The 57,208-nt window shown below is 70.7% G+C and carries 49 protein-coding genes; 17 read left to right on the top strand and 32 right to left on the bottom strand.

Going from position 1 to position 57,208, the window contains the following annotated elements:
* The first annotated feature begins 259 nt into the window (after positions 1 to 259).
* A complete protein-coding gene (locus ACFU53_RS06645; RefSeq protein WP_383986691.1) occupies positions 260 to 784 on the top strand; it encodes a hypothetical protein in 525 nt (174 codons plus the stop codon).
* A gap of 53 nt (positions 785 to 837) precedes the next feature.
* Here the strand turns inward: ACFU53_RS06645 and ACFU53_RS06640 are convergent, their stop codons facing one another.
* From ACFU53_RS06640 to ACFU53_RS06630, 3 genes are read right to left on the bottom strand one after another with little or no spacing between them, the layout of a single operon-like run.
* Positions 838 to 2,346, bottom strand: coding sequence for a tripartite tricarboxylate transporter permease (locus tag ACFU53_RS06640; RefSeq protein WP_383986688.1), 1,509 nt, complete (start codon positions 2,344 to 2,346; stop codon positions 838 to 840).
* 1 nt (position 2,347) lies between these two features.
* Positions 2,348 to 2,893, bottom strand: a complete 546-nt coding sequence (locus ACFU53_RS06635) for a tripartite tricarboxylate transporter TctB family protein (RefSeq protein ID WP_383986684.1) — start codon at positions 2,891 to 2,893, stop codon at positions 2,348 to 2,350.
* The gene (locus ACFU53_RS06630) at positions 2,890 to 3,873 is read right to left on the bottom strand and encodes a Bug family tripartite tricarboxylate transporter substrate binding protein (protein ID WP_383986762.1); all 984 of its coding nucleotides are present in this window, start codon (positions 3,871 to 3,873) and stop codon (positions 2,890 to 2,892) included. Before ACFU53_RS06630 ends, ACFU53_RS06635 begins: the two co-directional genes overlap by 4 nt.
* 433 nt (positions 3,874 to 4,306) lie before the next feature.
* Here ACFU53_RS06630 and ACFU53_RS06625 point away from each other — a divergent pair, with 433 nt between their 5' ends.
* Both ACFU53_RS06625 and ACFU53_RS06620 read left to right on the top strand, forming a co-directional pair.
* A complete protein-coding gene (locus tag ACFU53_RS06625) occupies positions 4,307 to 6,052 on the top strand; it encodes an ATP-binding protein (RefSeq protein WP_383986682.1) in 1,746 nt (581 codons plus the stop codon).
* Positions 6,049 to 6,762, top strand: coding sequence for a response regulator (locus ACFU53_RS06620; RefSeq protein WP_383986679.1), 714 nt, complete (start codon positions 6,049 to 6,051; stop codon positions 6,760 to 6,762). Before ACFU53_RS06625 ends, ACFU53_RS06620 begins: the two co-directional genes overlap by 4 nt.
* A 14-nt stretch (positions 6,763 to 6,776) precedes the next feature.
* Here the strand turns inward: ACFU53_RS06620 and ACFU53_RS06615 are convergent, their stop codons facing one another.
* The 6 genes from ACFU53_RS06615 to ACFU53_RS06590 form a co-directional block, all read right to left on the bottom strand.
* Positions 6,777 to 7,526, bottom strand: a complete 750-nt coding sequence (locus ACFU53_RS06615; RefSeq protein ID WP_383986676.1) for a thioesterase II family protein — start codon at positions 7,524 to 7,526, stop codon at positions 6,777 to 6,779.
* Positions 7,527 to 7,576: 50 nt separating this feature from the next.
* On the bottom strand, positions 7,577 to 8,470 hold the full coding sequence (locus tag ACFU53_RS06610; protein ID WP_383986673.1) for an STM4011 family radical SAM protein: 894 nt from the start codon (positions 8,468 to 8,470) through the stop codon (positions 7,577 to 7,579).
* A gap of 8 nt (positions 8,471 to 8,478) precedes the next feature.
* Complete coding sequence (locus ACFU53_RS06605) at positions 8,479 to 9,825, bottom strand: STM4012 family radical SAM protein (RefSeq protein ID WP_383986671.1); 1,347 nt, start codon at positions 9,823 to 9,825, stop codon at positions 8,479 to 8,481.
* Entirely contained in the window at positions 9,822 to 10,628 is an 807-nt protein-coding gene (locus ACFU53_RS06600) for an STM4013/SEN3800 family hydrolase (RefSeq protein ID WP_383986759.1), read from the bottom strand. The genes ACFU53_RS06605 and ACFU53_RS06600 overlap by 4 nt, the downstream gene beginning before the upstream one ends.
* Before the next feature lie 166 nt (positions 10,629 to 10,794).
* Positions 10,795 to 11,970 (bottom strand): STM4014 family protein, encoded by a 1,176-nt coding sequence (locus tag ACFU53_RS06595; protein WP_383986668.1) that lies wholly within the window; start codon positions 11,968 to 11,970, stop codon positions 10,795 to 10,797.
* A gap of 107 nt (positions 11,971 to 12,077) precedes the next feature.
* Positions 12,078 to 13,046 (bottom strand): STM4015 family protein, encoded by a 969-nt coding sequence (locus tag ACFU53_RS06590; protein ID WP_383986665.1) that lies wholly within the window; start codon positions 13,044 to 13,046, stop codon positions 12,078 to 12,080.
* A gap of 259 nt (positions 13,047 to 13,305) precedes the next feature.
* On the opposite strand from ACFU53_RS06590, the gene ACFU53_RS06585 reads away from it, so the two are divergent.
* On the top strand, positions 13,306 to 13,632 hold the full coding sequence (locus tag ACFU53_RS06585; protein WP_383986662.1) for a hypothetical protein: 327 nt from the start codon (positions 13,306 to 13,308) through the stop codon (positions 13,630 to 13,632).
* 72 nt (positions 13,633 to 13,704) lie between these two features.
* Positions 13,705 to 14,733 (top strand): DUF6745 domain-containing protein, encoded by a 1,029-nt coding sequence (locus tag ACFU53_RS06580; protein WP_383986659.1) that lies wholly within the window; start codon positions 13,705 to 13,707, stop codon positions 14,731 to 14,733.
* Between the two features lie 31 nt (positions 14,734 to 14,764).
* Here the strand turns inward: ACFU53_RS06580 and ACFU53_RS06575 are convergent, their stop codons facing one another.
* Positions 14,765 to 15,385 (bottom strand): L-threonylcarbamoyladenylate synthase, encoded by a 621-nt coding sequence (locus ACFU53_RS06575; RefSeq protein WP_033528678.1) that lies wholly within the window; start codon positions 15,383 to 15,385, stop codon positions 14,765 to 14,767.
* Between the two features lie 117 nt (positions 15,386 to 15,502).
* Positions 15,503 to 16,879, bottom strand: a complete 1,377-nt coding sequence (locus ACFU53_RS06570) for an FAD-dependent oxidoreductase (protein ID WP_383986656.1) — start codon at positions 16,877 to 16,879, stop codon at positions 15,503 to 15,505.
* Between the two features lie 178 nt (positions 16,880 to 17,057).
* Between ACFU53_RS06570 and ACFU53_RS06565 the strand changes: the two genes are divergently transcribed.
* A complete protein-coding gene (locus ACFU53_RS06565) occupies positions 17,058 to 17,543 on the top strand; it encodes a hypothetical protein (protein WP_383986653.1) in 486 nt (161 codons plus the stop codon).
* A 78-nt stretch (positions 17,544 to 17,621) separates the two neighbouring features.
* On the opposite strand, the gene ACFU53_RS06560 is transcribed toward ACFU53_RS06565, so the two are convergent.
* Together ACFU53_RS06560 and ACFU53_RS06555 are read right to left on the bottom strand one after the other, a co-directional pair.
* Positions 17,622 to 18,605, bottom strand: a complete 984-nt coding sequence (locus ACFU53_RS06560) for an aldo/keto reductase (protein ID WP_383986650.1) — start codon at positions 18,603 to 18,605, stop codon at positions 17,622 to 17,624.
* 41 nt (positions 18,606 to 18,646) lie between these two features.
* On the bottom strand, positions 18,647 to 19,612 hold the full coding sequence (locus ACFU53_RS06555) for a DUF1152 domain-containing protein (protein WP_383986647.1): 966 nt from the start codon (positions 19,610 to 19,612) through the stop codon (positions 18,647 to 18,649).
* 196 nt (positions 19,613 to 19,808) lie between these two features.
* Here ACFU53_RS06555 and ACFU53_RS06550 point away from each other — a divergent pair, with 196 nt between their 5' ends.
* Positions 19,809 to 20,591: an alpha/beta fold hydrolase gene (locus tag ACFU53_RS06550; RefSeq protein ID WP_383986644.1), complete on the top strand. Its 783-nt coding sequence runs from the start codon at positions 19,809 to 19,811 to the stop codon at positions 20,589 to 20,591.
* Positions 20,592 to 20,625: 34 nt separating this feature from the next.
* Here the strand turns inward: ACFU53_RS06550 and ACFU53_RS06545 are convergent, their stop codons facing one another.
* The 3 genes from ACFU53_RS06545 to ACFU53_RS06535 all read right to left on the bottom strand — a co-directional run bounded on the left by ACFU53_RS06545 (position 20,626) and on the right by ACFU53_RS06535 (position 25,249).
* Positions 20,626 to 21,414 carry a hypothetical protein gene (locus ACFU53_RS06545; protein ID WP_383986641.1) on the bottom strand — a complete coding sequence of 263 codons (789 nt, stop codon included), beginning with the start codon at positions 21,412 to 21,414 and terminating at the stop codon, positions 20,626 to 20,628.
* Between the two features lie 107 nt (positions 21,415 to 21,521).
* Positions 21,522 to 22,409: a Gfo/Idh/MocA family protein gene (locus tag ACFU53_RS06540; protein WP_383986638.1), complete on the bottom strand. Its 888-nt coding sequence runs from the start codon at positions 22,407 to 22,409 to the stop codon at positions 21,522 to 21,524.
* A 62-nt stretch (positions 22,410 to 22,471) separates the two neighbouring features.
* Positions 22,472 to 25,249, bottom strand: a complete 2,778-nt coding sequence (locus ACFU53_RS06535; protein WP_383986635.1) for a SpoIIE family protein phosphatase — start codon at positions 25,247 to 25,249, stop codon at positions 22,472 to 22,474.
* A gap of 329 nt (positions 25,250 to 25,578) precedes the next feature.
* On the opposite strand from ACFU53_RS06535, the gene ACFU53_RS06530 reads away from it, so the two are divergent.
* The 5 genes from ACFU53_RS06530 (at position 25,579) to ACFU53_RS06510 (ending at position 32,531) form a co-directional block, all read left to right on the top strand.
* Complete coding sequence (locus ACFU53_RS06530; protein WP_383986632.1) at positions 25,579 to 27,687, top strand: DUF1996 domain-containing protein; 2,109 nt, start codon at positions 25,579 to 25,581, stop codon at positions 27,685 to 27,687.
* A 94-nt stretch (positions 27,688 to 27,781) separates the two neighbouring features.
* Positions 27,782 to 28,936: a sensor histidine kinase gene (locus ACFU53_RS06525; protein WP_383986629.1), complete on the top strand. Its 1,155-nt coding sequence runs from the start codon at positions 27,782 to 27,784 to the stop codon at positions 28,934 to 28,936.
* Positions 28,933 to 29,655 (top strand): response regulator, encoded by a 723-nt coding sequence (locus tag ACFU53_RS06520; RefSeq protein ID WP_383986626.1) that lies wholly within the window; start codon positions 28,933 to 28,935, stop codon positions 29,653 to 29,655. The genes ACFU53_RS06525 and ACFU53_RS06520 overlap by 4 nt, the downstream gene beginning before the upstream one ends.
* A 116-nt stretch (positions 29,656 to 29,771) precedes the next feature.
* On the top strand, positions 29,772 to 30,734 hold the full coding sequence (locus ACFU53_RS06515; protein ID WP_383986623.1) for a hypothetical protein: 963 nt from the start codon (positions 29,772 to 29,774) through the stop codon (positions 30,732 to 30,734).
* Positions 30,735 to 30,941: 207 nt separating this feature from the next.
* Positions 30,942 to 32,531, top strand: a complete 1,590-nt coding sequence (locus tag ACFU53_RS06510) for a hypothetical protein (protein WP_383986620.1) — start codon at positions 30,942 to 30,944, stop codon at positions 32,529 to 32,531.
* A gap of 46 nt (positions 32,532 to 32,577) precedes the next feature.
* Here the strand turns inward: ACFU53_RS06510 and ACFU53_RS06505 are convergent, their stop codons facing one another.
* Positions 32,578 to 33,042: an SRPBCC family protein gene (locus ACFU53_RS06505; protein ID WP_383986617.1), complete on the bottom strand. Its 465-nt coding sequence runs from the start codon at positions 33,040 to 33,042 to the stop codon at positions 32,578 to 32,580.
* A 299-nt stretch (positions 33,043 to 33,341) separates the two neighbouring features.
* On the opposite strand from ACFU53_RS06505, the gene ACFU53_RS06500 reads away from it, so the two are divergent.
* Entirely contained in the window at positions 33,342 to 34,397 is a 1,056-nt protein-coding gene (locus ACFU53_RS06500; RefSeq protein WP_383986614.1) for a hypothetical protein, read from the top strand.
* Between the two features lie 145 nt (positions 34,398 to 34,542).
* Here ACFU53_RS06500 and ACFU53_RS06495 read toward each other — a convergent pair whose 3' ends face one another.
* Positions 34,543 to 34,908, bottom strand: a complete 366-nt coding sequence (locus ACFU53_RS06495) for a cupin domain-containing protein (RefSeq protein ID WP_383986611.1) — start codon at positions 34,906 to 34,908, stop codon at positions 34,543 to 34,545.
* Between the two features lie 147 nt (positions 34,909 to 35,055).
* Between ACFU53_RS06495 and ACFU53_RS06490 the strand changes: the two genes are divergently transcribed.
* Complete coding sequence (locus ACFU53_RS06490; protein WP_383986608.1) at positions 35,056 to 37,341, top strand: MMPL family transporter; 2,286 nt, start codon at positions 35,056 to 35,058, stop codon at positions 37,339 to 37,341.
* 60 nt (positions 37,342 to 37,401) lie between these two features.
* Here the strand turns inward: ACFU53_RS06490 and ACFU53_RS06485 are convergent, their stop codons facing one another.
* From ACFU53_RS06485 to ACFU53_RS06465, 5 genes are all read right to left on the bottom strand, one after another.
* The gene (locus tag ACFU53_RS06485) at positions 37,402 to 39,681 is read right to left on the bottom strand and encodes a M4 family metallopeptidase (RefSeq protein ID WP_383986606.1); all 2,280 of its coding nucleotides are present in this window, start codon (positions 39,679 to 39,681) and stop codon (positions 37,402 to 37,404) included.
* A 198-nt stretch (positions 39,682 to 39,879) separates the two neighbouring features.
* Positions 39,880 to 40,440: a hypothetical protein gene (locus ACFU53_RS06480; protein ID WP_383986603.1), complete on the bottom strand. Its 561-nt coding sequence runs from the start codon at positions 40,438 to 40,440 to the stop codon at positions 39,880 to 39,882.
* Positions 40,441 to 41,156: 716 nt separating this feature from the next.
* On the bottom strand, positions 41,157 to 41,612 hold the full coding sequence (locus ACFU53_RS06475) for a GNAT family N-acetyltransferase (protein ID WP_383986600.1): 456 nt from the start codon (positions 41,610 to 41,612) through the stop codon (positions 41,157 to 41,159).
* 175 nt (positions 41,613 to 41,787) lie between these two features.
* Positions 41,788 to 42,603, bottom strand: coding sequence for an SAM-dependent methyltransferase (locus ACFU53_RS06470; RefSeq protein WP_383986598.1), 816 nt, complete (start codon positions 42,601 to 42,603; stop codon positions 41,788 to 41,790).
* A gap of 278 nt (positions 42,604 to 42,881) precedes the next feature.
* On the bottom strand, positions 42,882 to 43,268 hold the full coding sequence (locus ACFU53_RS06465) for a hypothetical protein (protein ID WP_383986596.1): 387 nt from the start codon (positions 43,266 to 43,268) through the stop codon (positions 42,882 to 42,884).
* A gap of 186 nt (positions 43,269 to 43,454) precedes the next feature.
* On the opposite strand from ACFU53_RS06465, the gene ACFU53_RS06460 reads away from it, so the two are divergent.
* Positions 43,455 to 43,673, top strand: coding sequence for a hypothetical protein (locus ACFU53_RS06460; protein ID WP_383986594.1), 219 nt, complete (start codon positions 43,455 to 43,457; stop codon positions 43,671 to 43,673).
* Between the two features lie 144 nt (positions 43,674 to 43,817).
* Here ACFU53_RS06460 and ACFU53_RS06455 read toward each other — a convergent pair whose 3' ends face one another.
* Positions 43,818 to 44,444: a TetR/AcrR family transcriptional regulator gene (locus ACFU53_RS06455; RefSeq protein ID WP_383986592.1), complete on the bottom strand. Its 627-nt coding sequence runs from the start codon at positions 44,442 to 44,444 to the stop codon at positions 43,818 to 43,820.
* 81 nt (positions 44,445 to 44,525) lie between these two features.
* Between ACFU53_RS06455 and ACFU53_RS06450 the strand changes: the two genes are divergently transcribed.
* Complete coding sequence (locus tag ACFU53_RS06450) at positions 44,526 to 44,915, top strand: Dabb family protein (RefSeq protein ID WP_383986590.1); 390 nt, start codon at positions 44,526 to 44,528, stop codon at positions 44,913 to 44,915.
* A 227-nt stretch (positions 44,916 to 45,142) separates the two neighbouring features.
* Here the strand turns inward: ACFU53_RS06450 and ACFU53_RS06445 are convergent, their stop codons facing one another.
* From ACFU53_RS06445 to ACFU53_RS06410, 8 genes are all read right to left on the bottom strand, one after another.
* Positions 45,143 to 47,467, bottom strand: a complete 2,325-nt coding sequence (locus ACFU53_RS06445; protein ID WP_383986589.1) for a discoidin domain-containing protein — start codon at positions 47,465 to 47,467, stop codon at positions 45,143 to 45,145.
* Positions 47,464 to 48,534 (bottom strand): hypothetical protein, encoded by a 1,071-nt coding sequence (locus ACFU53_RS06440; protein WP_383986587.1) that lies wholly within the window; start codon positions 48,532 to 48,534, stop codon positions 47,464 to 47,466. The genes ACFU53_RS06445 and ACFU53_RS06440 overlap by 4 nt, the downstream gene beginning before the upstream one ends.
* Complete coding sequence (locus ACFU53_RS06435; RefSeq protein ID WP_383986585.1) at positions 48,531 to 49,907, bottom strand: alpha-L-fucosidase; 1,377 nt, start codon at positions 49,905 to 49,907, stop codon at positions 48,531 to 48,533. Before ACFU53_RS06435 ends, ACFU53_RS06440 begins: the two co-directional genes overlap by 4 nt.
* Complete coding sequence (locus ACFU53_RS06430) at positions 49,904 to 50,083, bottom strand: DUF6903 family protein (RefSeq protein WP_383986584.1); 180 nt, start codon at positions 50,081 to 50,083, stop codon at positions 49,904 to 49,906. The genes ACFU53_RS06435 and ACFU53_RS06430 overlap by 4 nt, the downstream gene beginning before the upstream one ends.
* Positions 50,084 to 50,143: 60 nt before the next feature.
* Positions 50,144 to 51,082 (bottom strand): carbohydrate ABC transporter permease, encoded by a 939-nt coding sequence (locus tag ACFU53_RS06425; RefSeq protein WP_383986582.1) that lies wholly within the window; start codon positions 51,080 to 51,082, stop codon positions 50,144 to 50,146.
* 17 nt (positions 51,083 to 51,099) lie between these two features.
* Entirely contained in the window at positions 51,100 to 52,089 is a 990-nt protein-coding gene (locus tag ACFU53_RS06420; RefSeq protein ID WP_383986580.1) for a carbohydrate ABC transporter permease, read from the bottom strand.
* 16 nt (positions 52,090 to 52,105) lie between these two features.
* Positions 52,106 to 53,428: a carbohydrate ABC transporter substrate-binding protein gene (locus tag ACFU53_RS06415; RefSeq protein ID WP_383986578.1), complete on the bottom strand. Its 1,323-nt coding sequence runs from the start codon at positions 53,426 to 53,428 to the stop codon at positions 52,106 to 52,108.
* A gap of 189 nt (positions 53,429 to 53,617) precedes the next feature.
* Positions 53,618 to 54,637 (bottom strand): LacI family DNA-binding transcriptional regulator, encoded by a 1,020-nt coding sequence (locus tag ACFU53_RS06410; protein ID WP_383986577.1) that lies wholly within the window; start codon positions 54,635 to 54,637, stop codon positions 53,618 to 53,620.
* A gap of 195 nt (positions 54,638 to 54,832) precedes the next feature.
* Between ACFU53_RS06410 and ACFU53_RS06405 the strand changes: the two genes are divergently transcribed.
* Complete coding sequence (locus tag ACFU53_RS06405) at positions 54,833 to 56,647, top strand: glycoside hydrolase family 35 protein (protein WP_383986757.1); 1,815 nt, start codon at positions 54,833 to 54,835, stop codon at positions 56,645 to 56,647.
* Positions 56,648 to 57,208 lie beyond the last annotated feature (561 nt).

The raw sequence follows: 57,208 nt of genomic DNA, 5'->3' as shown, positions 1-57,208 counted from the left end.
GTGATCGAACGTAGCGTACGGCGCCGACGCCCGCCCGGGGAATCGGCAAGTCGGCCGCCGCACATCCGCACAGTGGGCGGTGAACGTGATGTGCGGCACGTGCGGGACCTCCTTCGCGGGGCCCTCCCGGGAATCGTCGCTGCACACGGCTTGATCACGTCTGACCGGCGGTAATGCCCCGAACCCGGACGTCTGACGGGTGTGGCACTGTGGTGCGCGCTAACGCGGGAGGTGTCCCGCCGATGTGGAGAGGTGGACGGTGCGCGAGGCCAACGTGATCGGGGACTGGCAGGAGTACGACGGCGATCTGGCCGGCCTGCGCGTGCGCGTCCACGGAGTGGAGTGCGCGGAACCCCCACGGGGTCGTGACGACGCCGCCGAGGGCCAGACGTACTTCCGGTTCCGGGTGACGGTGGAGAACCGCGGCGCCGAACACGTCGGCCTCCACCTGGAGGACGGCCAGCTCGACATCCGCGTGGGCCCCGACGGCGAGAGCGCCTTCCTCGACTGGCGCAACTCCCGGTTCATCGAGGGCTTCGACCTCTACCCCCTGCGCCGCGCCACCTCCGTCCTTTACGCGGCAGCCGCCGAGGCCCACCTCACCCAGTTCGACATCCAGGTCCAGCTGCGCGCCGACGAGGAGTGGACCGAGCGGTATCTGTGGTCCGGCGGCATCGGCGTCGACGAGGACCTCCTCGACCCGGCGGGCGGCACGGGCCGGGAGGGTCTCGCCGGGCAGATCAGCGCGTTCCTGCACGAGGAGGCGGAGCGGGGCGCCGGCTGAGCGGCGTGCCGGGGCTCGCCCGACCGGCAGGGCGTGGCCCACCAGTACTCGTGTCACCCGGTCTCGGCGGGCGTGCGGTCGCGATCCCGGGTCACCAGTCGCTTCAGCAGCGGCCAGGCCAGCAGCACGGCGATGATCACGTACACCGTCACCGAGAACGGCGTGTTCACCAGGCCGGTGACGCTGCCGTCGCTGATCTGCAGGGCGCGCCGCAGCTGCTGCTCGGCGTTGGGGCCGAGGATGACGCCGATGACGGCGGGCAGCACCGGCAGTCCGTAGCGGCGCATACCGAACCCGATCAGGCCGATGACCAGCAGGATCACCAGGTCGATCACCTCGCCGCCGACCGCGTACGCGCCGACCGCCGCGAAGAACAGGATCCCCGCGTAGAGATACGGCCTCGGGATCCGCAGCAGCTTCGCCCACAGTGGGGCCAGCGGCAGGTTGAGCGCGAGCAGCAGCACCATGCCGACGAAGAGCGAGGCGATCAGGCCCCACACCAGGTCGGGCTCGCGTTCGAAGAGCAGGGGGCCGGGCTGGATGCCGTACTGCTGGAAGGCGGCCAGCATGACCGCCGCGACCGCCGTGGTGGGCAGACCGAGGGTCAGCATGGCGACGAGGGTGCCCGCCGCCGAGGCCGAGGCCGCCGACTCCGGGCCCGCCACCCCCTCGATGGCACCCTTGCCCCACTCGTCCTTGTGCTTCGACAGCCGCTTCTCGGTGACGTACGACAGGAAGGTGGGGATCTCGGCGCCGCCTGCCGGGATCGCGCCGAACGGGAAACCGATGAACGGGCCGCGCACCCATGACTTCCAGGTCCGCTTCACATCGGAGCGGCCGAGCCACGGCCTGCCCACCGGGATCGGCTCGGGCGGACTGCGCCGCAGATGGGCGGCGACCCACAGGGCCTCGCCGATGGCGAAGAGACCGACCGCGACGATCACGACGTCGATGCCGTCGGCGAGCTGGAGGGAACCGAAGGTCAGGCGCTGCTGGCCGGTCATCTGGTCCAGGCCCACCAGGCCGATCGTCAGACCGATCAGCAGGGAGGCGAGCCCTCGGATCCGGGACGAGCCCAGCACGGACGTCACGGCGATGAACGCCAGCACCATGATCGCGAAGTAGTCCGGCGCGCCGATGTCCACGGCCAGTTCGGCGACCGTCGGCGCGAGCGCCACCAGCAGGATCGTGCCGACCATGCCACCCGCGAAATGCCCGATGGCGGCCGCCGCAAGGGCCTGCGCGCCGCGCCCCGACTTGGCCATCGGGTTGCCCTCCATGGCCGCGACCACGGCCGCGCTCTCCCCGGGGGTGTTGAGGAGGATCGAGGTGGTGGAACCGCCGAACATCGCCCCGTAGTAGATGCCCGCGAACATGATGAACGCGCCGACCGGGTTCAGCCCGTACGTCACCGGCAGCAGCAGCGCGACCGCCATGGCCGGGCCGATGCCGGGCAGCACGCCGATCGCCGTGCCCAGCAGGACACCGATCGCGGCCCACAGGATGTTGATCGGGGTCAGTGCCGTACCGAAACCGTCGAGGAGGGAGTTGAAAGCGTCCATGTCAGAGCACTCCCATCAGCGGTCCGCCGGGCAGCGGCACCCCGAGCAGGTTGTTGAACACGGCGTACGTGACCAGGGAGATGACGGCCGCGATGAGCGGATCGCGGTCCGGGCGCCGGCTGCCGAGGGCGTAGGCCGCGCCCCAGAAGAGCAGGGCGCCCGCTATGGGGAAGCCGAGCGGTTCGATCAGGACGGCCGCGCCGAGGAACACCCCGGCGAGCAGCAGCACCGTGCGCCAGTCGGCGGGCTCGGACAGGTCGATGTCCTCGCCGGCCTCGGCCTGGCCCCGGCCGCCGCGCAGCACGTCCACGGCGAGCAGGGCGGCGATCAGCAGCAGGCCGACACCGACCACGATCGGCACGGTCTTCGGGCCGACGGGACCGCGCTGCGCGATGTCGACGTCCATGGTGAGCGCGTCGGTCAGGACCAGGACGCCGAGTGCCAGCAACAGGACGCAGACGCCCAGCTCGGAGTGGTCGCGCAGCCAGGAGCGGCGGTCGGCCGCGGGCGCCGGGGGAAGGGGAGTGCCGGTGGTGTCCGTGGTCACAGTCCCAGCTCCTTCAGCACCGACACCACGCGCTTGTCCTGGGCGTCCAGGAACGCGCCGAACTCGTCGCCGGTGAGGAAGGCGTCGTCCCAGCCGTTCTGCTTCATCGACTGCCGCCACTCCGGCGAGTCGTGCAGCTCCTCGATCAGCCGGGTGAGCTTGTCCCGCTCGGCCTCGGTGAGGCCGGGCGGGGCGACGATGCCGCGCCAGTTGGTGAAGTTCACGTCGTAACCCGCCTTTTGGAGGGTCGGCGCGTCCAGCCCGTCCACCCGCTCCGGGCCCGTCACCGCGAGCAGCCGCAGCTCGCCCGCCTTGATCTGGTCCAGGTACTCGCCCACCCCGGACACCCCGAACGCGACCTTGTTGCCCAGGATCGAGGCGAGCAGCTCACCGCCGCCGTCGAAGGGGATGTAGTTGACGTCCTTCGGCGCGATCCCGGCGGCCTGCGCCATCAGCATCGGCGCCAGATGGTCGGGCCCGCCAGGCGCCGAGCCACCGCCCACAGGCAGCTTCCCCGGGTCGTCCTTCCACGCCTCGATGAGCTCGTCGATCGTCTTGTAAGGCGAGTCCTTGGCGACCACCACGACGTCCTGCTCCTCGGTGAGGCGGGCGATCGGCGTGGTGTCGGCGAGGGTCTTGGGCGCGTCGTTGGAGCGGACGGCGCCCACGACGCCGAGCCCCATCGACATCGCGAGCTTGCCGTTGCCGTGCTCGCTCACCAGCCGGCTCAGGCCCACCGTGCCGCCGGCGCCGGGCAGGTTGAACACCTCGATGTTGTGGGTGAGCCCGGCGTCCTCGGCGTTCTTCGCGGCCGTCCGCGCCGTGATGTCGTAGCCACCGCCTGGCGTGTTCGGCACCATGAAGCGCAGGCCCGGGATCTGCGTGCCGGTCTCGGCGCCGCTGCCGGTCGTCAGCAGCGGCGGCCCCACGAGCACGAGCACGGCCGCCCCGAGCAGGGCGAGAGGGGTGCGCAGCTGCACGTATGCCACCACCTGTCGGTTGTCGAGGGGAAAAGTGACCTGGGCCACATCGTGCCCGCGTAGGGCGGGCCTGACTCACTTGCGGAAGCAACGGAGGTTGTGGTCGTAGTGGTCACGGCCCCTGTCACCGTATGAGCACGTCCCCCACACCTCTCTTTCCCGGACCGCACGTGGGCGCCATGATTGTGCGACCCACCGCACGAGGCGGCGCCTGAGCCGCCGGACGCCCGACGTGGCGTCGGCACCAGAGAAGGACGCCCGACGTGGCGTCGGGACCAGAGAAGAGCGAGACGCCCGGGACGGCGTCGGGACCAGAGAAGAGCGAGACGCCCGACGTGGCGTCGGGACCAGAGAAGAGCGAGACGCCCGACGTGGCGTCGGCACGAGAGAAGAGTCCGTCGTGGTGTTCCGTCGCCATACCCTCGCAGGCGAGATGCTGGTCCTCCAGCTCGCCATCGTCGTGGTGGTGCTCCTGGCGGTCGCCGCGGTCTCGCTCACGCAGTCGGCGGCGACGTTCAACCGGGTCGAGGGCCGCCGCGTCACCGCGCTCGCCGAGCAGCTCGCCGCCAACCCCCTGGTCCGCGACCGGCTTGCCCAGCCCGTCGCGCACGAGGCGCTGGCACCCCTGGTGAACTCCACCCAGACCCAGTCGGGGGTCACCTCCGTCACCGTCGCCGACGCCGACGGCCGGATCGTCAGCTCCACCGACCCCACCGTGATCGGCGACCCGATGCCCACCGGCGAGGGCGCCGTCGCCGGCCGCGGCTGGTCCGGCTCACTGACCCTCGACGGCAGCCGCGAGCTCGTCGCCCAGGTGCCCGTGCTCGGCGCGACGACCAACGACAACCTGGGCCGGCTGCTGGGCACGGTGATGATCGGCGAGGCCTCCCCGACCGTGTGGCAGCGTCTCAGCGGCGCCTCCTCGTACCTCCTCGCCTACCTCGGCATCGCCAGCGGCCTCGGTCTCGTCGGCTCCTGGCTGCTCGCCCGGCGCGTCAAACGGCAGACCCTCGGCCTGGAGCCCCAGGAGATCGCCGGCCTCGCCGAACACCGCGAGGCCATGCTCTACGGCATCGCCGAGGGCGTGATCGCCCTGGACCCCCACCACCGGCTCACCCTCGTCAACGAGATGGGGCGGCGCCTGCTCGACCTGCCCGAGGACTGCGTCGGCAAGAGCCTGGCCGACCTCGGCGTGGAGGGAAGGCTGCGGGACGTGCTCGTCGGGGTGCAGGAGCCGGGCGGCGTCCGCGAGGGCGGGACGGGCTCTCGTCAGGACGCGGCCGGTCGCCGCGACGGAGGCGCCGGTTCCCGTGAGGCAGGCGCCGGCTCCCGGGACGCCTCGGCCGACCGGCGCGACGAGGTCGTTATACGCCGGGGCCGGATCCTGGTGATGAACCGGATGACCGTCACCAAGGACGGCCGCCACCTCGGTTCCGTCACCACCCTGCGGGACCGCACCGAGCTGGCCCGCCTCGAACGCGAGATCGGTTCCTTCCGCAGCTCCTCCGAACTGCTGCGTGCCCAGGCCCACGAGTTCGCCAACCAGCTGCACACCATCTCCGGGCTCATCCAGATCGGCGAGCAGGACGAGGTCGTCCACTACATCCGCGCGCTGAGCCGGCACCGCCACTCCCTCGACGTCACCCTCAGCCGCCGCGTCCGCGACACCGCCGTCGCCGCCCTGCTCACGGCGAAGACGTCCCTCGCCGCCGAACGCCGGGTCACCCTGCGGATCTCGGACGGAACCGCACTCGACCGGCTCGCTCCCGAGGACGCCGCCGACGTGGCCACCGTGGTCGGCAACCTCGTCGACAACGCCGTGGACGCGGCCGCCACCACGACCGCGCCCGACGATCCAGAGACCTGGGGCGGCGCCGACGGCCGCGAGGCCTGGGTCGAGGTGGAACTGCGCCAGGACGCCTCCAGCGTGGAGATCGTCGTCCGCGACTCCGGCCCCGGCGTGGCCCCCGAACTCGCCCGCGAGGTCTTCTCCCACGGTTTCACCACCAAGGCCGCGCGAGAGGGCGAACGCGGCATCGGCCTGGCCCTCACCCGTCTGGTCTGCGAACGCCACGGCGGTGAGATCTCGGTGGCCAACACCCCCGACGGTGCCATGTTCACCGCCCGCATGACCGTCAGCCACCTCGCCGACGCGGTGGCGGAAGGAGCAACACCATGAGCGGCACGAACGGCACGAGCAGCCCGCCCGGCACGATCGACGTGCTCGTGGTAGACGACGACTTCATGGTGGCCCGGGTCCACCGCACCTTCGTCGAACGCGTCGAGCCGTTCCGCGTCGTCGGCGTCGCCAGCACCGGCGAACAGGCGGTCGCGGCCGTCGACGAGCTGCGCCCCGACCTGGTCCTGCTCGACCTCTACCTCCCCGACGGCTTCGGCCTCGACGTCATACCCCGGCTGCGCACCGCAGGACACGACTGCGACGTCATGGTCATCAGCGCCGCCCGGGAGGCCGACAGCGTGCGCGGCGCGGTCCGCCACGGCGTCGTCGACTACCTCCTCAAACCCTTCGAGTTCGAGGAGCTGCGCTCCCGGCTCCAGCGGTACGCCGCCCAGCGCGGCCGCCTCCTCACCACCGTCGTACGCGGACAGGCCGACGTCGACCGTGTCCTCGCCGGAGCCGCCGCGCCCGCGTCGGCGGCCGGCGCCCTGCCCAAGGGCATGAGCGTCGAGACCGCCGAGCTGATCGAAGGCACCCTCCGCGGCACCGACGGCAACCTCTCCGCCACCGAGTGCGCCACCCTCACCGGCATCTCCCGCGTCAGTGCCCGCCGCTACCTGGAGTACTTCCACGGCACCGGCAGCGCGGACGTCTCCCTGCGCTACGGGGTGGCCGGGCGGCCGGAGCGGCGGTACAGCTGGCGGGTGTGACGGCGTGGCCGGGTCTACAGCCCGAGGTGCCGCCGTACGACATCGACGACCTCCCCCGCCCGGTCGTTGAGGTAGAAGTGGCCGCCGGAGAACACGCACAGCTCGGTCGCACCGTCGGTGTGGTCCGCCCAGGCACGCGCGTCCGCCACCGGGGTCACCGGGTCGTCGTCACCGGTGAGGACGGTGACCGGGCAGGCCAGCCGGTCGCCGGGGCGCGGCTCGTACGTCGCCAGAGCCTTGTAGTCGCCGCGCAGTGCCGGCAGCACGAGCTGTACCAGCTCCTCGTCCTCGAAGACCTGGTCGTCGGTGCCGTTCAGCCGACGTACGGCCTTGAGCAGTTCGGCGTCGCTCGCCTTGTGCAGTTCCCTGCCGTCCCGGTCCGTGGAGGGGGCGCGCCGCCCCGACACGAACAGCCGGACCGGCGCCCGGCCGGCCGCCTCCAGCGTGAGCGCCATCTCGTGGGCGACCACCGCGCCCATGCTGTGCCCGAAGAGGGCGAGCGGACGGTCGTCGTCCCCGGTGACGGCCTCGACGATCCGCTCGACCAGCTCGCGGATGCTCGCCGCCGGCGGCTCGGCGTAACGGTCCTGCCGCCCCGGGTACTGCGCGGCCAGCACATCGGCCTCGGGCGCGAGGGCGTGTGCCATGGGGAGGTAGTAGCTCGCCGAGCCGCCCGCGTGCGGCAGACACACCAGCCGGACCGCCGCCTCGGGCGCGGGCCGGTAACGACGTATCCACGCACCACTGTTGACCGCTGAGGTCATGTACGCACTCGCTTCCTGGCTCCTGGTCGGGTCAGCGCACACATCGTCGCTCACAGGCTACGCCCGAGGCGCACCCGCACAGGCGGCGGTCCGCGTCGCGCCTCCACCGTCGGCACGCGTTCCAGGACGCCGCCCGCGAAGACGTCGTACAGCGGGAGCGTTTCGAGGTGGACGTACCCGATGTGGCAGTCGCAGACGGCCAGTGGGCAGGGGCGGGGCGCGAGTGCCGCGCGGAAGGAACCGTCGTAGAGGTTGCCGAGTTCGGCCTTGACGAAGTGACAGCGCCGCACGGTTCCTTCGCCGTCCACCGATATGACCGTCGAGCCGGTACGGCAGGCGCGGCCCGCCGAGCGGTGCGGATGGCGGCTGAAGGGGAAGAGGGGGTCCAACTCGCTCCACATCGCCGCCTCTTCGTCGGTGTACGTGTGCCCCTCGGCGGCGTTCACCCACAGATACACCTGTTCCGGCAGCTCCCGGCGCAGCCGGCGGGCGTGCTCCAGGTGCTCGGGCAGACCGACGATCCCCACGCTGAAGCGGGTCCCCGTCCCGGCCAGTCGGCGGGTCTTGTCGAGGAACCGCTCGTACGGGGTCTGCCCGGGGTGGTACGTGCACCACAGGGCCACCGTGTCCGGGTCGGCCTCCGCCAGCCACTCCGTGCGGCAGCTGAGGTTCGTCTGGATCGCCACCCGGTCGATGTGCGGCTCGTGGGAGAGGTCGACCAGGGCCTTGCGGTACCAGGATCGCACCAGTCCCTCACCCCACGGGGTGAAGAGCACCGAGAGCCGGTCGCCGGTCTGTTCCCGTGCCCAGGTGGTGAAGCGGTCCAGGGCCGCGCGGTCTGCCCGCAGTCGGGCCGTCGAGTCGCGGCGCTTGGCGAACGGGCAGTAGGGGCAGTCGTAGTCGCAGGACGCGAGGGGGCCCCGGTAGAGGATCGTCAGGTTCATGGGCGCCGTCACTTCGGCTCGTACGCGGCCATCGCGGCCCGTACGGCGGGGGAGAAGAAGCCGGGACCGATGGCGTCCGAGTGGGCCAGCCCCTCGGCGGAGAGCCTCAGCAGTCCGGCGCCCGCCTCCGCGAGCCAGCCGCGCGCGGCCAGCAGGTCCAGCTCCACGGCGAAGTCCGCGTACGGGTCCGACCCGAACCGCCGTCGGTAGTCCGCCACCGGCAGCCCCCGAGCCTGGAGCAGCGACTGCAGCAGATGGCGACGCCGCGCCTCGTCCTCGTCCACCTCGCGGCCGTGCACGGCCCGGCCGAAGTCCTCGGTGGCGGTGTAGTCGTCGATGATCGTGCGGATCTGGCCCATGCCGACCGCGTAGTCGAAGGAGTAGTGCAGCTTCGACGTGTACGAACGGGCGCCACAGCCCAGGCCGATCATGCCGTCGGTCTGACAGGCGTAGTCGTCCGGGCCCTGCGGCGGCGCGTCCACCCGGCGGAACATCCGCATGGAGACCTGCTCGTAGCCGTGCGCGAGCAGATGGTCGCGGCCCTCGCGGTAGCGCCACAGCCGGGCCTCGTCCCAGTCGCGGTCCGCGATCTCCGGGTCCGCGTCGCGGCCGAGCCCCGTCAACGGCCGGACGTACAGCGGATAGAGGTAGATCTCCTCCGGCCACCAGGCGAGGGCCGCGTCCAGGGACAGCCGCCAACTGGCCGCCGTCTGCCCGTCGATGCCGTAGATCAGGTCGATGTTGAGGACCGGGACACCGGTGTCGCGGATCCGCGACAGCGCCGCCTCCACGTCGGACCGACGCTGCGGTCGTACGGCCGCCCGCGCTTCCTCCGCCACGAAGGTCTGCACGCCGAGGCTCAGCCGCGTGGTGCCCCGCTCGGCCAGGACGGCCAGCCGGTCGGCCGTCGCCGTGGCGGGGGAGGCCTCCACCGACAGCGGGACAGCCCGCAGGTCCGCGCCCATGTGCCGCTCGGCGATGTCGCACAGCCGCTCCAGCTCGGCGGCCTCCAGATAGGTCGGGGTGCCACCGCCGAACGCGGCGTTCGCGAACCGCACCGGCTCCGCGTCCCCGAGCGCCTCCCGCACGGCGATCGCCTGCCGTTCGAGGGCGTCGAGATAGCGGCCGGTCAGCCCGTCAGGCGCGCCGATCCGGGTGAAGAGATTGCAGAAGCCGCAGCGCACCTCGCAGAACGGTATGTGCGCGTACAGCGACAGCGCCTGCCGGGACTCCCCGGCCCACAGGCCCGCGAGCCGTGGGTCGCCGGACAGCTTCCGGTACGCCGTCTTGTGCGGGTAGGCGTACACGTAGTGCTGATAGGGGCGGACGGAAACCAGTGTCTCAGTCGCGGTCATGGGGACGGCTCCAGAAAGAAGTGGCTGTAGGGGACGGTCCACACGGCCTCGTGGCCGAGACGGTGCCCGGTGTACCCGTCCTCGCCGTACGTGGTCCCGTGGTCGGAGCAGACGACGGCGAAGCAGCGGCGCCGCGAACTCATCGCGGCGAAGAGCCGCCCGATGTGCTGGTCGATGTACTCCAGGGCCGCCGCATGCGTGACCAGGCTGTCGCCCGCCTCGCGGGTGGCGCCCGGCAGATGGAACCAGTTGGGCTGGTGCAGCGCCGACGCGTTGAGGAAGAGGAACAGCCGCTGCTCGGCGGGCAGTTCGGCCACGACCCGCTCGGCGCGGGCCACCTGGGACTCGAAGGACGTCGGTGACGCGACGGAGAACTCCGGCTCCCAGTGGCTCTCCTGGAACAGGCCCGGCAGGACGCTGCCGAGCGCCCCCTGCTTGTTGAAGAAGCCGACACCGCCGACGCACACCGTGCGATAGCCGTGCTCGGCGAGCGCCGACACCAGGTCGGGGCTGTCGAAGACGAAGGTGCGCCCCGCGGTCGTCTCACTGCCGGCGAACCGGCCCGCGAAGAGACGCGGATGTGGTCCGGGCGCGGCCGGGGTCGGCAGGAAACCCGCGAACATCGCCTGGTGCGAGGCGTAGGTGAAGCTGCCGGGAGCGTGCCGCTCCTCCCAGGCGCCGCCCGGGAGATGGGCGGCCAGATTCGGCAGCCGGCCCTCCGCCGCGAGCTTCACGGCCACGTCGTACCGCAGGGTGTCGAGGGTGAGCAGCAGCAGGTCGTCGCGGCCCACCACCTCGTTCATGTCGGGTGCGCCCAACTCGTTCCGGCCGGGTGCGCCCACCTTGTTCCTGTCGGGTGCGCTCACCTCGTTCCTGTCGGGCGCCCGCGCGGCCTCGGAAGGCCGGTGGGCCGTGTTCGCCGTGCCGGCGGTGTCAGCCGTGCCGGCCGTGTTCGCCGTGCCGGCCGTGTCAGAAGGGTGCATGGTCTTTCCTTGCCTGGGGGTGGTGCGAGGGCGCCGGGAGCATCGCGCTCCGCACCGCCGCGAGCTGCGCCGCGTAGGTGTCCAGGCCCTCCGCCGGGCCGCCGGGCAGCCCGGTCAGCCGGGGCAGCAGATCGCCGAACGCGTTGACCTCGCCCACGGCGAACCGGCGCCAGCCGATCGCCGGCAGCAGGTCCACGCCGACGCACAGCGTGCCCGGGAAGCAGGCGGCGGCCCGCTCGCAGATGTCGAGCGCCTGCCTCCAGCGGTCGCCCGCCGCGTCCACGACCGACGTCAGATCGCCCCGTGCCCCGCCGAGATGCAGATTGGTCATCGGGAAACGGCTGGTGCGCACGACCGCGTGCGTGGCCCGGCCCGCCACGACCAGGACCCGCAGGTCGGCGGACCTGCCGTGCGCGGACGCCTTCGGGAGCCAGCGCTCGATGTGCAGACCGTCGGCCGCGAGGGCGTCGACGATCCCGGCGATCTCCCGTTCGTCCGTGTAGCGCCGCACCCGCAGGGAGTTGTGCAGCCGCGGCGGGGCGTGCAGCCGTCCGTCGGGGGCCACCTCCACCGAGGTGGTGGCCCTGATCCGCCCGCCGGCCGCCGACTCGACGGCCAGCACACCGGACGCGGAGGAGCCGTGGGCCGGCTTCACGAAGACACGCGGCATGCCGTGCTCGCGCATCGCCGCCCGTACGTCGTCCCAGCCGCGCACGGGCGGTGCGTCGCCCGAGGTGGGCGACGGCGGCACCGGGACCCCCGCCGCGTCGAGCCGGGCGTGGCACCGCCGCTTGTCGAACAGCACCGGCAGATCCGCCGGATCGTCCAGTCGCACCCCGCCCCGCAACGAGCCCACGGCGGTCAGGAAGCGGGTGTACCAGGTGGCCGAGCCCTCCACCCGTGTCGGATCGTCGACACCCCGCAGCAACTGGTCCACCTCGGCGTTCTCGCCCGGCGAGTCCAGCCGAACGACCTCGTCGGCGGCGAACTCGTGACCGCCGTCGCGCAGCACGTCCCGCCACTCGACGACACGCGGCGTGCCGACACCGGCCGCCTCGGCCGCCGCGACGAACAGCCCCACCCGCCGATTCTCCCCGTTCCCGACGACCACCCACCTGTACGGGCCGGGCCCCGCCCCCGCCGCACCGCCCCAACCGGACACACCGACCCCCCTCACCTTGAACCCCCGTTGCCCCACGACGTAGTACGCCCCGTCGCGGTACTCGCTCGCCCACGAGCCCACTCACCTGTGGGCCAGTGCCTACGTGCTCACTCGCCGACCGCGACGAACCGCCAGACCGTGCCGTCCTCCTCCTCGTCCGACTCGGCGTCGTCGGCGTCGACGTCGACCTGGACCCCCTCGGCCTCCAGGGAGTCCCGGAGGCGGTCGCGTATCGCCGGGCTGAGGTAGTTGTGGTGCAGGTCCAGCGTGGTGAGGTGGGTGAGCGGCTGGCCCGTGAGCAGCGCGGTCGCACCGTCGTCGGTGAGGACGCCCATCGACAGGTCGAGGACGTCGAGGCGGGCCACCACCGGGGCGGAGGCCAGCGCCCCGCAGATGTCGTCCTGTATCTCGCTGTTGCGCAGCGCCAGATGCTTGAGGGCCGGCAGCCGGGTGCCCGCGAGGATCGGCGCCAGGTCGGCGACCTCGGAGTCGCCGCCGTACTCGGATGTGCCCAGCCACAGGTCCAGCTCGACGAGGGCGGGCAGATCGCTGCCCGCGACGCCCCGGACCGCGGCGACGGGCATGCCGCCGGTCTCGACTGTCAGCGTCCGCAGCCGCTCGTGCCGCACCGTCGGGAAGCCGAGCCCCTGGCCGCCACGGACACCGAACTCCTCCAGCTCCGTGAAGGCGGTCAGCAGCGGGCCCACATCGCCCTGGTGGATCCAGGAGATCTCGCACTCCTCCATCACGATGTCACCGAGAAACAGCGCGCGCAGCGCGGGCAGCCGGTCCTTCGCCGCGACCAGGGCCTCGATGATCTCCTTGGGGCCGTTGTCGTACGCGTCGCTCCAGGCCCCCACGACCAGCGCCCGCACCTTCGCGGTGTCGACAGAGGCCAGGAACCGGGCGAACGCCTCCTCCCACGCCTCCTCGCTGTCGTACGAGTCCACGGCGATGCTCCAGGCCACCGACTCGGGAGCCGGCAGGTGCCCGGCGTCGTCCGGGCCCTTCACCGACTTGGGGAAGCGGTGGACCGGCAGGTCGTGGAACTCCTCCAGATGGCTCCCGATGGTCATGTGCGCCCCGCCCCTTCGTTCCATGTCCATGGGCGGCAGCCGAGTCCGTGCACGGTCCGCCCGTTGCGCACCCGGAGCACACAGCGCTGCCGGGTACGGGAGTTCTACCAAGCCCGACTGACAACGCGTGCGGCGGACCCCTGTCCTGTGGATAAACAGTCGTGCCCGAACCGGCGAACCGCCGTGCGCGGGCCGATTGTCACTGGCTGCCTCTACGGTCCTTTCGTGGCACAGCGAGTGCCCGACGGAAGGGAGACCCATGTACCGGCAAGGAGACGTCCTCATCGCGCCGTTGGCGGAGAGCGCGGTGCCCGGCAGCGCGCTCGACGCCGCGTCGGAACCGCGCGACGGGCGCGGCCGGCTCGTCCTCGCCCTCGGCGAGGTCACCGGTCACGCGCACGCCGTGGTCGGCCCCGGCCGCCTCGTCCGCGAGGCGAGCGTGTTCGGGCCGATGCTGTTGCACGTGCCGGAGGGCGCCCGTGTCGTCCACGAGGAGCACGCGGCCATCTCCCTGCCCAAGGGCTGGTACCGGGTCATCCGGCAGCGCGAGTACGTACCGGGTTCGGTGCGGATCGTCGCCGACTGAACCCACGAGGAAAGCGGCGGCCGTGGCGTACGGCAGCCGCAGGGACTGGCATCGAGATTCAGGAGGAACGGCGTGACGGAACAGGCGAGTTGGCGGGCGGTGGCGGCGGCCACCGGAGCGGGCGACCGGGCGCGGGCCGAGGCGGGCGTACGGCTCGCCCATCGGCGGGCGGGGCTGCGGGAGCCCGAGCGGATCGTGTGGACCCGCTCGCCCCTGGAGGCGGTACGCCTGCTGTCGGGAGCATCGGCCAAGGACGGCGGCGAGGCGCTGCCGGCGACCGGGGCGGGCGTCCGCGACGCCGTCCGCAACAGACCGGTCGCCGCCGAGCGCGCCCGGCTGCACACCCGCCTGGGCCCCACCGGCTGGAGCGACCACTGGCGAGCGACCGGCGCCGACCTCTGGGAGACGACCCGGCCGCTCATCGACCGCGTCCGCACCGGCATCGTCGAGGCCCTGGCCCCCGCCGACCGCGAGGAGGAGACCGGCATCCGGCTGCTCCTTTTGGACGCCGTCCTGGGCCAGCACGACGCGGCCTGGCTGTCCGCCTTCGACGCCGCCCCAGGTCTCGACGGACTGGCCGAGGTGGCCCGCACGGCCGGCTGGTGGTGGCCGTACGAGAACGTCGCGGTCGTCGCCGAGCGGCCCGTGGAACTGCACCGCGACGAAGCGGGCCGGCTGGACCGAGGCGACGGGCCCGCGCTCGCCTACGCCGACGGATTCGCCCTGCACGCCTGGCGCGGGCTGCCCGTCCCCGGCGCGTTCCTCGACCGGCTGGGCGCGTTGACCGCGGCGGAGATCCGGGAGGAGGAGAACGCGGAGCTGCGCCGCGTGATGCTCGAGTTCTACGGTTACGACCGCTACCTGGAGGAGTCCGGGGCGAAGCCGGTGCACCGCGACGAGACGGGTGTCCTGTGGCGCACAGCCCTGCCCGGCGACGAGGACGTGGTGATGGTGGAGGTCGTCAACTCCACGCCGGAGCCGGACGGCACGAGCCGCACCTACTGGCTGCGGGTGCCGCCCACGACGACCACGGCCCGGGAGGGAGTGGCCTGGACGTTCGGCCTGAACGCGGAGGCGTACGAGCCGCTGCGGCAGACCTGAGCCCCGCCGATGCCCCCGATGCCCGGCGGGGTCACTCGAAGCGTGAGGTGTCGCCCGCGCCCTTGCGGATGATCTCCGCCTCGCCGCTGGAGAAGTCGATGACGGTCGTCGGCTCCGTGCCGCAGTCGCCGGAGTCCACCACCGCGTCGACCAGGTAGTCCAGACGCTCCTTGATCTCCCAGCCCTGCGTCAGCGGCTCCTCCTCGTCGGGCAGCAGCAGCGTGCTGGAGACGAGCGGCTCGCCCAGCTCCGCGAGCAGGGCCTGGGCCACCCGGTGGTCGGGGATGCGCACACCGACGGTCTTCTTCTTGGGGTGGAGGAGCTTACGGGGCACCTCCCTCGTCGCGGGGAGGATGAAGGTGTAACTGCCGGGCGTCGACGCCTTCACGGCGCGGAACACGTCGTTGTCGACGTGCACGAACTGGCCCAGCTGCGCGAAGTTCTCGCACACCAGGGTGAAATGGTGACGGTCGTCGAGCTGCCGGATCGTACGGATCCGCTCGATGCCGTCACGACTGCCCAGCTGGCACCCCAGCGCGAAGCAGGAGTCCGTCGGATACGCGATGAGCCCACCCTGACGAATGCTGTCGGCCACCTGCCCGATCGCACGCGGCTGGGGGTTGTCGGGGTGCACGTCGTAGTACTTGGCCATTGGCCGAGCTTATGCCTCCACTGGGGGCGCGCCCCTTCAGGGGCGCGGGGAACTGCGCGACCAGCCACGTACGACTCGCGGCTTCGAACGGCCCGCAGTCCCCCGATCCCCGTCCGCCTAACCCAGCGGAGCGCTTCCGCTGGCCCGCAGCATGTCCTCACGCTCGACGATCTTCACGCGCGCACGGCCCTGCGGCTCACCCAGCGCCTTCTCGGCGGCGTCGAGCTTGTACCAGCCCTCCCACGTCGTGAAGCGGACGTTGCGCTCCGCGAGGAAGGCGTCGACGGCCTCCGGGGCGGGCGCCGAGGGCTCGTGCAGCCGGCCGTTGGCGAAGTCGTCCAGGAGGTTGGAGACGGTCTCGTTGGCGTCGCCCTTGGTGTGCCCGATGAGGCCCACCGGACCGCGCCGGATCCAGCCGGTGACGTACGTCGACTGCAGGTGCGCGCCGGTCTCCTCGATGACCCGGCCGCCCTCGTCCGGGACGGTGCCCGACTCGACGTCCCAGGGCAGTTTGGGCAGCTTGTCCGACAGGTAGCCGACCGCGCGGTAGATGCCGGTGACGTCCCAGTCCTTGAACTCGCCGGTGCCCTTGACGTTGCCGGTGCCGTCGAGGGCGGTGCGCTCGGTGCGCAGGCCGACGACCTTGCCGTCCTCGCCGAGGATCTCGGTGGGCGACTCGAAGAAGTGCAGGAACAGCTTGTGCGGGCGGTCGCCGATGTCGCGGATCGCCCAGTTCTCCAGGGTCTTGGCGACCATGTCGGCCTGCTTGTTGCCGCGCCGGGTCGCGATGGAACCCTCGTCGTAGTCGATGTCCTCGGGGTCGACGATGACCTCGATGTTGGGGGAGTGGTCCAGCTCCCGCAGCTCCATCGGGGAGAACTTCGCCTGCGCCGGGCCGCGGCGGCCGAAGACGTGGACCTCCAGCGCCTTGTTGGCCTTCAGACCCTCGTGGACGTTCGCCGGGATCTCGGTCGGCAGCAGCTCGTCGGCCGTCTTGGCGAGGACGCGGGCCACGTCGAGCGCCACGTTGCCGACACCGAGGACGGCGACCTTCTCGGCCTCCAGGGGCCAGGTGCGCGGGACGTCCGGGTGGCCGTCGTACCAGGAGACGAAGTCGGCCGCGCCGTAGGAGCCGTCGAGGTCGATGCCGGGGATGTCGAGCGCGCGGTCGGCCGTCGCGCCCGTGGAGAAGATCACAGCGTCGTAGAACGCACGCAGATCGTCCAGGTTGATGTCCGTCGGGTAGTCGACGTTACCGAAGAGACGTATCTGCGGCTTGTCGAGCACCTGGTGCAGGGCCGTGATGATGCCCTTGATGCGGGGGTGGTCGGGGGCCACGCCGTAACGGATCAGTCCGAAGGGGGCGGGCATCCGCTCGTAGAGGTCGATGGACACACCGGGCTCGGTGGCCACGTCGGACTTCAGCAGCGCGTCGGCGGCGTAGATCCCGGCGGGTCCGGCTCCGACGATGGCTACCCGCAGAGGGCGGGGCATGTTCAGGTTCCCTTCGAGCGGAGAAAAGCGACTCGTCGGCAACCCTAAACTAAGGTGACCCTTACCAGGTACGCGGGTCGGGCCTATGACCTCATAAGGCGATCTTATGTCATCAGGGTGGTTGGGCGGACGGCGGGGGAGGGGTGGGGCCGGCGGTGGGCACCAGCATGGACGCGATGTGTTTGCCGGGGCGATGAACGGCAACGCGGTTTCCATGAATCGACCGAACAAGGACCCCAACGAGAACTCCGCGTCCGCCGAGACGGCCGCGGCCAAGGCCCGCCGGACCACCGGCAAGGCGACGGCACCGGCCACCGAGTCCGCGAAGACGGCCGCGATCACGATGGACGACGCGGCGTCGTCCGCCAAGGCCGGTGCCGGACGCGCGGCCGACACCACCAAGCGCGCGGTCGACAGCACGAACAGCGCCGTGCACAGCGCGGTCAAGGGCGTCGAGGCGGGCCGCCAGGCGGTCGTCCAGGCCTCCGGCCAGGTGGCCGCCACCGCCAAGACGGCCATGACCGTCATCGCCCACCGCAAGTTCGTCGCCGCCGGCGTGGGCGCGGGCCTGACCGCCCTGACCGCCGCTTCCTACGCGGTCGGCCGCCGCTCCGGACGCCAGGTCCAGGGCCCGCTCACCCGGCTCACGGGCGGCCGCATCTGACACGCCCGACGCGTCACGGACGCTCCGCGCGGGAAGCGGCCCGACCGGCTGCTTCCCGCGCGACGGCACCGCCAGGTCCTACCAGCGGCCCTGCACCTGCTCCTTGATCCGGCGGTCGTACAGGTCCCGGATCGCGGTGAGCGTCTCGTCGGACAGCGGCGGCAGCGCGGCGGCGGCAGCGTTGGCGCGGGCCTGGTCGGGCGTGCGGGCGCCCGGGATGACCGTCGTGACGCCCGGCAGTTGGATGATCCAGCGCAGGGCCAGCTGGGCCGGGGTGAATCCGTTGGGGGCCAGCGCGGCGAACTCGACGGCCGCCTCGACGCCCGTGGCGTAGTCGACGCCGGAGAAGGTCTCGCCCTGGTCGAAGGACTCGCCGTGCCGGTTGTACGTACGGTGGTCGTTCTCCGCGAAGACCGTGTCCTTCGTGTACTTGCCGGACAGCAGCCCCGAGGCCAGCGGAACACGCGCGATGATCGCGACGCCCGCCTTCTCGGCCGCCGGGAGGACGTCGAGGAGCGGCTTCATCCGGAACGGGTTGAGGATGATCTGCACGCTCGCCACGTTCGGCCGGGCGATCGCCGTCAGCGCCTCGGCGCAGGTCTCCACGCTGACGCCGTACGCGGCGATGCGCTCCTCCGCGACCAGGGTGTCCAGGGCGTCGAACACCTCGTCCGAGGAGTAGACCGGCGTGGGCGGGCAGTGCAGCTGGACCAGGTCGAGACGGTCCACACCGAGGTTGCGCCGGGACCGGTCGTTCCAGGCCCGGAAGTTGTCGAGGACGTAGTTCTCGGGGATCTGGTCCACGCGACGACCCATCTTCGTCGCGATGAACACATGGAGGTCGGGCCTGCTCCGCAGGAACGTGGCGATGGTCTGTTCGCTGCGCCCGTCGCCGTAGACGTCGGCCGTGTCGAAGAAGGTCACCCCCGCTTCGGCCGCCGCCTCCAGCACCGCCAGGGCTTCCGTGTCGTCGACGTCTCCCCAGTCGGCGCCCAGCTGCCACGTGCCGAGACCGACGACGGACGCGTGCTGATCCGACCTACCGAATGCGCGTTCTTCCATGGCGTCAGTCTGTCACCTGTCCTGTCATACGCTCCGCATGGTCAGTGCGGGAAGGCGCGCGGCTGGCGCTGCCGGGGCAGTTCGTCCCGGAACTCCTCGACGAGCGAGCTGATCTGGCGGGTGAGTTCGGTCTTCTCCAGCCGGTCGAGGTAGAGGTTGCGGCGGGCGAGTCCGACCGCGTCCACACAGAAGTACAGCGCCATCAGCGGGTTGATGAACAGTTCGCTGTTCCGGGTCCGGTCGGTGAAGCGGATGTCGCCGAACTCGCCGCGCACGGCGGCCGCGACCGAGCCGTTGACGATGCTCGGGTGGGTCGGCGTGCAGTGCTGGGCGTGGGCCACCGCGTCCAGGTAGAGGGCGCCCTCGCGGCTGTCGCGCGGCAGCGAGAACGCGCCGAGGTAGGCGCCGTCGCGCTCCAGCGCGGCCAGGTTCTCCAGGACCAGCGAGTGGTTGACCCCGTGGTAGGCGTCCACGCCGAAGCCCAGGCAGGCCACCAGCCGCTCCGGGACCTCGTCGAGACCGGCGACGGCACCCAGACTCGCCATGTCCTCCTCCGGCGTCCCGAGCCCGTGCTCGTCGCCGCGCATCAGGATGTCGGTGCCGCCGTCCACCAGGACGACGGCGTCCACCCCGCCCAGATGGTCGATGAGCGCGCGATAGGCGGCCCGCAGGGGTGCCACACCCGTACGGGACAGCGCGTACACCGTGCTGGGCAGCCGGTGCAGGGCCAGCCACTGGGCGAGGGCGCGCTCGGGGAAGTAGTCGCCCCGGAACGTGGTGTCCGGACCGATGGCCGCGACGTCCTGCTCCAGCCACACGTCCAGGCTCAGGCCGTACAGATCGGCGAAGGAGAGGTTGGCGAGATGAACCTCCTTGCCCGCCGACCGCAGGGCGAGGGCCAGCGGCAGACCGGCGTAGACGTCGAAACCGCCACCGGCACCGGCTATGAGCACGCGCCCCGCGTCGCGCAGCCGTGTGAAGAACGGGGGTTGTTGGAGGGAGAACACCGGGGGAAGTTAACAGGGCGATGAGCGGGGCGCCCGCGAATTCCGGGGGCGACGCCTGAGGCCCTGAGAAATCATTGCGGGAACATCCCCGATTTCCTCGGCGAACGACGGTGACGCGGGGCCGGGCCGCCGGTTACCGTACCGGTCAGTAACCGGATCGCACCGAACCGACCCGGACCGCACCGCAGGAGGCCCCATGCCGCAGCTCGAAGTCGACGGCGCCGCGCTGACGTACGACGACGAGGGCCCCCGCGAAGGCGACGGCGTGCCCCTGGTGTTCGTCCACGGCTGGACCGCGAACCGGCACCGCTGGGACCACCAGGCCGCGCACTTCGCCGAGAAGCGGCGCGTGATCCGGCTCGATCTGCGCGGGCACGGCGAGAGCGGCGGCGCCGGGGTGCGCACGATCGAGGAGCTGGCGAGAGACGTGCTCGCCCTCCTCGATCACCTGGAGGTCGAGCGGTTCGTCCTCGTCGGCCACTCCATGGGCGGCATGATCTCCCAGACCATCACCCTCACCGACCCCGAGCGGGTGGAGCGCCTGGTGCTGGTCAACTCCATCGGCCGCATGACCTACAGCCGAGGCCGTGGCCTGCTCATGGCGGCCTCCACGCGCGTCCCCTTCAAAATGTTCGTCGCCGCCAACATCCAGCGGGCCTTCGCCCCCGGCTACCCCCGCGAGGAGATCCGGGAGTACATCCGCGCCTCCGCGGCCACCCCGCGCGAGGTCGTCATGACCCTGTACAGCGCCATGCGCGCCTTCGACGTCCTCGACCGCCTCGGCGAGATCAGCACCCCCATCCTCATCGTCCACGGCTACTACGACATCCAGCTCCCCGTCTCCCAGATGCTCCGCATGGCCAAGGCCTGCCAGGACGCCGAAGTGCGCATCCTGGACGCCGGCCACGAACTCCCCGTGGAGAAGCCGGCGGAGCTCACCGCCACCCTCGACCGCTTCCTCACCGGCGCCCGCCGCTGAGCCCCGCCGCCGAACGCCAACCGGCCGGGCGTGGTCACACCGTCGCGCGCGAGCGTGCCTTCCCCCGGCCCAGGAGGCCGCCGAGCGAGTGCAGCCGTCCGAGTACGACGCCGACGACCGCCCGGGTCCTGGGCAGGCGGTCGATGTCCGCGGCGAGGGACAGGGCCGCGCCCGTCCAGGCGAAGCCGAAGGACCAGACGGACAGCCATTCGCACAGGTACAGGGGCGTGATCAGCCAGTCGTCGCCCACCTCGGTGACCGCCGCCGCGGCGGCGAGCGCCATGAAGACGAGGATCAGCACACCGGCCACGAGGTAGGGACGCCGCGCGTACGGCCGGTCCTTGATGCCCGGTGCCTTGTACATGAGGAGACAGAACGCGGCCATCGCCGTCAGCAGCGCGACGGCGAAGACCTGGTGGAGCACGGAGATCGTCTGTTGACCCGCGTCGCCACCGGAGCTCGGGGCGGTCGGGAAGAGTGCGACGCCCAGGGCACAGGCCCCGGCGATCGTGCCTGTGACGTCGTTGTACTTGTTGTAGCGGTAGACGACCAGGAAGATCCCGAGGGCGCACAGCGCGCCGACGAAGATGTCGCGGGTGCTCGTGTGGTACGAGCCGCTCATGGAACCGGGCCAGGCGTCCTCCCCGGTCCGGCCGTCGAGCCGCGCCGCGATCCAGTTGCCGGCCGGCAGCGCCAGGGGCAGACCGACGCCGATGGCGCCGACCCCCAGGCGCAGCCGCATGACCGTCCGCGTGTCCTGATCCCGTCGTGCTTTCCCCACCCTGTCCCGCAGCGGCACGGTGACCGCCCCGTCTCCACCCACGAGCACCCTCCTCACCGAAACGCGCGAGGCGAAGGCATGCCCGCCACCGGACGATGTCCGGTATCGGTCGAACGCAAACTCGAACGTGGGCCCGGGAGTCGGGCGTATCAGCCGGTCAACTGCCCTTCCGCGGCGACCAGTAGCTCCGTCACCCGCAGCGCGAACGCGGCGTCACACGGATGCGGGCGGCCACTGCGGGCCGCCGCCAACAGCGCGTCCCCCGCCCGCACGAGAGCCGGCACGCCACCTTCGTCGGACGTGGGCAGGACGGTCGTCCCGGTCCGGCCGCGCAGCTCGACCGTGGCGCCGGAGGCCGCGGGCGGAGCGGTGAGGCTGAGAGTGACCGTGCTGGACGCCCCGCCGGCGTGCAGGAGGACCAGATGGACCGTGTCCTTGGGCCCGCGTACGGCTGCGGCCACCTTCTCGACGTCCCCGAGGATCGGCAGCAGTACGGACAGGGCGTGCGGGCCCACGTCCCACAGACCACCCTTCTCCCGCCGCCACGGCGAGGCCGCGAAGGAGCTGTCGCTCTCGTCGTCGAACAGCGACCCGAACCACTCCGCGCGGGCGGTGAACCAGCCCCCACCGGCGGCCTGTGCGGTGATCCACGCGTCGGTCGCGGCCTGGAAACGGGCGGTGAAGAAGACGACGGAGGCGACCCCTGCCTCCTCGACCGCCTCGACGACGGCCCGTCCCTCCTCGACGTCCGTCGAGAGGGGCTTGTCGAGCAGCAGATGGCAGCCGGCCCGGGCGGCACGTGCCGCGAGCGGTGCCTGAACGGAGGGCGGCAGGGCCACGGCCACCGCGTCCACGTCGGCGAACAGGGCGTCGACGTCCTCGTACACGGGCAGACCGCCGTGCCGGTCGGCCAGTTCCTTGGCCGCCTCCGGGCGCCTGCCCCACACCCCCACGAAGTCCAGCTCCTGGTGCGCGCTCAGCGCGGGCGCGTAGGTCATCTCGGCCCACGGTCCTGTTCCGAGCAGTCCGATACGCATGCTCCGGTCTCTCCTTGTGCGTTGGGGGCCGTGTCCCTCGGGACAGGGCCTGTCCACGACCTTCAGGGCAGTGCCTGTTCGGTCCAGATGGTCTTGCCGGTGGGGGAGTAGCGGGTGCCCCAGCGCTGGGTGAGCTGGGCGATGAGGTAGAGGCCGCGGCCGCCCTCGTCGGTCGTGGCGGCGTACCGCAGATGGGGGGAGGTGTGACTGCTGTCGGTGACCTCGCAGATCAGCTGGCGGTCGTGGATGAGACGGACCCGGATGGGGCCGCCGCCGTACCGGATGGCGTTGGTGACCAGCTCGCTGAGGATCAGCTCGGTGGTGAACTCCAGCTCCTCCAGGCCCCATTCGGTCAGCTGCCGGGTGGCGTCGGCGCGCGCCAGGCCGACGGCCGCCGGGTCGCCGGGCACCTCCCACTCGACGACGCGGCCCGTGTCCAGCGCGCGGGTGCGGGCGACGATCAGCGCGATGTCGTCGCTCGCCCGGCTCGGCGGCAGCGCGTCGAGCACGGCCTCACAGGTGCCCTGCGGTGAGGTGTCGGCCCCGGCCAGCGCGGTGCGCAGCAGTTCGAGACCGTCGTCGATGTCCCGCTCCCGGTGCTCGACGAGCCCGTCGGTGTACAGCACCAGCCGGCTGCCCTCGTCGAGGTCCAGTTCGGCCGTCTCGAAGGGCAGCCCACCCAGGCCGAGCGGCGGACCGGCAGGCACCTCGGGGAAGTCGACCGTGCCGTCGGGCCGGGCCACCGCGAGCGGCGGATGGCCGGCGCGGGCGACGTCGCAGCGCCGCGAGACCGGGTCGTAGATCGCGTACAGGCAGGTCGCCCCGGTGATCGGGGCGGTGCCGTCCAGGACCGCCTCGTCCTGGTCGATACGGCTGACCATCTCGTCCAGCAGCCCGAGGATCTCGTCCGGCGGCAGGTCAAGCGCGGTGAAGTTGTGGACCGCGGTGCGCAGCCGCCCCATCGTGGCCGCGGCGTGCAGCCCGTGCCCGACGACATCGCCCACGACGACCGCGACCCGGGTGCCGGACAGGGGCAGTACGTCGAACCAGTCCCCGCCCACCCCGGCCTGCGCGGGCAGATAGCGGTAGGCGACGTCCAGGGCGCTCTGCTCGGGAAGGTGGCGCGGCAGCAGGCTGCGCTGCAGGGTCTCGGCCATCGTGTGCTCGCGTGTGTAGCGGCGCGCGTTGTCGATGGAGACCGCCGCGCGGGCGACGAGTTCCTCGGCGAGGGCCAGCTCCTCCTGGTCGAACGGCTCGGGCTTCTCCGAGCGCCAGAAGTTGGCGACGCCCATCACCAGCTGGCCCACACGCAGCGGCACGGTGATCAGCGAGTGGATGCCGTACTCGACGACCTGCGCGGACCGTTCGAGGTCCTGTGCCTGCCACCCGATCGCCCGGCTGAGGTCGGCCACGAGGGTCGAACTGCCGCTGTCGATGCTGCGGGCCTGCGGCGAGGAGGGGACGAGGTCGATCTGCTCGCCCACCTTGTACAGCGGCGCGTCCTTGCGGATCCCGCTGAACGCCGTACGGCGCAGTGTGGTGGCCGTCTCGGGCTCGTCGCCGTTGAGCGCCGCCGGGGCCAGGTCCACGGTGACGAAGTCCGCGAACCGGGGGACGGCCACCTCCGCCAGCTCCTCGGCGGTGCGGGTCACGTCCAGACCGGTGCCGACGCCCACTCCGGCGTCGTAGAGCAGCCTCAGGCGCTCCCGGGCGTCCTCCGCGCGCCCGGACAGGGCGCGCAGCTCGGTGGAGTCGCGGAGCGTGGCGACACTGCCGGAGGGCTCGCCCTGCAGATCGGTGGCGCGCTGGTTGACCGCGATCAGCCGGTCGCCCACGAGGTGCACCTCGTCGTTGGCGACGCGTCCCGAAGCCAGCAGGTCGGCCATGTGCGATTCGAGGCCCAGGGCGAGGACGTCCTGCCCCTCGGCGTCCGCGGGCAGGTCGAGCAGGCGGTGCGCCTCGTCGTTGGCGAGCAGCAGCCGGCCCCCGCCGCCGACGATGATCACGCCCTCCCGTACGGCGTGCAGCACCGCGTCGTGGTGCTCGTACATGCGGGTCATCTCGGACGGACCGAGGCCGTGGGTCTGGCGCAGGAGCCGCTTGCTGACGAGTGCCGTGCCCGCCGTGGCCAGGGCGAGGGCCGCCGCGGCGGCGGCCAGCAGGAGCGGCAGCTGCCGGTCCGCGGCCCCACCCACGTTCTCGGTGGTGATCCCGGCCGAGACCAGGCCCACGACCGAGCCGTCGGGGCCCTTGATCGGCACCACGGCCTGGACGAGCGGACCGAGGGTTCCGTTGATCTCCTCGGTGAAGGACTCGCCCTTGAGCGCGGGATCGAGGGTGCCGACGAACTGCTTGCCGATGCGGTCCGTCTTGGGATGGGTGTAACGGATCCCTTCGGTGTTCATCACGACGATGAAATCGATCTTGGACTGGATCCGGGCGGCCTCGGCCCTCGGCTGGAGCACAGCCGTCGGATCGTCGGCGGTCAGCGCCTCCCGGGTGCCGGGCGCGTTGGCGAACGTCTCCGCCACGGCGAGCGAACGGTTGTGCGCTTCCTTGGTGCTGTCCGACCGCACCTGCAGGACCAGCGCCACCACGGCCGACACGACCAGTACGAGGACGATCACCACCTGCAGCAGGAACACCTGCCCGGCGACACTGCGGCCGCTCAACGCCGACCGCAACCCCGCGAGCGGGCCCCACCCGTCCCCCGGCTCCCGACTTGCGCCCCCGTCGGATCCGTGCGGTACCCGCCGGGCGCGGTCGTCCCGGCCCTGCGCGGGCCGACCCTGGGGACGGCGGGTCGACTGAGAGCGAGATCGACCCAGGAGACGGACCATGTGCCCATGTCTACACTGCCACGCGCCTGGAGGCGAGAGGGGGTCACGCACTGTCACGGCCGATGTCACCGGCCGCACGGCCGACGAGACGTCCGTCAGCGCTGTGACCACCCGTGACGTGCCGCTTCCCATGAGATTCCTATGAATTCACGAGGCGTTTGAACACACCGGGGTCCGGCTCCGTATTGGGTTGGGGTTTTCCATGCCCGGATCCGACCACGACGTTGTAGGAGCTATCCGTGGGACGCACCACCAGGCGCAGACGCCCATCAGGAGCACGGCGCGCGACCTCTGCCGCGATCGCGCTGATCTTGGGCGGAGGCGGGCTCGTGGCCGTCAACGTTTACGCGTCGGCCACCGAGGACGGCTCGGCCGACGACTCCGTCCAGCAGGTCAACTCCGCCGCCGGCACGATCGACTGCCCGGACGTCGGGAGCGAACTGACGGAGGTGCCCGACGGGGCACGGGTGGAGGTCGACAAGGAACTCGCCGCGCTGGACCAGCAGATAGCCGAGGCCTACCAGCGTCTGCAGAACTCCGCGCAGGCCCAGCAGCAGGACGGCGGCTTCGCCGACAACGCGATCATGAACCCGCTGAAGGAGAAGCGGGCCGCGACGATCGAGCGGATCGCGATCGCCATCGACCGCGTCGGGGACCGCCCCGAAGGACTCGACGCCCTCGCCGCCTGTGAACTGCGCCCCGCCGAGAACCAGAACGCCGACCAGAACGCCGACCAGAACGGTGGCGAGCAGGGCGGCGGAGATCAGAACGGCGATGGCCAGAACGACGGCGGTGACGGTCAGGACCAGGGCGATCAGCAGGGCGGGCAGGGCCAGCAGGGCAACGGCGGTCAGGCCGGCAACGGGCCGGTGGCCGCGGACTACGCCGACATCAAGTCCGTACAGCCGAACGCGCGGAACCGCGGCGGGCAGCAGAACGGTTCCACCGGCTCCTTCAGCACCGACTGCGGCGTGAACGCAGGCGGCGTGTTCAACTCCGACAATGTCATCGTCGCCCCCGGTGTCTCCAACGGCGCCCACCACTTCCACGACTACGTCGGCAACCAGGGCAACAGTGCGTTCGCCAGCGACGAGGACCTCGCGGCCGCCGACACCAGCTGTGAGAACCAGGGCGACAGGTCCTCGTACTTCTGGCCGGTGATCCGCCTGCAGAACGGCACCGCCGAGCAGGACGCCAACTCGCCCGGCGGCGGCATCGAGGGCAACGCCGGTGAGATCGTGACGCCCAAGGAAGTCACGATGAGCTTCGAGGGCAGCCCGCGCGGCGACGTCACGGAGATGCCGCGACTGCTGCGCATCATCACCGGCGACGCAAAGGCCTTCGTCAACGGCACGGCCAACGCCAACGCGTCCTGGAGCTGCACCGGCTTCGAGGACCGGCAGCTGAAGGACAAGTACCCGCTCTGCCCCGCCGGCAGCGACGTCGTGCGCACGTTCAAGTTCCAGAGCTGCTGGGACGGCCGCAACATCGACAGCGCCAACCACCGCACCCACGTGGCCTTCGCCGCCGCGGACGGCAGCTGCGCCGCCGGCTTCAAGGCCATCCCGCAGCTGGTCCAGCGCATCGTCTACGACGTCGACGCCCCGAGTCTCCAGGACGGCGGCCGTACGACCCCGCTGTTCGCCGTGGACGCCTTCCCCGAGCAACTCCACAAAGCCGTCACCGACCACGGCGACTTCATCAACGTCTTCGACGAGGACCTGATGCGGGAGATGGTGGACTGCATCAACGACGGGCGTGAATGCGACGCGGCCGACATCGGCGGCGACCAGGGCAATGGCGGCGACCAGGGCGACGGCGGTGACCAGGGCGACGGTGGCGACCAGGGCGACGGTGGCGACCAGGGCGGCGACGCCGGTCAGGGCGATGACCAGGACCAGGACCAGGAGCAGCCCGGCAACGACCAGGGCCAGGACCAGGGCCAGGATCAGAACGACGGCCAGGACCAGGAGCAGCCCGGCAACGACCAGGACCAGGACCAGGGCCAGGACCAGGACCAGGACCAGGACGAGAACACGGCCGAACCCACCGAGACCGCTCAGGCACCCGGCGGTGGGGACGACGAGGCGAACCAGGGCGGCGACAAGGAGCCCCAGGTCCTCGGCTCGGTGAAGGCGACCCAGCGCGGCAACGCCGCCGCCGACGACGAGGGCGGCGACAAGAACGCCGACAAGGGCGCGGACGACGGCGGTGACAACGACGGCGGTGACAACGGCGGCGCGGCCGTGGCCCCCGAGCAGACGACGCCCGCCGCCAACGTCCCGTCGGCCGCCGGTCAGCCCGGATCGCAGGGGTCCGAGTCGGCGACGGGCAACCTCGCCGAGACCGGGGCGCAGTTGTGGCCTGCCATGATCGGCGGCGCGGCCGTGCTCGCCGGAGTCGTCCTGCTCCGCCGGGTCAGGCGCGGAGGCATGTGACCGGACGGAACCGTCCGGATGCGATCCCCATGCTCCGCCAACCTTGTTAATTTGAACAGGAATTGATCCTGTATCGAATGACTCGGGGCGGAGCATGGCGGAGGTCTGGGCCCGGCGGCTGCCGCTGCTCGGCGATGTCGCGTCGGCCGCCGTGGTGCTCGTGGCCATGGTGGCCGTACGGCTGGGCTCGGGAAACGACACCGACGCCTCCCTGCCCATAACCCTGGCACTGAGCGCGGTGATCGCCGGAAGCCTGGCCGTCCGGCGTCGCGCCCCGCTGGCCGGGTACGTGGTGGGCACGGCCGGGCTCGCCGTCGAGGCGCTGTGGGTGGGCCCCGGGCCGCTGACGCCGGTCGCGAACCTCATCGGTGTCTACTCGCTGGGCCTCTACGCGAGCCCCCGCCGGGCCGGTCTCGGCGCGCTGCTCGTACCACCCGGCGTGCTGGCGTACTTCGCCCCGAAGGACGACTCGTCGGTCGTGCCGGTCGCGGTCGTCTTCGTCTGGCTGCTGGTGTGGGCGGCGGGTTACAGCACGGCCCGTCGCCGCAGGGAGACGGAAGAGCTGCGGCGGCTGCTGCGCCGCGAGACGGTCGTCGCCGAACGGGTGCGCATCGCCCGCGAGTTGCACGATGTCGTCGGCCACTCGGTGAACGCCATGCTGGTCCAGGCCGGCGCCGGACGCATGGTGCTCGACACCGACCCCGACCGCACCCGCGAACTGCTGATGAGCGTCGAACGCACCGGCCGGGACGCCCTCACCGAACTCGACCGTCTCCTCGGCGTCCTGCGCGCCGACGACGACCTCGCCGCCGGAGGGTTCGACGGGAGCGACGGGAGCGACGGGAGCGACGGGGACGAGACCGCCCTGGACCCGGGTGACCTGGACCAACTCGTGCGCCCCATGGCGGACGCGGGCATGGACGTACGCCTGCGCATCGAGCCGGAGACGCTCACTTTGCCGCATGCGTTGCGGCTGTCCGTCCACCGGATCGTCCAGGAGGCCCTGACGAACGCCCTGCGCCACGGTCACGCCCGGTCCGCCGAGGTGACGGTCCGCAGACAGCGCTGGGGGAACGCGGTGCTCGTACGCGTCGTGGACGGCGGTGAAGGACCGCCGCCGCAGTACCGACCGGGCCGCGGGCTGCGCGGCATCAGCGAACGGGCCGCCGCGCTGGGCGGATCGGTGGCCCATGGTCCGGCCGACGACGACGGCGGATTCGCCCTCAGCGTCGAACTGCCACTGCCATGACCGCCCGTGCCGACGACGCCATGACCGTCCGTGTGCTCCTGGCCGACGACGACGGCCTGTTGCGCACGGGTGTCGCGGTGACGCTCGGCACCGCGCCGGACATCGAGGTCGTCGGGGAGGCCGCCGACGGGTTACGGGCCGTGGAACTGTGCCATGCGCTGACCCCGGACGTCGTGCTGATGGACGTACGGATGCCGGGCATCGACGGCATCGAGGCCACCGGCCGGATCGTCGGGGCGGGGCTGACCGCACGGGTCCTCGTCCTGACGACGTTCCCCGACGACGCGTACGTGTGGCGGGCGTTGCGGGCCGGCGCCAGCGGCTTCCTGCTCAAGCGCGCCGCCCCCGAGCGCCTCATCGACGCCGTGCGCACGGTGGCCGCCGGAGACACCCTGCTGGACCCGTCTGTCACCCGCACCCTCGTCGAGCGCTTCGTCCTCGACGGCCGGACGGCCCGCACCGATCCGGACGCCGGGGACCGTGCCCGGCTGCGCAGGCTCACCGCCCGCGAGGCGCAGGTGCTGCGCCTGATCGCCGAGGGACTGTCCAACGCGGAACTCGCCGATCTGCTCGGCATCGCCGAGTCCACCGCGAAGACGCACGTCAAGCGCATCCTGCACAAGATCGACGCCCGGGACCGGGCACAGGCCGTGGTCCTGGCGTACCGCTCCGGCCTGATGGAGCCGCGCGGGGACCGCACGGACCCCGACTTCGTATGACCGGCCCCGACGCCCGAATACCCCCACGGGGGTACGCCCCGGCACCCCCGTAGGGGGACGCCCGGCTCCCTCCATCGCCCTACGGTCAGGCCAGTCGGCGGGAGGGGGGAGCTGGGATGAGCGCGATGGGTGTGGGGGCGGTTCTGGCGTCGGACGTGTGGCGGGCCGTGCGTCCGGAAGGCCGTTGTCAGCGGCTGCTGTGGTGGTGCGGGACCTTGCTGGTGGCCTCCGGGGTGCTGCACGGTGTGGTGGCGGTCGTGGACGGGGCGCCGTGGTGGGGGCCGGTGTCCTGGCGCAAACCGGTCGCGTTCGGGGTGTCCTTCGGGCTGCTGGTGTGGTCCGTGGTCTGGATCATGCGGCAGATGCCCGCACGATGGTGGGTACGGGTCCCGGCGGGGCTGGTCGTCCTCGTCGCCGTCTGTGAGGTCGGGCTCGTCACCGCCCAGCGCTGGCGCGGCGTCGCGTCCCACTTCAACCAGGCGACGGACACCGACTCCGCGATCTGGTCGGTGATCGGCACCCTGATACTGCCGCTGATCCTCGGCCTGGTCTGGCTGTTCGTCGCCGCGCTGGTCCGGTTCGACGGCAGCGGGGCGTCCCGCGTCGCCGCGCTCGTGGGGCTGGCGGCCGTACTGGTGGCCGGGTACATCGGCATCGACATGGCCGCCATCGGGGAGGCCGCCTTCGACGACACCGGGCGGGTGCCGCAGGAGGTGCTGTTCGGAGCGGCAGGCAGTGCCAAGCTCGCCCACGCCACCGGACTGCACGGCATCCAACTCCTCGCCGTGCTCGCGATCCTGTGCGACGCGGGCCGCCTCCGGCCCCGTAGGGCGGGGATCGTCCTGGCACTCGCCGCCCTCGGCTACGCCGCCGTCCTCGGAGCCGTCACCGCGACCGCCTACGCCGGCCGCGCCCCGTACGACCCGACCGCTCCCCTCTGGATCCCGCTGGCGGCCGGCCTCCTCACGACGGGCACGGCGGCCGCCCTCGTCCTCGCCCAGGCGTCCCTCGCCCGCCGCGCCCCGGGCCCCGGACCGGACGCGGAAAAAACCCCGCTCGTCGAGCGAACCGGGCGGTGACCCCCGTGCGTCAACAGGCTGTGGGGCCGGTACCTTTCACGCACCGACGGGCGGTGCGACCGACCCTTTCGCGCCACCTCTCGGGCGGCGGTCACGAATGGAAATCGATCTCTGCCTGCGCCCGAGAATCTACTGTCACGGCATCGAGTTTCGGCCGTACACTGACAATTCGTAAGCATGCGGGTGGAGTTGACGGGGGGATCCGAGATGTCCGGGGATCAGTACGGCGTAAGAGACCAGGACGGCTGGAGTCACAGCTTCGTCGTGCCTCCGATGCCTCCGATGCCGCCGGGGCCGCCGCCCGGTCCTGCGGACGGCTGGCGGGCCGTCGGGGTGGGCCTGCTGAACCTCAGCGGTCTCGGCCTCGGCTACGCCCTGATGCGCCGCCCGTTCCTGACGCTGCTGTCCTGGGCGGCCACCGGCCTCCTGCTCTTCACGGTGCTGCCGGCCGACCCCGACGGCGTCTCGGGCGCGACCCTCACCGTCTACGGCCTGTTCCTCCTCCTCGTGGCCGTCCACGGTGCCTTCCTGGGCCTGCGTAACCGCCTGGTGTGGCCCGCGAAGTCCCCGCTCGCCATCGCAATCGGCGTCCTCCTCCTCGGCGTACCGGTCGCGAGCGGTCTGCTGTACGAGACCGCGCGGAAGGAAGCCGTCGAGGAGATGCTCCTGGACCGGCTGGAGAAGGCCGACGACCTTGTGACCAAGGCCTCCGGTGAGTCCTTCTCCACGACCCAGTCCGAGTTCCGCAGGGCCCTGACCGCCTACGACGACCTCAGCACCGACCACCCCGACTCCCGGGCGGCCGAGAAGGTCCCGGACCGGCTGAAGACCTTCTACACGACGGTCGGCGCCCCCTACGAGGAGCAGGAGTACTGCGACGCGGTCGCTCCCCTCGAATACCTGCGCACGGTCCCGCAGACCGTGAGCAAGCAGGACCTCGGCTCGCTGAGCACCTGGCCCGACGACCGGCTCGCCACCTCGCTGTACGAGTGCGCCTCCGACAGCCTGGCCGGCAACACCGCTGGCTGGCAGGACCAGTTCAGCGACCTCCTCACCACGTTCCCCGAATCGGACCAGGCGGCGAAGGTCGAGCCCGACGTCAAGGCGGCCGTCGACAAGGCGGTCAAGGCCGTGGGCGGTGACGACCCGTGCACCGCCGTGGACCAGCTGGGGACGCTCGGCTCCCAGGTCAAGGCGCTGCCGGGGGACAAGGCCGGAGTGGCCGACGCCCTTGCCGCCGACGCCGGACGGGCCGAGGACTCCGCGTCCGCGGGCGTCTACACCTGCGGCGTGGACCAGTACAACGACGGTGACTTCGCCGAGGCGGTGACGTCGATGAACGACTTCGTCGACGCCAACAAGAACCACAAGAACGCGCCGCGCGCGAAGAAGATAGCGATCGCCGCCGAGATCGCGCAGGAGGTGCCGGAGGCGGGTAAGAAGCTGCCCACCACGCGCTCCGGCGGCAGCATCTCCGTCACGGTCAAGAACGACAGCCCCGACGAGATCCAGGTCATGTACACCGGCCCCGTGACCGGCACCTTCACCCTGAAGGGCTGCGGCACCTGCACCAGTTACGACTGGAGCAGCACCCTGGTCTCCGGCTTCAAGCCGTGCAGCGGCAACGACAACTACCCGCAGCGCACGATCAGCCTGCCGGTCGGCACCACGTACTTCCTGCACAAGCCGAAGGGCGACAGCGCGTCCAGCGCCGCCTCCGACACCGCCAAGCTGGAGTCGGGCTACATCTACACAGAGTGCGCCTACGTGACCTCGGGCTACGGCCTGGACTCCTGACGCGCACCCGGGCACGGTGACCGGAGGGCCGCAGGCGCGGCTCAGCTCAGCTCCTGCGGCCCTCCACCCACCCGGCGACGTCGTCGAGGTCCTTCGCGACGGCCCTGCGCACGGCACGGGCGCCGATACCGCCCATGACCTTGGCGAGCAGACCCGCGACGGCACCGGTCGACTCGGCCGAGAACGTCATCAGGATCGTCGTCGAGTCCGGTCCGTCGGCCCGCAGCAGCCACTCCGAGACATAACGGGAGCCGTGCGACTCGGCCTCCACCACATAGCGCTCGGGCGGCTCGCTGACGGTCACCCACATCTCCTCGGTGGCGTCCTTGCCGAACATGCGACGGGTCTCCCGCCACCGCGTGCCCACCCCGAAGCCCCCGTCCGTGAGGACCTCGACCTTCGTGACACCGCTGAGCATCCGATGCATACCGCCGAGGTCCGTCAGGGCCTCCCACACCCGCCCCTGAGAAGCGGCGACACGCCGCTCGACTGCGACACTTCTGCTGGTCATGACTCCCATGAAAGCACCGGGTACCGACACCCGCCCCATGACGGCCGCCGCCCGGCCGGCACGGCAGGTTGCGTAGACGGGGTGCGTAGTTCTACGGACGACCGCGCGCGAGGCGTTCTGAGAGGATTGGATCTTCAGGTGCGGCCGGGGCCATCGAGGCCGCATGGAAGGGATCCGGCCGCGGGTATTTCTCCTCTACGCGTTCGAACACGACACCCCGCCGCCTCGTCCGGCGTCCCTGTTGGGCGAGTTCCGTCTCCGCCGCCGCACTCCATCCATTACGACACGAGGAGAAGCCGATGACCGAACGCCCCGAGGGTGCGCCGGCGCAACCGCAGCCACAGGATCAGCCGTCCGCGTCCCCGGCCTGGCCGCCCCCGGGACAGTCCGGCCCCCAGGCCCAGCCGCAGGCAGCCGTGCCCCAGCCGCAGCCGGCCCTGCCCGCGGCGCCCGCCGCACAGTTCCAGCCGCAGGCCCCGGCTCAGGCGCCGACACCGACTCAGGCGGAGATACCGATCCAGCCGCAGGCGCAGAACCAGGCGGCGGCCCCGAGCGCCTACCCGTACCCGAATCCCCAGTCACCGGCCGGCTACGGTCCCCCGGTCGCGTCGATACCGGCCCAGGCCAATCCGTACGGCCAGCCGCCGGGTGGTTATCCGCCAGGTGGTTATCCGCCGGGCGGCTACCCGCCCCTCGGCGCCCCGCCCGCGACGGGCGCCGGCGGACGCGCGGTGCTGTGGGCGCTGGTGGGCGCGGTGGTGGCCTCCGCGGCGTGGGCCGGCGGTGTCTTCCTGCTCGGCAAGGACGACACGGAGGCGGACCTGCGCGGCTACCAGGCCAAGTCCAACCTCTGCTCCTCGGTGGACTACTCGTCCTTCAAGACCGAATACCCGGAGGAGGACACCGCCCCGGTGAACAACTCCCTGGAGCACGAGGCCCTCGACCAGGGCTACTGCAGCATCTCCCTCAAGGAATCCTCGACCTCCTCCCTCTCCGACGCGTACTTCTCGGTCCAGATGGACCTCCACAAGAAGACTGACCCCGGCCCCGAGTTCACCGCCCTGTGGGCCGAGTACGACCAGAGGTACGAGGACTACGACGTGGACGAGGTCTCCGGCTTCGGCGACGAGGCGTATCTCGTCACCGAGGACACCACGTCCGGAGACGACAACAGCGGCAGCCGGTCGGCCACCCTCGCGGTGCGCGACGGCTGGATGACGTACGAGATGAGGTGGAGCGCCTATGGCTCCACCTACGACGACGTGACCATGCCGGATGTCGACGACGTCGTGGAGTGGCTCAAGAGCGACACGAACGCGACGCTGGACAACTTGCGGGAGTCCGACGGGATCTAGGGCAGATCCAGGGCCTGCATCAAGGGCAGATCCAGGGCCTGCCGTCCGGATCAGGCCTGGGCCGCGGGGCTCGCGCACACGGGCGGACGGACGGAGGCGGGGCGCGTACGCCACCGCCTCCGCTCCCTCTCGCACCCGAATCGGCTCACTCGTCCTTCGCCTTGGCGTAGTCCTTTGCCATCTGGCCGGCGAAGTCGTACACCAGGCACTGCTCGTCGCCCACGACCCACGCGTCGTGCCCCGGCGGGCACACGAAGGCGTCGCCCGGCCCGAGCTCACCCTCACCACCGTCGTCCATGCGGATGTGCAGGCGCCCCTGGACCACATAGCCGTTGTGGTGGACCTGGCAGCTCTCCGTGCCCGCGATCGGGGCGACGGACTCGGACCAGCGCCAGCCCGGCTCAAAGGTGGCGACGGCGAAGTCGAGCCCGGTGAGATGCACGGCCTCGAGGTGACCCCGAGGGAAATCGCGCCGTTCGTCCGGCTTCTCGACCGTCTTGATCTCCAGCATGACCGCTCCTTCCGTTCCGACCCACTTTCCCATCGTCCGCCTGTCAAGCCGGGGCCGCCAACCGGAGGACCCGGTGCCGCCGGAGGTGCCGGGCCGGCCGGAGCGTCGTGTAATGGGCTCCGGGAGATCGCTCCCGAGGGAGAGGCGATGCGCTCAAGTCGTTCCGGTGGGGAAGGCGGGGCCAAGGCGGCGGCGGGCCGGCTGCGGCGACTCGGCGAGTGGTGCGCCCGGCACTTCGTGGTCGTCATCGTCGCCTGGCTGGTCGCCCTCGCGGCCCTGCAGGTACTGAACCGGTCCTACGGCGGCGACTACTCGGACGACTTCTCCCTCCCGGGCGTGCAGTCCACGGAGGGTCTGGACGTCCTGCAGAAGCACGATCCGGCGGCCGGCGGCTACAGCAGCCAGATCGTCCTGCACGACAAGGACAAGGCGCTCACCTCGCTCGGCTCCCAGATGTCCGACACGGTCGACGACCTGCAGAAGCTGCCGCATGTGCTGTCGGTGCAGAACCCGCTCACCGCACCCGCCACCCAGTCGTCGTCGCAGTCGCAGCAGCCGAACGTCGGCCCGCTGTCGTCCGACCAGAAGACGGCGTACATCACCATCCGCTTCGACGTGCAGCCCTCGACCCTCGAAGACAGCTATCTCGACGGCGTCGACGACTCCGTCCAGCCGCTGCGGTCGGCGGGCGCCGAGGTCGAGTACGGCGGACCGCTCGGTGAACTGGCCCGGCCCGCGCCCGACGACAGGGTGAGCGAACTCATCGGCTTCGCGGTGGCGATCGTCGTCCTCCTCGTCGGCTTCGGCAGTGTGATCGCGGCCGGCCTGCCCCTGGTGACCGCGCTGCTGAGCGCGATCGGCGGCCTGGCCTGTCTCGGGCTGCTCGCCTCCGCGTTCACGTTCGCCACCGTCTCCCCGACCCTGGCGACGATGATCGGCCTCGGTGTGGGCATCGACTACGCCCTGTTCCTGATCACCCGTCACCGGCAGAACCTCATGAACGGAGCGGACCCGGTGCGGGCCGCCGGACGCGCGGCGTCGACCAGTGGCCGCGCCGTCCTCGTCTCCGGGTGCACGGTGATCATCGCCCTGGGCGGGCTGTACGCGTCCGGAGTGAGTTTCATCGGCAAACTCGGACTCGCGGCCGCCGTCACCGTCGTCACGGCGGTCGTCGGCGCCCTGACGCTGGTCCCGGCGTTGCTGGGGCTCATCGGCCGCCGCATCGACCGGTACCACGTGCGCAAACCGGTCGCCGAGACCGGTGCCGGGGAGGGGGAGGAGATCCAGGGCACCTGGCATCGGTACGCCCAGCGCGTGGAGCACCGGCCCTGGCAGTTCCTGGCCGCGGGCGTCACGACCATCGCCATCCTGGCGATCCCCGTCTTCTCCATCCAGCTCGGCCACATCGGCGACGGCGCCGACCCCACCTCCTTCACCGACCGGCGCGCCTACGACCTGATGACCGACGCCTTCGGCCCGGGCTCCAACGGTCCGCTCACCGTCGTCATCGACCAGACCTCCGTTCCGTCGTCCGACCGCCAGACCCTGCAGAGCACCGCGCAGAAGAACCTCGACGCGGTCGAGGGAGCGCACGCGGTCACCCCGCTGTCCGCCACCCAGGACGGGGACGTCCTCGTCGGCACGGTCTATTCGAAGGAGTCCCCGCAGAACGCCGACACCACGGACCTCGTGAACCGCCTGGTCGACGACACCCTGCCCGCCTCCGTCTCCGGAACCAAGGCCGAGGGATACGTCACCGGTACCACGGCCTCCCAGGTCGACTTCCGCGACATCGTGGCGAGCCGGCTGCCCCTGATCATCGCCGTCGTCGTCGCCCTGGCCTTCCTGATCATCCTCATCGTCTTCCGCGGCCTGCTCGTCGCGCTGAAGGCGGCGGCCCTCAACGTCCTGTCCATCACCGCCTCGTACGGAGTGGTCGTCGCCGTCTTCCAATGGGGCTGGGGCGGCCCCGCCCTGGGCGTCTCCGGCAAGGTGCCCATCGAGAGCTATGTCCCGATGATGATGTTCGCCATCATCTTCGGGCTGAGCATGGACTACGAGATCTTCCTGCTCTCCCGCGTCCACGAGGCCTGGCTGCACACCGGCGACGCCCGCGCCGCCGTCGCCCACGCCCTGGAGATCACCGCGCGCGTCATCACCTGTGCCGCCCTGATCATGGTGAGCGTCTTCGCCGCGTTCATCGTCAGCGACAACATCGTCGTCAAGATGCTGGGCCTCGGCCTCGCCGTGAGCGTCCTCATCGACGCGACGGTCGTGCGCCTGCTCCTGGTCCCGGCGGTGATGACCCTCCTCGGCCGCCACGCCTGGTGGACTCCCCACTGGCTGGACCGCGTGATGCCGCACATCGACGCGGAGGGGAACACGGCAGAGCGGCCGGTCCCGCAGGGGCAGGACCGACCGCTCAGCAGCTGACTCGCTTCAGTGAAACGCTAGTTGACGGACCGTCAGACCGTGATCGTCAGAAAGTGATCGTCAGAACGTCAGCTTCCAGCTGTTGATGTAGCCGGTGTCGAGGCTGGCCACGTCCTGGACCCGCAACTTCCAGGTGCCCGCGGCGGTTTCGGAGGAGGCGTCCACCGTGTACGTCGCGACCACGTTGTCGGCCGAGTCGGACGAGGCGGAGTTCTTCAGCCGGTACGCCGTGCCGTCCGGGGCCACGAGGTCGATGACCAGGTCACCGCGCCAGGTGTGGACGATGTCCACATCCACGGTGAGCGTGCTGGACGCCGCTCCGGCCCGGTTGACGTTGATCGGGGACTCCACGGTGCCGTTGTCGGGGACCTGGTAGTCGGCGGTGTTCTCGAACACCGACTGGTTCCCCTCCTCGTCCACCCGCCAGGCGAAGCTCGCCGTTCCGGTCTCGTCGGCCGAGTCCGTCACGGTGACCGTCGGTGTCCAGTTCCCCGCCGTGGTCGGCGTACCCGAGACGCGGCCCGTGGCGGCGTCGATGGACAGCCCGTCCGGCAGGCCGGTGGCCGCGTACGACAGGGCGCCCGCGTTGGTGGAGGACGCCTGGACGTCCAGCGTGACGGCCTGGCCGATCAGGGAGTACTGGGCGGCCGGCGGGACGACCGTGACCCCGTCGAGGATCCGGGAGCCGACGTTGATGGCGGCCCAGGCGTTGGCGGTGTTGTTGTAGGTCACCGAGCCGAGCCCGTACAGGTCGGCGGCGGACTGCAGGGTGGCGGTGCGGGCGCCCGCGTAGTTGGTGCTTGACGTCATGTACGTGGTGAGCGCCCGGAACCAGATCTTCTCGGCCGCCTCCCGGCCTATCGGCGTCACCGGCAGCCCGTCGAAGGTCGGCGAGTCGTAGGAGACGCCGTTGACGACCTTCGCGCCGCTGCCCTCGGAGGCCAGGTAGTACCAGTGGTTGGCCGGGCCCGAGGAGTAGTGGACGTCGACGTTGCCGAGCGTGGAGGACCAGTAGTCGCGCGAGGAGCCGTCCTTGCTGGGCTTGTCCATGTAACGCAGCGGCGTGCCGTCGCCGTTGATGTCGATCTTCTCGCCGACGAGATAGTCCCCGACGTCGCCTGCGTTGCCGGCGGCGAACTCGACGGCGGCGGCGAAGATGTCGGAGGTCGCCTCGTTCAATCCACCGGACTCACCGCTGTAGGTGAGGTTGGCGGTGACCGACGTCAGACCGTGCGTCATCTCGTGCGCGGCCACGTCGATCGAGGTGAGCGGGTTGGCGTTGCCCGACCCGTCGCCGTACGTCATGCAGAAGCAGGAGTCCTGCCAGAACGCGTTGACGTAGTTGTTGCCGTAGTGGACCCGGCTGTACGGCGCGACCCCGTCGTTGCGCAGCCCGTTGCGACCGTGGACGTTCTTGTAGTAGTCCCAGGTCAGAGCGGCCCCGTAGTGCGCGTCCGCGCCCGCGGTCTCCAGGTTGGCGGTGGTCCCGTCGCCCCAGACGTCGTCGGTCCCGCTGAACAGCGTGCCCGTCCCGGACGAGCCGCGGTTCAGGTTGTACGTCCGGTGGTTGCCCCGGTCCGCGTCGGTCAGCGTGTACGACGAGCCCGACTGGCTGGTGCCGAGCGTGACCGTTCCGCTGTAGCGGGTGTTGCCCGTGCCGGTGTGCACGGCCTCGTACTCGAACAGCTTCTTCCCGGTCTGCGCGTCGGTGATGACGTGCAGCTCACTGGGTGTGTCGTCGTGCTGGAAGCCGCTCACGACGGTCTCGTACGCGAGGGTCGGCGTGCCCTTCGCGGCCCAGACGACCTTGCGGCTGCTGTCCGCGTCGGTCTTGGAGGAACCTTCCTCCTTGGCCGCCGCGAGCGCCTGCTTCTCGGCGGTGGCCTTGCTGACCTCGGCGCTGAGGTCCGAGACCTTCAGCTCGGGCTTGTAGGCCCGGGTGACGCTCTCGACCGCGCCGCTCTTGGCGGCGTGGACGACGAGGTCGCCACCGAGTACGGGCAGCCCGGCGTAGGTGCGCTCGTAGCGGGTGTGCACGGTGCCGTCGGCGTCCTTGACGACGTCACGGACCCGCAACTCCTCCTGGCCGCCCAGGTCCAGGCGGTCCGCGGTCCTGTCCGTGGCCTTCTCGGCCTGCCGGATGAGGGTGTCGCGCTGAGTGGGAGTGAGCTGCGCGGGCAGTGCCCCGCGGTCCGGTTTCGCAGCCGCGGTACGGGCGGTGCCTTCGCCGCCGTCACCGCGTGCGATCGCCGGGGCGCCCGGGACGGCGACGGCGAGCATGGCCGCCGCGACGACGAGGGTGGCCATGGCCGTGGTACGTCTGTGGGGGGTGGATCTCACGCGAACTCCTTAGCTGCGGCCGACGTTGGACGAGCGGCCGTACGAAGGACCCGGTGCACGGGTCGAGGCACCGGGTGGAGCAGGGAGTGCTGCGATGCGGGTGCGCGTGCGCCGCCGTGAGACGGAGTGGGCACAGAGTGACAGATGTGAGGGTGTCGTGTCAGGGGCACGCTAAGTGTTTGGCCGGAAACTGATCGATCATCGACCGCCGGTGACCAGGCGCTTCCCGGCGGCGGCCCGTACCTCGGCCTCCTCCATCGGATCGTCCCGCAGCTCGGCCAACCGCTCCCGGACGCGTGGCAGATCGGGGGCGTGCGCGATCCCCAACAGGCGAGCGTTCGATTCGCAGTCCCACAGTGACTCGGTGTACGCGAAGTCGAGCCCGGCGGGTGCGACGGCCGCCAACGCCCGGAGGCAGTCGGGCCGTTCGTACGAGTGCGGTGTGCGCAGCCACAGTCGGCGCAGCGCCGGAGCCGCCTCCTCGCCCGCCGTGCCGAAACGGGCGATCCCGGCGGCCACGGTGGAGGGACCGCACCACTGGCGTGCCTGTTCGTGCGCTTCGAGCTCCGCCAGCAGTACGGGCAGATCCTGGGCCGCGCCGTGTTCCGCCAGCACCTGGACGCCGATCCATGACAACCATGACCGCCCGTCCACCGCCCATGCCCGCGCCTCGGGCACGGCGAGCGGACCGAGTCGCAAGGCCGCGACCCCGAGCCCCGGCAGGGGCAGTTCGCCGTTCGCCTCCGCAAGGTCGGGCACCAGCGGATCAGCGCCGGGTCCGGCGGACGCCCGGCAAGGGTCCGTAGGGCTTGGACCTTGGCGCCGTCGGCCGACCCGCCGTCGGCGAGGACTTCCAGGAGGCGACGACTGCTCGGACCCACGTCGATCGTGTGCGGCCGGAACGGGCGAACGGGTGCACTCGTCTCGGCCCCCGCCCTCCACCGCAGCCAGGGATCGGAGCGCCACAACCGGGGCTGGTCCCCGCCCAGACGGTCCCGTGCGACGCCGGCCAGGTCGTCCCACCACTCGACGGGCCAGGCATTCGCCACCGACTCCAGCACATCGGCCCAGTGCCCGCCCTCGCGGACGTATCCCCGCAGCCCTTCACGTGCCTCGACCGACCCCGACAGCGCCAGCCGCTCCAGAATCCCGGTGGCCCGCTCGCAGTCGTCACCGTCGCCCGCGAGGAGGGCGAACAGGGGATCCAGGGCGAGCCCCAACTCCTTCATCAGGCGCGCCAGATACAGATGGCGGTCGTCCACCATCGTGTCCCACCGCCAGTCCTGCCGCACAACCTCATACACCAGCGCGGCCGATGCACCCGGCCCGTCCAGCGCCCACAACGCGCCCAGCCCGCGCCCTCGTTGCAGCAGTCCTTGGAGCGTGCCCGGCGAGGCGTACACCTGGTCGTCCGCGGATTCGTCGGTCATTGCGGCGAAGCCTGCCGGAGACAACCCACCGGCACCAGCCGTTTTTCAGTGGCCCGTGGCGTGGCGAAGGCGGGTGCCGGGGCACAGATGGAAGAGCTCGGGGTCTCCCTCGTCGAGCCCGTGCAGCAGGCCGACCGGTTGCCAGCCGACGTGGTGCAACAGTCGCTGCATGGGGTGGTTCGAGACGTTGGTCGAGGTGAACAGCTTCGGGGTGGTGCATGCCGCTTCGACGGCCTCGACGAGACGTACGCCCACACCTTGCCGACGAGTGCCGGGCGCGACCATCAGCAGGGTGAGGAAGCCCTGTTCGAAGAAGGTGTACTCCAGCACGCTGTAGCCCACGGGTCCCGAGGCGTCCTGGGCCATGAGGACCGAGCCCTGGTCACACCAGCGCCGGACGCTGTCCCGCCGGGCCTGCACGCCGGACGCCGCGATCGTGTCGATCCCGGCCAAGGCGGTCCAGTCCGACGGCGCGGCGCGGCTCACCCGGAGCCCGTTCACTGGCCTTCCCCCCGTTCGGTTCCCCAAGTTCCCGGCGACAGCCGAGCGGGCTTGGGCGGTGGATGGAAACCGCCCAGGCCCGCGCCGCTTCACGTCACGGCATCACGGACCACGGCATCACGGACCATGGCATCACGGACCGTGGCATCACGGACCACGGCAGCACGACGTGACGTCACGGCTTGCGGGCGAGGCCGCCGTGCTCGGCGATGACTTGCGGGGCCGGGTCGGTGGGGTCCGGACGCCAGAGGGGGACCGAGACGACGCCGGGGTCCAGGAGTTCCAGGCCGTCGAAGAACGAGGTGATCTCGTCTACGGTGCGCAGGTTGTACGGCACGGCGCCGCTCTCGTTGTACCCGTCCTGGGCCTGTTCGAAGATCGGGTCGATGCCCCGGGAACCGTCGTTGATGGAGAGGTAGCTCCCGGCCGGCAGAGCCCCCAGCAGACGGTCGACGATGGAGCGCGCCTGGTCGTGGTCGGCGACGTGGCCCAGGATGTTGCTGAGGATCAGCGCGGTGGGCCGGCTGAGGTCGAGCGTGTCGGCGGCGGCAGCGAGGATGCGGTCCGGGTCGAGCACGTTGGAGTCGACGTAGGCGGTCGCACCCTCCGGAGTGGAGTAGAGCAGGGCACGGGCGTGGGCCAGGACCATCGGGTCGTTGTCGACGTAGACGATCCGGGTCTCAGGGGCGATCCGCTGGGCGACCTCATGGGTGTTGTCCGCGGTCGGCAGGCCCGTTCCGACGTCCAGGAACTGCCGTATGCCCGCCTCGGCGACCAAGTACGTGATGTTGCGGCGCAGGAACGCGCGGCTGCTGCGGGCGATGGTCACGATGCCGGGGAACACGGCCGTGTACGCGTCGCCGGCCTGCTCGTCGACGGGGTAGTTGTCCTTCCCGCCCAGCCAGTAGTTCCAGATACGGGCCGAGTGCGGCACCGAGGTGTCGATCTTCTGATGCGCCGCCGGTCCGGGCGTGGTCGCGTGGTCGGTCATGTCTACCGTCCGTCTTTCAGCCGAAGCGAGGAGTTCCAGGCACAACTTACGTCCCGACACCCGTGTTCCGTACGTCAGTTCACATTTCCGGTGGGTCCGATCAGGGGTTTCACAGCGAAGCGTCGTGTCGAAGGGGCCGGCCTTGTGGCAGGGGAGGGGGAGGGCGTACCGACTGCTGTGGCGTACCGGCGACGGGTCGGGCCCGAGCTTCCCTTGAGTTCGGCGAACTGCGCGATCGGCGGGAGACGCGCCTGGGCGTCACCTGAGGGCGGCCGGTGTCAGTCGCCGGTGCGTGGTGTGGGGGTGTAGGGCTTGATCTTCGCGCCAGGGCGGTGGTCCTCCCGGTTGCCGGTCGATGGTCTGTCGGGAACTGTCCAGGGAGCGGCGGGCGGCGTCGACGAAGGCAGTTGTCCGGACGCGAGAGCGGACATGATCCGCTGAAGGTCGCCACGGTTCTTCGGACCGGGGCCCGCGACGAGGAGCGCGAACCGGCCGACCGTGTCGGCCAGGTCGCCCGCGGCGTTCGCGACCTCGCGGTCGGCGACCAGGCTGAGCGAGTTCAACGCGGCGTTGAACGGCGGCCGGTTGGTGTCGTCGGGCCGGTCGTCCAGGCGGCCAAGTCGGACTCCTCCTGCAGCGTGGTGGCTGTCCTTCGTGGGCGACATGCGACACGGCTCGTCCACTCTTGATCATGTGCTGTGGGCGCGTGGGGCTGGATCCCGAGATCGGGCGCGACCGAGGACCACCTGCGAGAGATCTCGGGCACGGCTCAGGGGGGAACTTCTCGGCTCGAACTGGCGTCCTTCGTGGTGAGGTTGGACGCACCTGGTGCGCGACGGAAGTGGGTTGCCATGTCGACGAACGACCCGACCAAGATCGAGACCACCCTGGCCGACGGCCGGCGCATGACCCTGTCGCTGCCTCCGACGGACGCGGGATGGGCCGCCGACGGCATCAAGGCCCTCCGTGCCGTTCCGCCCACGCACACCGGCCACGGCCAGAACCCTCCCGCTCTCCCCGAGCGCCCCGCGCTCCCCCTCGAAGTGGCCCTGCTCGGCTTCGGCATCTGAGGCCGTCTCGTAACTCGGTGAGCTGGTCGGCGCAGGGTTGGTCGTGCGGGTGTTCTCCGCTCAGCGGACCGTGTTCGTCGAGGTGATCACGCGGAGAGTGCCGGACGCGCCGGTGCGTCGAGTTCGCGGGCGCGGGTTGCGGGGTCACTTTCCATAAGCGCGCAGGAAGACGTCCGTCGCAGTGTCCGCGACGGTGTCCGGGGCGACGTCGGGGCGGTACTCCAACGGGCCGGTGAGCAGAGAGAGGAAGTGCTCGGCGGCGAGCTCCGGGTCGCACGGGCGCAGGCGGCCGGCGAGAGCCAGGCGGGCCAGGCGGTCAGCGAGGGCGGAACGTACCCGCAGGGCTGTGCGCTCGCGTACGCTGGCCGCCAGGTCGGGGAATTGAGCCGCTTGGGCACAGGCCAACTGCCGCACGGCGCGGGCGTCTTCGTCGATGAACGCATGCAGCAGGTTGCGGGCCACGGTCGTGAGCGGGGCGCGCGGGTCACTGTCCGCGGCGGCCTCGCGCAGCTGCTCGACAACGGCGAGGCTCTGCGCGCCGATCCGGTCGGCGGCTGCCTCGACGGCCTCGCGGTAGAGGCTCTCCTTGTCGTTCAGGTGACTGTAGACGGTCGGCTTGGCGACGCCCGCCTCCTGCGCGATCTCCTTCACGCACGCCTGGGTATAGCCCCGCCGCGCGAATACCACGAACGCGCCGTCCAGGATCGCCTGCCGCCGCTCGATACGGCCACGGGCGGTACGCCCGCCCCCGGTTGACACTTCTGAACTCATGGGTTCAGTGTAGGGACTGAACCAGCTGGACAAGATTTCTGAACCCATTGGTTCATTTACGTTGAAGGGGGTGGTGCAGGCGTGATCGTCCACATGTTGCGCTTCACGTTCAAGGAGACCGTGACCGAGGAGGAGCGTGAGCGCGTACTCGCGGCGATGCGGCGCACGGCCTGTGTCGAGTCGGTGTCGTTCTCGACGGTGGGCCAGAACCTCGGCGATCCCGACGGCTTCACCCACGCCTACTGCGTGGGCATCACCGACCTGCCGGCCCTGCGGCGCTACATGCACGACCCGGTTCACCTGGCCGGCGACCCGCACATCTTGCCCCACCTGGCCAGGATCGCCATCGGCCCGGACCTGTCCGACGACATGACGCCCACCCTGGCCAGGGACATCCTCGCCCTGCATGAGGAGAAGGTCGCGCTCCATCCGGAGTGGGCCGCCGAACTCGGCCCGCTGCTTGCGGCCTGAAGGAGCCCGCCGTCGGGCGGAGGTGGTCATCGCGTCCCGGGAACGGGTCGGCACCGAGGTGGGCTATATCGCCGCGTACCGGGCGGGCAGGAGCGTCATCGAGATGTGCGGTCCCGAACCGCTGCCGGCGGTGAGGGGGACTGGTCGTCGACGACGAGTGACCGCAGCCCGGTGGGCGGACGCCACAGCGTCCGCCCACCGGTGGCCATTACGCGCCGGCGCCCGGCCTAGTCGTCGCTCTTGTAGACCGATATCTCGGTCAGGGTGGGGGTGTACTGCTCCGTCGCGATCGGATCGGTGAGTGCCACCCGGAGACGGGAGGTGGTGATGTCGCCGAAGCCGGTCACGGTGAGGTCGTGGCCGATCCCGGTGTCGCGGGTCGCGAAGGTGATCCAGCGGCCGGTTCCCGCGTCCCGGCGTTGCAGGTCGAACGACTGCACGCGGGGGTTGGTGCCCGAGTCGGTGTACTCGTCCAGGTACACCTCGTCGAAGGTGGTGGCCGTGCCGAAGTCGATGTCGAGGGTGATGGGGTAGGTGGCGTCGTCGGCGGCGGCCCAGCGGGTGGTGAGGCTGCCGTCGGTCAGTTTGTCGGCCGTGAGTGTGCCGTTCGCCCCGGGGTGGGTCGAGCTTGCGGTGGCGGGTTTGCCGAGAGCGAGGTCGACCCGGTTGTCCACCTCCTCCTCGATGGGATCGTTGTCCACCGGGTTCGGGACCTTCGGGCCGATGCGGGTCTCGGCCATGCCGACGTCCGGTGCGTCGCCGTAGTAGATGTGCGTGCCGAGGAAGTCCTCGGTGCCCAGACGCGGGTTGTAGCGGCCGGCGTCGATGAGGGGTGAGTCGTCGCGCAGGGCGAAGTGCGCGGCGGCCTCACGGATCCGGTTGACGCCCACCCCGGTGACGTAGTCGGCGGGATCACCGACGAAGCGAGGGTCGGCCCGCAGCCCGTTCGGGTCGGCCGGTTCCTGGGTGGAGTGGGTGCCGCCGGCCTCGTAGTAGTCATTGTTGGCGAACACGGCCTGGCGCAGGGCGCCGGTCCGGCGATACCACGTCGTCGGCTTCGTCTTCGAGGTGTTGTAGAAGACGTTGTTCAGGAAGTAGACGCGGCTCAGGAACGTCTCGTCGTGGAGATAGTCGAGGTCCGCGCCGTCATAGACGAACGTGTTGTTCGTGAAGTACGTCGGCGAGTAATTCGTCGACAGCATGTTCTTCACGAGTACGCCGTTGTCGTTGACGCTCAGGTTGTAGCGTGCGATCGAGTTGGAGCTGTTGCCCATGTAGGCCATCCAGCCCGCCGCGTTGTCGTGCGAGTAGTTGAACTGGTAGGTGACGTTGAAGTTCGTGTATTCGAGGTCCCAGGGTGTGCCGTCGTACTCGTTGTCCGGGCCGCCGTAGACCTCGTTGAACTGTATGACCGAGTCGGCGCCGGCCCACAGATAGAGCGCGCAGGACACCGCGTCATAACGCTCCAGATAGCCGTTCACCTCGTTGTACTCGACCGTCATGTTCTTGGTGTTGGCGAGCTGGATCGCGCCCTGGCCGATGCTCTCCGCGTAGTTGTGGCCGATGTAGACGTCACGGCTGTACAGATCGCGGGTACGCACCCACAACTGCTCCCAGCCCTCGTGCCACTTTCCGCTCTCGTCGTACTGACCGGCGTCCGCGCCGTCGGCCGCGAACCAGTTGAACGCGAACTGGACGGCGTGCAGTTCGACGTTCTCGAAGGTGTTGTTCTCGATCCGGACGTCCTTGAAGTAGTAGCCGCCCGTGCCGTAGTCCTTGTAGCTGCGGCTGCCGAAGACCTGGAAATTGACGGCGCCGTAGTGGATTTTCTGCCAGGTGCTCGGGCCGTCGAGATGGTGGACGAACACATTCGAAATGCGGAAGTGGTCCATGATGCTGTCCGCGCCGTTCGCCAGGAGGTCGGCGTTGATCGAGATCATGATCCCGTCGCGGACGTACGTCCCCGCGGTGATGTCGGTCGCGAAGTCGTCGTCATTGGACAGTTCGATGTTGTTGATGTCCCAGTACTGCTGATTGCGCAGCACGACGGCACCGGTCAGGCCGACCGTCGCGGGATTCTTCGTGCCGTCCGCCCTGAACGGGCTCGGCACCTCGCCGTTCGTCGCGATGTACGGGCGTCCCGCGCCCGGCTCGCCGTACGCCGAGATGGTGATCGGCCTGCCCGCGCCGCCCGACCCCTTCGGCCACAACTGCTCGTCCTGCCACTGCTCACCGGCCTTGAGCAGGATGCGGTCGCCGGGCGCGAACGTCCTCACGTTCGCCTTGGCCAGGGTGCGCCAGGCGGTGCCCGGCGAGGTCCCGGCCGCACTGTCGCGACCCCGCGTGGCGTCGATGAAGTAGTCCTTGCCGCCGGTCGTGTTCGGCGTGTTTCCCGGCCAGGACGGCTTGACCTTGACGGTGGCGGGGGGCGGGGCGGTGGTGGCGTGCGCGGCGGGCACGAGCGCTCCGACGAGCAGTGCGGCGAGCAGGGCGACGAAGCCCACGTACAGCGTCCGTGCGGGGGGCGGTGGTCCGGTGTCGACGGGTCTCATTGCTGCACATCCTCTGCGTTGATGGCACCCAGCGCCGCGGTGTCGACATCGATGTCACTGTCGTCGATACGACGCTGGAGATACTGGTCGAACTTCTCCTCGACGAGCGACTGCCGGATGCGCCGGGAGTACGCGGCGAACGCCTTGTCCTCGTCGACGCTCTTGCCGTCGAGCTCGTAGTACGTGATCTGGCCGGTGCCCGTGACCGGGTCGGACACCTCACCCGTCTTGAGCTTGCCGAGCACTGCCATGAGGTCCTGGTCGTGCGCGTTCAGGCCGGTGGTGCCACTGCCGTCGTACGTGGCGGTCGTGAGCCTGGCCCCGGGCTCGTCGGGAGCGACGTCCGCGAGCCGCTCGGCGGCGGCCACGCGTTGCTGGAGGCGGGTGGCGTGGTTCGAGGGAGCGCCGGTGGGCACCGGTACGACCAGCTGGGAGTACGTGTACGTGGTCGCGTTGGCGCTCCACGCGTCCCGGTCGGTGTCGAAGGCGTGCCGGACCTCGGAGTCGGTGACCCGGAGGGGGCCCTTGGCCTCCGTGCCCAGCCGTTTCTTCAGGCTGGTGGTGAGTTCGGTGAGCCGGTGTGTGTAGTACTCGTCGGGGGAGAACTCCGTGACGCCGTATACCGTTCGGCCCGCGGCGACGGCCTTGGCGCGGGACTCGTTCTCCTGCTCCATCTCGGCGAGGAAGTCCGCGTGGTCCACGGAGTCGATGAGCCCCTGTTCCTTGGCGAGGAGCAGCGTGGTCCTGTCCCGCCGGATCTCGTCGAGCGCGCGGGTTTCGAGCCGCTGGAGCGCCGTAGTGTCACCGGCCTCGGCGTTCCAGTCGACCGTGCCGCGCAGGCCGTACTTGTTGCGCAGCTCGTTCTGCACGGCCGGTGCCAACCGCCGCATGTGGAAGAGGAGTTCGTCGCGGGTGACGGGGTGCCCGTCGAGGGTGGCGACCCGGCTCCCGCTCCCGCTGTCGCGGTGGCTGACCAGCGTCACTCCGGTGACCACCAGCGCGGTGAGGGCGATGCACGCGCTGAAAATCAGGACGAAAGTCCTGCGGGACGTGCTGGGCCCCTTCATGAGGCCACCTCGATCGCGGTCACCCGGGCGATGACCGGCGTGTCCCGGGAGCGGGTCACCTCGGCCCGTACGGCTTCGACCTCGGTCGACGGGAACGTGAGGATGCGCTGACAGCCCACCGCGTTCGCCTCGGCGAGCGTCGTCCACCGGCCGTCCCGGTGGCCCCGCACGACGACGTGCTCGATCCGCTGACCCTGCCTGATGTCCTCGCCCATGACGACCGCCTCTACCAGGTGGGGCCGAGCGAACGTGAGCGTCACGGTGGTCAGGGGGCCCGAGTCGCCCGGGGCGCGGGACGAGAACGTCGTGGTTGCCTCGATCCGCCGCGCACGGAAGTCCTCGATGCGCCGCCCGAGTTGCCCAAGGACCGCCACGTCGGCGTCTCGTACGAGCCCGTCCTTGGCCGGCGGGACGTTCAGCAGGAAGCACGAGTTGCCGCCGACGGACCGCAGATAGATGGTGAACAGCTCGTCCACGGAGCGGACTTCGGCGTCTTCGCTCGGGTGGTGGAACCAGCCCGGCCGGATCGAGGTGTTGACCTCGGCCGGATACCAGACCAGGTCGTCCTCGTGCCCGGCCAGCGCGGTGCGGCTGCCGAGGTCGCGGTCGTCGCTGCGGACGAGGCGGGCGAAGGTGCCGTCGTCGGTCTGCTGCGAGCGGTCGGCGGTCCGCTCGGCGTCCTGCAGGGCGCGCGGCACCACGCTCCACTCGTCGGGACGGGTCTCCCCGGCCTCGTTGCCGCACCAGCGGACGTCCGGCCCGCACACACTGATGACCGCGTCCGGCTGCAGCTCGCGCACCACCGCGTAGTACCGCTCCCAGTCGTAGAACTGGCGCTTGCCGTTCGGGCCCTCGCCGTTCGCGCCGTCCAGCCAGACGGAGAACACCGGCCCGTACCGGGTGAGCAGTTCGGTGAGCTGGGCGACGTAGAAGTCGTCGTACGCGGTCCCGGAGCCGTACGACGCCTCGGTGCGGTCCCAGGGGGAGAGGTAGATGCCGAACCGCAAACCGTGTCGTCGCGCCGCCTCGGCGACCTCCGCGACCACGTCGCCCCCGCCGTCCCGCCACGGCGACGAGGCGACCGAGTAGGCCGTGACGTCGCTCGGCCAGAGGCAGAATCCGTCGTGGTGCTTGCAGGTGAGGATGACGCCGGTCATCCCGGCGCTCTTGAGCGACGCCACCCACTGGTCGGCGTCGAGCCCGGCCGGGTCGAACAACGCCGGGTCGTCGTGCCCCTCGCCCCACTCGCGGTCCGTCATCGTGTTCATACCGAAGTGGATGAACCCGTAGAACTCCATCGCCTGCCAGGCGAGTTGGCGCTCGCTGGGCCGGACTTCGGCCAGTGCGTGTCCGGTTGTGGCGGCCGTGGTCATCGGAACCGCCGGTTGTAAGCCGCGAGCAGGGCCAGCAGGCCGGCCAGCGCGGCGAGCATGACCAGGAGGTTGTTCCACCCCACCGTCGTGCGCGCGGTGACGACGAGCGTGACGCAGGCCGCCGCGACGAGCGTACGGGCGGCGACGAACAGCGCCGTACGCGTCGATTCCTTCATGTTCGGTTTCCTTCCGCTGGTGCAAGCGGGGGCGTCGATGCCCGCAGGCGGGCCGGGCGGTCAGCCCTTCACGCCGCCGGATGCCATGCCCTCGATGAGCCGGCGCTGGATGACGGCGTAGAGGAGGAGCACGGGGACGATGACGATGACCATGCCGGCGTAGAGGCGCCCGTAGTCGGCCGCCGCCTTCTGCGCGGTGAACAGGTTGAGCAGGCCGACCTGCAGGGTCTTGCCCTCGCCGGGGAGGAGGGTGAGGGCGATGATGAAGTCGTTCCAGTAGGCGAGGAAGTTGAAGAGGATGACGGTGGTGACCGCGGGACGCGCCATCGGGAGCATCACGGTCGTCATGATCCGGAAGCGGGAGGCTCCGTCCAGCGCGGCGGCCTCCTCGTACTCGACCGGGATCGACCGGAAGTACCCGGTGAGCAGATAGATGGTGAACGGGATCGACGTGGCCGCGTAGACGAGTGACAGGACGGCGGGGTTGTCGATGAAGAACCCGCCGGGGAAGACGTCGATGAGCGAACGGTCCCAGTCGACGAGCATGAGGAAGATCGGTACGACGATGTAGTTGACGTTGACGAACAGGCCGGCCAGGAGCGCGAGTTCGACGAGGCGGCGGCCCCGGAACTCGTAGCGGGCGATGACGTACGCGGCCGGCACGGAGACCGCAAGGACGAACACCAGACCGAGCGCTGTGACGAACACCGAGGTCAGAAAGTACTGGCCCATGTGTGCGGTGACGAACGCGTCGACGTAGTTCTGGAAGTGGAGGCTCTTCGGCAGCGTCCAGGGGCTGCCGAAGAACTCGCTCTTCCGCTTGAGCGAGGCCAGCAGCACCCAGGCGACCGGCACGGCGATGGCGAGCGTGAGGGCGATGACGAGGACGTGGGTGAGCGGGCGGCCGATGCGTGGGCGGGCGGTGTTCGGGCGGGCGGTGTCCGGACGGGCCGTTCCCGGTCGCTCGGCGGGCGGGCGGGACGAGGTGGTCAGGGTCATGGCGGTGGTGTCCGTCCTCAGTACTGGAGGGGCTCGCGCCGCGTCGCCCGGCTGACCAGGAGCGACACGAGGAACGAGAACGCGAAGATGACGACACCGATGGCCATGCCGTAGCCGTACGACGAGTTCGTGTACGCCTGCTTGTACATGTAGCTCAGCAGGACCTCGGAGGAGCCGTCGGGTCCGCCGCCGGTCATCGCGCGGACGAGGACGAAACTGAGGTTGACGGCGCTCATGATGAAGAAGGTCAGCGTGGTGCGGAGGTTCTCCCAGATGAGCGGCAGGGTGAGGGCGAAGAACTGCCGGGCGGGGGAGGCGCCGTCGAGCGCGCTCGCCTCGTAGAGCTCTTCCGGGATGCTCGCCATACTCGACATGTAGAGGACCATGTAATAGCCGAGCGACTGCCAGACCATGGCGACGGCGACGGAGTAGAGCACGACCTTCTGGTTGCCGAGCCAGACCTGTTGCAGACCGTCGAGCGACAGCAGGCGGAGCGTGCCGTTGAGCAGACCGTTCTCCTGGTCGTAGACGGCGGAGAAGATCGCCGCGATCACGACCACCGAGAGCACGTTCGGGATGTAGAGGACGAACCGGTAGAGGTTCCGTCCGCGCAGCCGCTGCCGGGTCATGACCGCGGCGAGGAACAGGCCCATGACCGTCGTCACGGCGGTCACCACGACCAGCAGCGCGACCGTGTTCTGGAACGCGCGCACGAACTGCTGGTCGTCGAGGAGGGCGCGGAAGTTGTCGAGCCCCACGAAACGCATGTCCGGGGAGAACCCGCTCCAGGTGTAGAGCGACATCCGGAACACGTTCATGGTCGGGACGATCATGAACACCGCGAACAGCACCAGCGCGGGCAACAGGCAGACGAGCACGAAGCGGGTGTCGGCGCGGCGGCGGGCCGGAGCCCGGGTGCCGCGCCGGGAACTCCCGGCGGGCGGTGCCGATGCGGACTTCGAGGTGCCGTCCATCGAGCCGGGGCGTGGGGTGGCGGAGGTCGTCACCGTGCCTGTCCTCACCTCAGCCGCCCGCCTGCCGCAGCTTCTCGCTCGCCTCGTGCAGCGCGGACTGCCACTTGTCCTCGGTGGTGTCGCCGCTGATGATGCTGTTGGCGGTGTCGAAGAGCGTGGCCTTGATGTCGACGCCCTCGACGGGCGCGGTGCTCGCGAACCCGCCCACCAGCGCGGCGACCGACGGGTCCTCGTACACCTTGTAGAACTCGGCGTTCTCGGCCGACAGGCTGCTCGCGATGCCCTCGACGGGCTGGATCGCGTTCGACTTGGCGAAGATCTTCGCCGCCTCGTCGGAGTACAGATACGCGATGAACTCCTTGGCCGCGTCCTTCTGCTGGGCGGCGCTGGGCACCCAGACCGACTCGACCGACGTCGTGATGTAGCGCTTGCCGCCCGTGGTGACCGCCGGCAGCGGCGTCAGGCCCCACTGGAAGCCGTCCGCGCGCGGGGCCTGCGCCATCTCGCCGACGATCCAGGTGCCGTTCGGCATGAACAGCGCCTTGTCGTCGAGGACCAGCTGCTGGTTCTTGGTGAAGTCCTGCTCGTTGGCGTACCCGACGGTGGCGGGCGCCGCGTACCCCAGCAGTCTGGTCGTGATGTCGAGCGCCTTCCGGGCGTTCGCCGTCTTCCAGACGTCCTTCTTGTACGTCATGACGTCGGTGTAGAACTGCTCCCCGCCGACATCGGCGAGGAGCGCGAAGAAGTACGAGTCGAGGTACCCGGCGGTCGGATAGGTGAACAGCGGTATGCCCTGCTTCTTCGCGGTGTCGCCGAGCGCGAACATCTCGTCCCAGGTGCCCGGGACCTTCCAGCCCTTCTCCTTGAACAGGCCCTGGTTGTAGAAGAGTCCGGTCGGCGCGTAGTACATCGGCATCAGATACGTCTGGTCCGTGCCGTACGGGTTGGTGTTGAGGTTGCCGACGATGCCCTCGGTGAGCTTGTCCCCGACGGTCGTGTCCTCGCCGGGGACCCTTTCCTTGAGCACCGGCGTGAGGTCCTCGAGGGCCTTGTCCTTGATGAGGGTCTCGGTGAGGGCGGCCTTCCGGCCCTGGCCGAGCACCACGACGTCCGGGTACCGGCCCGCCTTCATGTTCGGGGTGATCTCGTCCTCGATGCTCTTCGAGATCTGCAACTCGACATCGATGTCGGGATGCGAGGCCTCGTACGCCTCGATGACCTGTGTGTACATGTCCCGGCCGTAACCGCCTTCGAGGGCGGCGACCTTGAGAACCGTCTTGCCGGAGTCCGAGCCGCTCCCGCCGGCCGAGCAGCCGGCGAGCAGTCCGAGCACTGTGACCGCGGCGCCCGTGAGGACGAGCGATCTCCTCATGTGGGGTCCTTCCCGTGGACCTGTTGCCCACCTGGCTGCGAGAGATCTGGATCACATGGTGATCCGGTGTTGTTACGGTGGCACCGATAACATGACAGCGCAAGAGGCTCAGGAGGGGCAGTTGTCGAACGGGCGGGCCTGAGTTCGGTGTTGGGTGGGGCCGGGGAAGGGGCGCGCGGTGATAGCCGGTCAGGAGGAGCGCGGGGGTGCGGTGGAGGCGCGTACCGTCAGCGAAGCGGTGACCACGGTGGCGTCGACATCGGCCTCGTCGCCGTGGAGGAGCAGGTCCACGGCCGCCGCGCCGTAGCGGTAGAAGTCCTGCCGGACGGTGGTCAGCGGGGGAGAGCTGTAGGCAGCCAGGGCGATGTCGTCGACACTGACGATGGAGACGTCGTCGGGCACCGACCGGCCGCGCTCGTGCAGGGCGCGGATGACCCCGAAGGCCATCTCGTCGCTGGCGACGAACACCGCGGTGACCTCCGGGATCATCGCGATGATCTGCCCCTGCCGGTGACCCGAGTCGGGCGACCAGTCGCCCTCCAGGATCGGCGGCGCCTCGATCCCGGCCGCGGTCAGGCACTCCTGCCAGCCCTGCCGCCGCCGGCGCGCCTCGATCCACTCGTCGGGGCCGGAGACGTGCCAGACCTGACGGTGCCCCAGATCGAGCAGATGCTGTGTGGCGACCCGGCCCGCCTCCTGCTGGTCGATGCCGAGCACGCGGGCACCCGCCGTCCGCGAGCCGTCGAGGGTGACGGTCGGGATGTCGCGCGTGATGTCCTCCATCTTCCGTGTCACGGAGATGAGCGGTACGGCGATGACGAAGCCGTCGACGCCCTGGTCGGCCAGCTTGGACAGGGACTGCTCCATCAGACCCGTGTCCAGCGCGGCGATGGTCGCGATGCTCACCGCGTACCCGGCCGCGCCGGCGGCCGCCTCCACGCCGGCGGTCACCGCCGAGCGCGAGTAGTACCCGCCGGACGCCAGCAGCACCAGGCCGATGGTGTGGCTGCGTCCCGAGGACAGCGCCCTGGCGGCGCTGTTGAACCGGTAGCCGACCTGCTCCACGGCGGCGAGCACGCGCCGCCTGGTCTCGGGGTTGACGTTCGGTGAGCCGCGGAGCGCACGCGAGACGGTCTGCGCCGACACCCCGGCGGCCCGGGCCACATCGGCCATGCTCGGCTGCCTGAGCCTCGCGATCTCCTCGGTCATGGCGCTCCCCTCCCGCGGACGGCCCGCGGTGTCGTTCACCGGATTCTATCGACCTTGTTACGCATGGCACCGATAACATAGGCTCACATCGTGACTGAGCCGACCACGACACACATCTCTCCGGCCCACACCACAACCGATACGCCGCCTTGCGGCACCACTGAGAGGGCGACCACGGCAACTTCGGCGACCGAAGTGGTTGCCGCCGGCGTCACCAGCGCGCTCACCTGGGGCGGGGGCCGCCTGTACCGGCACGGCGCCCCGCATCGCATCCTCTCCGGAGCGCTGCACTACTTCCGTGTCCACCCCGAACTCTGGCGGGACCGTATCCGCCGGCTCGCCGACCTCGGCCTCAACACCGTCGACACCTATGTGCCGTGGAACTTCCACCAGCCCCGCGAGGACGGGCCGCCCCGCTTCGACGGCTGGCGGGACCTCGAACGGTTCATCCGTACGGTGGGGGAGGAGGGCCTCGATGTCGTCGTCCGGCCGGGCCCGTACATCTGCGCGGAGTGGTCCAACGGCGGCCTGCCGAGCTGGCTCACCGCCCGCGACCTCGCGATCCGCAGCTCCGATCCGGCGTTCACCTCTTCCGTCGGCCGCTGGTTCGACGACCTGGTGCCGCGCATCGCCGCGCTCCAGGCGTCCGAGGGCGGGCCGGTCGTGGCGGTGCAGATCGAGAACGAGTTCGGCAGCTACGGCGACGACCACGCCTACCTGCGCTGGAACCGCCAGGCCCTGTCCGAACGGGGCATCCGGGAGCTGCTGTTCACCGCCGACGGCCCCACCGAGCTGATGCTGGACGGCGGCACTCTGCCCGGCACCCTCACGGCCGTCACCCTGGGGTCCAAGCCCGACGCCGCCCGCAGGCTCCTCGCGGACCGGCGACCGGACGAACCGTTCGTCGTCGCCGAGTTCTGGAACGGCTGGTTCGACCACTGGGGCAAACGGCACCACGTCCGTGGCGTGGACAGCGCGGTCCACACCCTCCGCGACATCGTCGCCGACGGCGGCAGCGTGAGCGTCTACATGGCCCACGGCGGCACCAACTTCGGCCTCTGGGCGGGCGCCAACGACCACGAGGGCCGCCTGGAGGCCGTCGTGACCAGTTACGACTCCGACGCGCCGATCGCCGAGGACGGCAGCCTCACCGCCAAGTTCCACGCCGTACGCGAGGCGCTCGGCGCGCGGGGACCGCTCCGGTCACCCGCGCGCATGCCGACCCTTCCGCCGGCCCGCCTCCCGCTCGTCCACCACACCGATCTGCTCGCCGGCCTCCGAGCCGTACCGGCCGCGACCACGACCGCGCCCCGCCCCGCCTCGTTCGAACAACTCGGCCTCGACGCGGGCATGGTGCTGCACACCGCGCACCCCCGCATCCCGGCGGGCGAACACCGGCTCGTCCTCACCGACGTACGGGACCGGGCCCTGGTCTTCGTCGACGGCACCCCCGTCGGTGTCGCCGAACCCGACTCCCCGGAACTCCGCGTCGACGGAACCGGTGGCGTCGTACGGCTGGAGATCCTGGTCGAGAACCTCGGGCGGGTGAACTACGGTCCCGGCATCGGCGGACACAAGGGCCTGCTCGGCCCGGTACTCGTCGACCGGCGCATCGTGCAGGGGTGGGAGAGCGCGCCGGTGGCGCTGCAGGAGTGGGCCGCCGAGGAGTTGGCCGCCGCGGTCGCCACCGGTCCCGGGACCACGCGCGTCGCCGGGACCGCGCGTACGCGGGCGGGGTTCGCCGTCGCGGAACTGCACGTCGACACACCCGCGGACACCTTCCTCGCCCTGCCGGGGTCGAGCCGAGGCCTCGTCTGGGTCAACGGCTTTCTCCTCGGCCGTTACCGGGAGATCGGACCGCAGGTCACGCTGTACTGCCCGGCACCCCTGCTGCGTGCCGGCGAGAACACCGTGACGATCCTCGACCTGGAACGCCTCGGCGGGGAGCTGGAGTTGCGGGACCGTCCCGAGCTGGGACCGCCGCAGGAGTACGTCGAGGAGTTCGACTGACCCGAGTGTCGGTTCTGGCGGGTTGGATCTGCTCGACCGTCTCGCCGCTCGCGCGGCAGCGGAGCGCGTGTGCTGCACGCGGCGACCGGCCCGGAGAAGGCGTAGGGCTCCCGAGTCAGCCCCCTATCGCCTCCGCCCCCACGATTCCAGGGCACCGGAACCGTGGACACCCCTACGCACCGGGCACCCGTGGCAGGGGTGTCCGAGAGGGCCCAGGTCAGAGGTCTGCGAAGGGGGTCGGGTACGCTCGGCGGGCCCAGGGTGCCGGCAAGCTCGGGGCATTGACCGGCGATCGCGCCCACCTAGTGCCGCGGCAGGCAACGTTTGCCCGTGAAGGAGCGGCGTCCGGTGCGTGCTCTCGGCGTGCCGGCCGAAGGCCCTTGTACTGGATGTACTTGGGTCTTCGGCCGGTGCGGCGAGAGTGCGTGCAGGGCGTCGCGACGGGGCGAACGTTGCCTGCCGCGGCACTAGTGTGATGCGCCAGAAATCCTCAGGGTTAGTAAGTACCCTGTTGGCATGTCGCATTCGGGGCCTTCTGCTGTGGCGATCACGTTGTCCGAG

The sequence above is a fragment of the Streptomyces sp. NPDC057474 genome (assembly GCF_042802555.1).
In the GTDB taxonomy this organism is placed as follows: domain Bacteria; phylum Actinomycetota; class Actinomycetes; order Streptomycetales; family Streptomycetaceae; genus Streptomyces.
Note: the sequence above shows the minus strand (reverse complement) of the source record. Positions and strands in the feature narration are given on the sequence as shown.

Excerpts from the sequence above, each read along its gene's own strand:
- ACFU53_RS06490 (WP_383986608.1), top strand. The coding sequence starts at position 35,056 with ATGCGCTCAAGTCGTTCCGGTGGGGAAGGCGGGGCCAAGGCGGCGGCG.
- ACFU53_RS06440 (WP_383986587.1), bottom strand. The coding sequence starts at position 48,534 with ATGAAGGGGCCCAGCACGTCCCGCAGGACTTTCGTCCTGATTTTCAGC.
- ACFU53_RS06465 (WP_383986596.1), bottom strand. The coding sequence starts at position 43,268 with ATGTCGCCCACGAAGGACAGCCACCACGCTGCAGGAGGAGTCCGACTT.
- ACFU53_RS06590 (WP_383986665.1), bottom strand. The coding sequence starts at position 13,046 with ATGACCATCGGGAGCCATCTGGAGGAGTTCCACGACCTGCCGGTCCAC.
- ACFU53_RS06515 (WP_383986623.1), top strand. The coding sequence starts at position 29,772 with ATGAGCGCGATGGGTGTGGGGGCGGTTCTGGCGTCGGACGTGTGGCGG.
- ACFU53_RS06625 (WP_383986682.1), top strand. The coding sequence starts at position 4,307 with ATGCTGGTCCTCCAGCTCGCCATCGTCGTGGTGGTGCTCCTGGCGGTC.
- ACFU53_RS06540 (WP_383986638.1), bottom strand. The coding sequence starts at position 22,409 with ATGCGTATCGGACTGCTCGGAACAGGACCGTGGGCCGAGATGACCTAC.
- ACFU53_RS06495 (WP_383986611.1), bottom strand. The coding sequence starts at position 34,908 with ATGCTGGAGATCAAGACGGTCGAGAAGCCGGACGAACGGCGCGATTTC.
- ACFU53_RS06605 (WP_383986671.1), bottom strand. The coding sequence starts at position 9,825 with ATGACCGCGACTGAGACACTGGTTTCCGTCCGCCCCTATCAGCACTAC.
- ACFU53_RS06600 (WP_383986759.1), bottom strand. The coding sequence starts at position 10,628 with ATGAACGAGGTGGTGGGCCGCGACGACCTGCTGCTGCTCACCCTCGAC.
- ACFU53_RS06445 (WP_383986589.1), bottom strand. The coding sequence starts at position 47,467 with ATGAGACCCGTCGACACCGGACCACCGCCCCCCGCACGGACGCTGTAC.
- ACFU53_RS06570 (WP_383986656.1), bottom strand. The coding sequence starts at position 16,879 with ATGCCCCGCCCTCTGCGGGTAGCCATCGTCGGAGCCGGACCCGCCGGG.
- ACFU53_RS06525 (WP_383986629.1), top strand. The coding sequence starts at position 27,782 with ATGGCGGAGGTCTGGGCCCGGCGGCTGCCGCTGCTCGGCGATGTCGCG.
- ACFU53_RS06510 (WP_383986620.1), top strand. The coding sequence starts at position 30,942 with ATGTCCGGGGATCAGTACGGCGTAAGAGACCAGGACGGCTGGAGTCAC.
- ACFU53_RS06640 (WP_383986688.1), bottom strand. The coding sequence starts at position 2,346 with ATGGACGCTTTCAACTCCCTCCTCGACGGTTTCGGTACGGCACTGACC.
- ACFU53_RS06415 (WP_383986578.1), bottom strand. The coding sequence starts at position 53,428 with ATGAGGAGATCGCTCGTCCTCACGGGCGCCGCGGTCACAGTGCTCGGA.
- ACFU53_RS06615 (WP_383986676.1), bottom strand. The coding sequence starts at position 7,526 with ATGACCTCAGCGGTCAACAGTGGTGCGTGGATACGTCGTTACCGGCCC.
- ACFU53_RS06535 (WP_383986635.1), bottom strand. The coding sequence starts at position 25,249 with ATGGTCCGTCTCCTGGGTCGATCTCGCTCTCAGTCGACCCGCCGTCCC.
- ACFU53_RS06460 (WP_383986594.1), top strand. The coding sequence starts at position 43,455 with ATGTCGACGAACGACCCGACCAAGATCGAGACCACCCTGGCCGACGGC.
- ACFU53_RS06470 (WP_383986598.1), bottom strand. The coding sequence starts at position 42,603 with ATGACCGACCACGCGACCACGCCCGGACCGGCGGCGCATCAGAAGATC.
- ACFU53_RS06610 (WP_383986673.1), bottom strand. The coding sequence starts at position 8,470 with ATGAACCTGACGATCCTCTACCGGGGCCCCCTCGCGTCCTGCGACTAC.
- ACFU53_RS06560 (WP_383986650.1), bottom strand. The coding sequence starts at position 18,605 with ATGGAAGAACGCGCATTCGGTAGGTCGGATCAGCACGCGTCCGTCGTC.
- ACFU53_RS06435 (WP_383986585.1), bottom strand. The coding sequence starts at position 49,907 with ATGACCACGGCCGCCACAACCGGACACGCACTGGCCGAAGTCCGGCCC.
- ACFU53_RS06455 (WP_383986592.1), bottom strand. The coding sequence starts at position 44,444 with ATGAGTTCAGAAGTGTCAACCGGGGGCGGGCGTACCGCCCGTGGCCGT.
- ACFU53_RS06430 (WP_383986584.1), bottom strand. The coding sequence starts at position 50,083 with ATGAAGGAATCGACGCGTACGGCGCTGTTCGTCGCCGCCCGTACGCTC.
- ACFU53_RS06505 (WP_383986617.1), bottom strand. The coding sequence starts at position 33,042 with ATGACCAGCAGAAGTGTCGCAGTCGAGCGGCGTGTCGCCGCTTCTCAG.
- ACFU53_RS06500 (WP_383986614.1), top strand. The coding sequence starts at position 33,342 with ATGACCGAACGCCCCGAGGGTGCGCCGGCGCAACCGCAGCCACAGGAT.
- ACFU53_RS06575 (WP_033528678.1), bottom strand. The coding sequence starts at position 15,385 with ATGGCCAAGTACTACGACGTGCACCCCGACAACCCCCAGCCGCGTGCG.
- ACFU53_RS06425 (WP_383986582.1), bottom strand. The coding sequence starts at position 51,082 with ATGACCCTGACCACCTCGTCCCGCCCGCCCGCCGAGCGACCGGGAACG.
- ACFU53_RS06410 (WP_383986577.1), bottom strand. The coding sequence starts at position 54,637 with ATGACCGAGGAGATCGCGAGGCTCAGGCAGCCGAGCATGGCCGATGTG.
- ACFU53_RS06585 (WP_383986662.1), top strand. The coding sequence starts at position 13,306 with ATGTACCGGCAAGGAGACGTCCTCATCGCGCCGTTGGCGGAGAGCGCG.
- ACFU53_RS06550 (WP_383986644.1), top strand. The coding sequence starts at position 19,809 with ATGCCGCAGCTCGAAGTCGACGGCGCCGCGCTGACGTACGACGACGAG.
- ACFU53_RS06620 (WP_383986679.1), top strand. The coding sequence starts at position 6,049 with ATGAGCGGCACGAACGGCACGAGCAGCCCGCCCGGCACGATCGACGTG.
- ACFU53_RS06520 (WP_383986626.1), top strand. The coding sequence starts at position 28,933 with ATGACCGCCCGTGCCGACGACGCCATGACCGTCCGTGTGCTCCTGGCC.